The sequence below is a fragment of the Burkholderia sp. BCC1638 genome (assembly GCF_902833195.1).
GTDB classification, from domain to species: Bacteria; Pseudomonadota; Gammaproteobacteria; order Burkholderiales; family Burkholderiaceae; genus Burkholderia; species Burkholderia diffusa.
Map to the genome: position 1 here is coordinate 1 of NZ_CADFEC010000036.1, position 56,497 is coordinate 56,497.

A 56,497-nucleotide genomic window follows, 5' to 3' on the forward strand; every position below is an offset into this window, starting at 1 on the left:
CCTGACTTACTTTAGTGTGAGACTCTTGATACTTTCGCTTTCTGATCCGAAGATCAGCTCGCGGCCATCAAGCGCCCACACTTATCGGCTGTTAATTTTTAAAGAGCATTTCTGCGAGAAACCTGAAGCTTCTCAGCAGCGCTGCGTTTTCAGCAGCAGAGAAGCGAGATTATGAACCGTCTTTTTCAGCTCGTCAACAACTTTCTGAACTACTTCGTTGCGACGACTGGGGTTCAACTTCGTGTGCGCTGAGGTTCTACAACCTGCCCTCGTCCGCACCGCTTCCCTTCTCCTCCCGCGCCGCGTTTCCGTTAGCGCGAAAGAGGCGTGATTCTAAGCACCCGCCCCGGTCTCCGCAACCCCTTTGCGAAAATATTTTGAAAAAGCCCCCGTGCGCTACCGCGCACGGGGGCTTCGGGTTCACCGCACCGGACGATCACGCTGGCGACCGACACCCGTCGCTCACCAGCACCACCTAGCCACCGCCAAATCAGCGGTTCTTGAATACCGGCTTCCGCTTCTCGACGAATGCCGCCATCCCTTCCTTCTGATCTTCGGTCGCGAACAGCGAATGGAACAGTCGACGCTCGAAGTGGACACCTTCGGCCAGCGTCGTCTCGTACGCGCGATTCACCGACTCCTTGACCATCATGACAGCCGGCAGTGAAAACTCGGCAATCGTCGTCGCTGCGGCAATTGCTTCGTCGAGCAGTTTGTCGGCCGGCAGCACGCGCGATACGAGCCCTGCCCGTTCCGCCTCGGCCGCGTCCATGAAGCGCGCCGTCAGGCACATGTCCATCGCCTTCGCCTTGGACACCGCGCGCGGCAGACGCTGCGTGCCGCCTGCGCCCGGCATCACGCCCAGCTTGATCTCGGGCTGGCCGAACTTGGCCGTATCCGCTGCGAAGATGATGTCGCACATCATCGCGAGCTCGCAACCGCCGCCAAGCGCAAAGCCCGCCACGGCAGCAATGATCGGCTTGCGGATCTCGCGGACGGTCTCCCAGTTACGGGTGATGTAGTCGCCGCGATAAACATCCATATAGGAATAGGTCGCCATCATGCCGATGTCGGCCCCGGCCGCGAACGCCTTTTCACTCCCCGTCACGACGATCGCGCCGATCGCGTCGTCGGCGTCGAACGCTTTCAGCGCAGCGCCCAATTCATCCATCAGCGCATCGTTCAGCGCATTCAGCGCCTTCGGACGGTTCAGCGTGATCAGCCCGACTCGCCCCCGGGTCTCCACCAGGATGTTCTCGTAAGACATCTATTTCTCCTCGATCAATGAAATGAGAAACGCCTCGCACATGCGAATAGTTTGATGCTACCATTCTCCGACCAACCGGTCGGTTAATTAATCGATCCAACCCTTCCCTACGTCCATCAGGCCGCCGTCATGACCCATGCACTGTTCACGAAGCACGAAGACACGCTGAAACACGCCCTCGCCGCCATCGAGAGCCGCGGGTACTGGAGCCCGTTCGCGGAAATGCCGAGTCCCAAAGTGTACGGGGAAAGCGCCAACGCCGATGGCGAAGCGGCGTTCAAGGCACACCTCGGCAACACGTTCGTGCTCGACCAGCCGGCGTCCGCTGGAACCATCGGCGCGGAGCAGTCGCCGTACGGGATCGCGCTGGGCATCCGCTATCCGAAATCAACACCCGACGAGCTGATTGCCGCGGCCGCTAATGCCCAGCGTGCATGGCGCGAAGCCGGCCCGAGCGCCTGGATCGGCGTCAGTCTCGAAATCCTCGCACGGCTGAATCGCGCAAGCTTCGAGATTGCCTACAGCGTGATGCACACGACGGGCCAGGCGTTCATGATGGCGTTCCAGGCCGGTGGCCCGCACGCGCAGGATCGTGCGCTCGAAGCGGTCGCCTACGCTTGGGACGAGTTGCGCCGCATCCCCGCAGATGCACACTGGGAGAAGCCGCAAGGCAAGAACCCGCCGCTCGCGATGCACAAGCGCTATACGATCGTCCCGCGCGGCACCGGCCTCGTCCTCGGCTGCTGCACGTTCCCGACCTGGAACGGCTACCCCGGTCTGTTCGCCGACCTGGCGACCGGCAACACGGTGATCGTCAAACCTCATCCGGGCGCGATCCTGCCGCTCGCGATCACGGTCCGCGTCGCCCGCGACGTGCTGCGCGAAGCCGGCTTCGATCCGAACGTCGTTACGCTCCTCGCGACCGAGCCGAACGACGGCGCCCTCGTGCAAGACCTCGCATTGCGTCCTGAAATCAAGCTGATCGACTTCACGGGCAGCACGCAAAACGGCACGTGGCTCGAACGCCATGCCCATCAGGCACAGGTGTATACCGAGAAGGCCGGTGTCAACCAGATCGTGATCGACTCGACCGACGACCTGAAAGCCGCGGCCAAAAACATCGCGTTCTCGCTGGCGCTGTACTCCGGCCAGATGTGCACGGCACCGCAGAATATCTACGTGTCGCGCGACGGCATCCGGACGGCGGACGGCCATGCAAGCTTCGATGAAGTCGCCCAGGCGATCGCCGTCTCCGTGCAGAAACTGACCGGCGACCCGGCTCGCTCGGTCGAACTGATCGGCGCGATCCAGAACGACGGCGTGGCCGCGCGCATCGACGACGCCCGCAAGCTCGGCCGTGTGCTCGCCGACAGCCAGACGCTCCAGCATCCGACGTTCGCCGATGCTCGCGTGCGTACGCCGCTCGTGCTGCAGCTCGACGTGGCCGACCGCACAAAATTCACGCAGGAGTGGTTCGGCCCGATCTCGTTCGTGATCGCGACCGACTCGACCGCGCAGTCGCTCGATCTCGCCGGCGAAATCGCCGCGGAACATGGTGCGCTGACGCTCTCCGTCTACAGCACCGACGACAAGGTCCTCGACGCTGCGCACGATGCAGCGGTGCGTGGCGGTGTCGCGCTGTCGATCAACCTGACGGGCGGCGTGTTCGTCAACCAGTCGGCCGCATTCTCCGACTTCCACGGCACCGGCGCGAACCCGGCCGCCAACGCGGCGCTCGCCGATCCGGCGTTCGTCGCCAACCGGTTCCGTGTGGTGCAAAGCCGCGTCCATGTTGCGCCGAAGGCAGTACCTGCGGAAGCCGGCCAGACGGCATAACCCGAATGGCCGACGTGCAAACGCCGTCACGTTCTCTACCATGAACGAATCCGCCAACCGGCGGGTTCGTTGCACATCGACATCCCCATGACCGACGCCTACATCTGCGACGCGATTCGCACCCCCATCGGCCGCTACGGCGGCGCCCTGAAAGACGTTCGTGCCGACGATCTCGGCGCGGTGCCGCTCAAGGCGCTCATCGAACGCAACCGCAACGTCGACTGGTCGGCGATCGACGACGTCATCTACGGCTGCGCAAACCAGGCCGGCGAGGACAACCGCAACGTCGCGCGCATGTCCGCGCTGCTCGCGGGCCTGCCGACCGCCGTGCCGGGTACGACGCTGAACCGGCTGTGCGGCTCGGGCATGGACGCCGTCGGCACCGCCGCGCGCGCGATCAAGGCGGGCGAGGCGCGCTTGATGATCGCGGGCGGTGTCGAAAGCATGACGCGCGCGCCCTTCGTGATGGGCAAAGCCGCCAGCGCGTTCGCGCGCCAGGCCGACATCTACGACACGACGATCGGCTGGCGTTTCGTCAATCCGCTGATGAAACAGCAATACGGCGTCGATTCGATGCCGGAGACGGCCGAGAACGTCGCGATCGACTACGACATCAGCCGTGCCGACCAGGACCTGTTCGCGCTGCGCAGCCAGCAAAAGGCCGCACGTGCGCAGCAAGACGGCACGCTCGCCGATGAAATCGTCCCGGTGACGATTCCGCAGAAGAAAGGCGACGCGCTCGTCGTATCGCGCGACGAACATCCGCGCGAAACGTCTCTCGAAGCGCTCGCGAAGCTGAAGGGCGTCGTGCGGCCGGACGGCTCGGTGACGGCCGGCAACGCGTCGGGTGTCAACGACGGCGCATGCGCACTGCTGCTCGCCAACGCGGAAGCTGCCGATCAATATGGGCTGCGCCGCCGCGCACGCGTCGTCGGCATGGCAACCGCCGGCGTCGAACCGCGCGTGATGGGGATCGGCCCGGCGCCGGCCACGCAGAAACTGTTGCGCCAGCTCGGCATGACGATCGACCAGTTCGACGTGATCGAGCTGAACGAAGCGTTCGCCTCGCAAGGTCTCGCGGTGTTGCGCATGCTCGGCGTCGCCGACGACGATCCGCGCGTGAACCCGAACGGCGGTGCGATCGCGCTCGGCCACCCGCTCGGCGCATCGGGCGCTCGGCTCGTGACCACGGCGCTTCACCAACTCGAGCGTACGGGCGGCCGGTTTGCGCTCTGTACGATGTGCATCGGCGTCGGCCAGGGCATCGCGATCGCCATCGAGCGCGTGTAACCGGCGCGCCGCGCGCCTATAACGAAGTCATGAAGGAGACACTGCATGTCATATGAGGCAATCCAGCTCGATATCGATCAGACTGCCCGCGTGGCCACGATCACCCTCAACCGCCCGGACAAGCTGAACAGCTTCACGCGTGCGATGCACCGCGAACTGCAGTCTGCGCTCGATGAAGTCGAAACGGCCGGCGCACGAGCGCTGATCCTGACGGGTGCGGGGCGCGGCTTTTGCGCAGGCCAGGACCTGGCCGACCTCGATTTCACGCCTGGCGCGTCCACCGACCTCGGCACGCTGATCGACGAGCATTTCAATCCGCTGATTCGTCGCCTGCAACGCATGCCGGTTCCGGTGATCGCCGCCGTCAACGGCACGGCGGCCGGCGCCGGTGCGAATCTCGCGCTCGCCTGCGACATCGTCTTCGCAGCACGCTCGAGCAGCTTCATCCAGGCCTTCGTCAAGATCGGGCTCGTGCCCGATTCAGGCGGAACATGGTTCCTGCCGCAACGCGTCGGCATGGCACGCGCGCTGGGGCTCGCCTTGACCGGCGACAAGCTCGGCGCCGAACAGGCCGAACAATGGGGCTTGATCTGGCGTGCGGTCGACGACGATGCGCTCGCCGCGTCGGTCCGTCAGCTCGCCAATCAGCTCGCGCAGCAACCGGCGCTCGCGATCGCGTCGATCAAGCAATCGATGCGCGACAGCGTCACGAATACGCTCGACCAGCAGCTCGACCTCGAACGCGACCTGCAGCGCAAGCTCGGCCAGTCATACGACTACGCGGAAGGCGTGAAGGCGTTCATCGAGAAGCGTGCCCCGCGCTTCGAGGGGCGTTGACATGACCACCGCCAACGACACGCTCGCCCCCGACGCGCTCGCCCGCGCGACGGCGCGGGCCATGTACGACGCAGACGCCTGCAGCCGCGCGTTCGGCATGGAAATCGCCGAAGTGCGGGCCGGCTACGCACGCCTGCAGATGCGCGTACGGCCGGAATTCCTGAACGGACATCAGACCTGCCACGGCGGCATCATCTTCACGCTCGCCGATTCGACGTTCGCGTTCGCGTGCAACTCGTACAACCTGAATACCGTTGCGGCTGGCTGCTCGATCGAATACCTGCGTCCCGTACACGGCCACGACCTGCTGACGGCCGAAGCGATCGAGCAGACGCGCAGCGGCCGGCACGGCATCTACGACGTCCGCGTCACGAACCAGACAGGCGAAACGGTCGCGATGTTTCGGGGCAAATCGGCCCAGATCAAGGGCACGGTGCTGCCGGAAGAGCATTGACGTCCACGGCTCGCTCATAACAATCACTGGAGACAGGTATGACTACCCCGCTACCGCTCGAGCCGATCGAGACGGCCTCACGCGACGAGCTGACCGCACTGCAGCTCGAACGCCTGAAATGGTCGCTCCGGCATGCGTATGACCACTCTCCCGTCTATCGTCGCAAATTCGACGAAGCGGGCGTGCATCCCGACGACCTGAAGACGCTCGCGGATCTGTCGCGCTTCCCGTTCACGACCAAGAGCGACCTGCGCGACAGCTACCCGTTCGGCATGTTCGCGGTGCCACAGGACCAGATCTCGCGCATTCACGCGTCGTCGGGCACGACCGGCAAGCCGACCGTCGTTGGCTATACGGCGCGCGACATCGACACGTGGGCCAATCTCGTCGCGCGCTCGATCCGCGCGGCCGGTGCGCGGCGTGGCGACAAGGTTCACGTCAGTTATGGATACGGCCTGTTCACCGGCGGGCTCGGCGCACACTACGGCGCCGAACGCGCAGGGCTGACCGTGATCCCGTTCGGCGGCGGCCAGACCGAAAAGCAGGTGCAGCTGATCCATGATTTCCGGCCCGACATCATCATGGTGACGCCGAGCTACATGCTGTCGATCGCCGACGAGATCGAGCGCCAGGGCCTCGATCCCGCACAAAGCTCGCTGCGCATCGGCATCTTCGGCGCTGAGCCGTGGACCAACGACATGCGCGTGGCCATCGAGCAGCGGATGGGCATCGACGCGGTCGACATCTATGGGCTGTCCGAAGTGATGGGCCCCGGCGTCGCATCGGAATGCGTCGAGACGAAGGACGGCCCGACCATCTGGGAAGACTACTTCTATCCGGAAATCATCGACCCCGACACCGGCGAAGTGTTGCCGGACGGCGAACTCGGCGAGCTGGTCTTCACGTCGCTGACGAAGGAAGCCCTGCCGATCATCCGCTACCGGACGCGCGACCTCACGCGTCTGCTGCCCGGCACCGCACGCACGATGCGCCGGATGGAAAAGATCACCGGGCGCTCGGACGACATGATGATCGTGCGGGGCGTCAACGTCTTCCCGACGCAAATCGAAGAGCAACTGCTGAAACAGCGTGCGCTCGCGCCGCACTATCAGATCGTGCTGACGAAGGAAGGTCCGCTCGACGTGCTGACGCTCAACGTCGAGCCGTGCCCCGACACTGCCCCCGACACGGCGGCAATCCATGCGGCGAGACAAGCGCTCGCGCACGACATCAAGTCGCTGATCGGCGTGACCGCCGTGATCAACGTGCTGCCCGTGAACGGGATCGAGCGTTCGGTCGGCAAGGCACGCCGCGTGATCGACAAGCGCAAGGGCTGATACGCGCCCATCCCCCCGCTACCCGACCGCCGCCCGCAACAGCAATCGCGAAGCAAAAAAACAGCCCGACCGGCCAACGCCGATCGGGCTGTTTCACTTCGATGCCCGGCTACACGCATACGCCGGCGCCACCGCCCATCACGAATTCGGGAACAGCAGCCACATCCGGCCGATCTGCTTCATCCGTCCGGCCTGGTCGCCGGCGTCGTCGCCCAGCCCCCAGAAATAGTCGGCCCGCACGCCGCCCTTGATCGCGGAACCCGTGTCCTGTGCGAACACGAGCCGGTTCATCGGCGTATTCGTCAGCGGACGCGTGGTCTGCAGGAATACCGGCGTGCCGAGCGGGATCGACGACGGATCGACCGCGATCGAACGCTCCGCCGTGAGCGGCACGCCAAGTGCGCCGATCGGGCCGTCCGCGCCGCCGTGCGGTGCATCTTCCTTGGTCGGCATGTCGCGGAAGAACACGAATCGCGGATTCGTGTCGAGCAACGCGTCCACGCGAGTCGGGTTCGCCTTCGCCCACGCCTTGATGCCCTGCATCGTCGCCTGTGCGGGCGTCAGCTCGCCGCGATCGAGCAGCCACTTGCCGATCGAGCGATACGGCTGGTTATTGGTGCCGCCGAAGCCGACCCGCATCACCGAACCATCGTCGAGCAGCACGCGCCCTGAACCCTGCACCTGCAGGAAGAACGCCTCGATCGGATCGTCGACCCACACGAGTTCGTTGCCGTTCAGGATGCCTGCCCGCTCGAGCTGCGCGCGAGCGGGCAGCGCGGCACCGGCGCGATAGCCGGCCGGCCAGCGGTAGAGCGCGTACTGGTAAGGGCCACGACGCACGCGGGAGCCGTGCAGCAGCGGCTCGTAATAGCCGGTCACGAGCCCGTCGAGCGTGCCGTCGGTGTTCGCCAGCTGAAACGGCGTGAAATACGTTTCGAAGAATGCACGCGCGCTGCCGACGTCGAGCTCGTCGAGGCGATCGGCAGCCGCGCAGGCGCGCTGCCATGCCGGCTGGCGCGCGAGCCGCGCGCAGTTCTGCCGCAGCGCGGCCGTCGCGCCGATCAGCGAATCGTCCTGCCACCCCGGCACCTGCTGCCACGCCACCGGCGTGAGCCGCTTCGCGGCAACCTGTCCCGGCACGATCGCCGCGCCGGTCGGCGGCTTGAGCGCCGACGTCCGCGTCGGCGCGCCGCCGCATGCGGCAAGCAGCGCTGCCGTCGCGACCGCCGCAACCCAGCCGGCCGCCCGGGGCCCAAACCACATACAATGTTCGTTCTTGATGGAAACCGCCATGTCAGATTTTCTCGACCAATATCCGATGCTCATCTTCGCGCTCGAGGCTTTCGTAGCGCTTGCCCTGCTGATCTTCATCGTCGTGTGGACGTCGTCGGGCAGGAAGAAGCACGCCCGCGGCAACGACCGCCAGCCGCGCTGACCGGCCGCGCACGCTCAATGCAGCGTGCGCGGCATGTGCAGCGCGAACTCGTCGACCGGCGCGTCGAACCGCTCGCCGTCCTCCGCCACGCAGAAGTACGCGCCACGCATCGTGCCGACCGGCGTCGCGATCACGGCCCAGCTCGTGTATTCGAACTGTTCACCCGGCTGCAGCAGCGGCTGGTGCCCGACGACGCCGAGCCCCTTCACTTCCTGCACGTGGTTTTCGCTGTCCGTAATGATCCAGTGACGCGCGATCAGCTGCGCCGCGACCTGCCCGGTATTGCGGATGGTCAGCGTGTACGCGAATGCATATTGACGTCGATCGGGGTCGGATTGTTCCGGCAAGTAGCTGGTTTTCACCGAAACGGTGAACTGATACTGACTCATGGTGTTTCCGCTGTAGGTAACCGCCCGCGCCAACTCGAGCGGCGGGGCCGCGGGCGCGCCGCACTGGTTCGGCATTCTATGCGGAATCGGGCCGCAACCGCACGGCCCGTCGCCGCGCACCGGGTCGCCGGACGGTAGAATGGCGGTTTTGCGCCGCAGCGTCCCCGCTCCCCTGTCATGACTCAATTCCGCATCGCTCCCAGCATCCTGTCGGCCGACTTTGCACGGCTCGGCGAAGAAGTCCGCAACGTGGTCGCCGCCGGCGCCGACTGGATTCACTTCGACGTGATGGACAACCATTATGTGCCGAACCTCACGATCGGCCCGCTCGTCTGCGAGGCGATCCGCCCGCACGTGCAGGTGCCGATCGACGTGCATCTGATGGTGCGCCCGGTCGACCGGATCGTGCCCGATTTCGCGAAAGCCGGCGCGAACCTGATCAGCTTCCACCCGGAAGGCTCCGACCACATCGACCGCACGCTGTCGCTGATCCGCGATCACGGCTGCAAGGCCGGCCTCGTGTTCAACCCGGCGACGCCGCTGAACTATCTCGATCACGTGATGGATCGCCTCGACTTCGTGTTGCTGATGTCGGTGAACCCGGGCTTCGGCGGCCAATCGTTCATTCCGGAAACGCTGAACAAGCTGCGCGAAGCGCGCGCCCGCATCGACGCATACACCGAACGCACCGGCCGCGAGATCCTGCTCGAGGTGGACGGCGGCGTGAAGGCCGACAACATCGCGGAAATCGCGGCGGCCGGCGCGGACACCTTCGTCGCGGGTTCCGCGATCTTCGGCAAGCCCGACTACCGCAAGGTGATCGACGAGATGCGCGCCGCGCTCGCCACCGTCGAGCGGAGCTGACGCCGTGGCCGCTTCCTCGCTGGCCGGCCAGGCACCGGCCGTAGCCGACGGCACGATCCGTTTCGCGAGGCCGCGCATCGACGCGGCGCTGATCGACCTCGACGGCACGATGGTCGACACGGCCGACGATTTCACCGCCGGGCTGAACGGGATGCTCGCGCAGCTCGGTGCGCCGGCCACGTCGCGCGACGAGGTGATCGGCTACGTCGGCAAGGGCTCCGAGCACCTGATCCAGAGCGTGCTGAAGCCGCGCTTCGCGCCCGACGAGGCGCACGCGCGCTTCGACGACGCGCTCGCGATCTACCAGACCGAATACGCGAAAATCAACGGCCGCCACACGCGCCTCTATCCGGACGTCGCAACCGGCCTCGACGCGCTGCGCGCAGCCGGCATCCGGCTCGCGTGCGTGACGAACAAGCCGCACCGCTTCGCGGTCGAGCTGCTCGAGCAATACGGGCTGATCGATCGCTTCGGCGTCGTGCTCGGCGGTGACAGTGTCGCGCGCAAGAAGCCCGATCCGCTGCCGATGCTGACGGCATGCGACGCGCTCGGCGTCGCGCCGGACGCGGCCGTCGCGATCGGCGACTCGGAAAACGACGCGCTGGCGGGCCGCGCGGCGGGGATGGCGACGCTGACGGTGCCGTACGGCTACAACCACGGCAAAGCTATACAAACGATAAATTCGGATGGTATAGTCGATTCGTTGCTGGTCGCGGCCCGCGCGATTACCGCGCACAACGCCGGCCGGCCAACCATCTGATTATTTCTTCCATCCGCATGTTTCTGAATAAAAAACGGAGTCTGAGCAGCATCGACCGGGGAGCCTGGCCCTGGCGTCGCTGGTCGCGCTAACCTCTTCGATGAGGTACGCTGAGGCACGTCTTCAGCGCCGTTTTTTATCTCGCTGCGCATCCGCGCGCCGATCGTCGCACCACCTCGAGTTCTACCGCGTCCGAACGCTTGCGTTCAGGATCGGCCGCAGGCTCGCGACGTTCACGCCCGGAGTGCCGGCCGGCAACAGGCACTTCTCGATCGACCGCCCTTTCGCCGACGGCAGCCCGCGCAGCGTCAAGTGATCCCTGGCGCACTCCGCCGCTCGTCCCGAACAGGACCGGAACATGACCGAACTCGAATTCCAATCGCTGGCGAACGAAGGCTACAACCGCATCCCGCTGATCGCGGAAGCGCTCGCCGACCTCGAAACGCCGCTGTCCCTCTACCTGAAGCTGGCCCAGCCTGAACGCGCGGGCGCCAACTCGTTCCTGCTCGAGTCGGTGGTCGGCGGCGAACGCTTCGGCCGCTATTCGTTCATCGGCCTGCCCGCTCGCACGCTGGTGCGCACCCGCAACGGCGTGTCCGAAGTGGTGCGCGACGGCCAGGTCGTCGAGACGCACGACGGCGACCCGTTCGAATTCATCGAGTCGTTCCAGGCGCGCTTCAAGGTCGCGCAGCGCCCGGGCCTGCCGCGCTTCTGCGGCGGCCTCGCCGGCTATTTCGGCTACGACGCGGTGCGCTACATCGAGAAGAAGCTCGCGAACACCGCGCCGCGCGACGATCTCGGCCTGCCCGACATCCAGCTGCTGCTCACCGAGGAAGTCGCGGTGATCGACAACCTCGCCGGCAAGCTCTACCTGATCATCTACGCGGATCCGGCCCAGCCCGAGGCTTATACGAAAGCAAAGCAGCGCCTGCGCGAACTGAAGCAGCGCCTGCGCACGACCGTGCAGCCGCCGGTGACGTCGGCGAGCGTGCGCACCGAGACGTTCCGCGAGTTCAAGAAGGAAGACTATCTGGCCGCCGTGCGCCAGGCGAAGGAATACATCGCGGCCGGCGAACTGATGCAGATCCAGGTCGGCCAGCGGCTGACGAAGCCGTACCGCGACAATCCGCTGTCGCTGTATCGCGCGCTGCGTTCGCTGAATCCGTCGCCGTACATGTATTACTACAACTTCGGCGATTTCCACGTGGTCGGCGCGTCGCCGGAAATCCTGGTGCGCCAGGAGAAGCGCGGCGACGACCAGATCGTCACGATCCGTCCGCTGGCCGGCACGCGTCCGCGCGGCAACACGCCCGAGCGCGACGCGGAACTCGCGACCGAACTGCTGAACGATCCGAAGGAAATCGCCGAGCACGTGATGCTGATCGACCTCGCGCGCAACGACGTCGGCCGCATCGCGGAGATCGGCTCGGTGCAGGTGACCGACAAGATGGTGATCGAGAAGTACTCGCACGTGCAGCACATCGTCAGCTCGGTCGAAGGCAAGCTGAAGCCCGGCATGACGAACTACGACGTGCTGCGCGCGACGTTCCCGGCCGGCACGCTGTCCGGCGCGCCAAAGGTGCGCGCGATGGAACTGATCGACGAGCTCGAGCCGATCAAGCGCGGGCTGTACGGCGGCGCCGTCGGCTACCTGTCGTTCTCGGGCGAGATGGATCTCGCGATCGCGATCCGCACGGGCCTGATCCACAACGGCAACCTGTACGTGCAAGCGGCGGCCGGCGTCGTCGCGGACTCGGTGCCCGAATCCGAATGGCAAGAGACCGAAAACAAGGCGCGCGCGGTGCTGCGTGCGGCCGAACAGGTCCAGGACGGCCTCGATAGCGACTTCTGACCGGAGACTGACCATGCTGCTCATGATCGACAACTACGACTCGTTCACCTACAACCTGGTCCAGTACTTCGGCGAACTGGGCGAGGACGTGCGCACGTATCGCAACGACGAAATCACGCTCGACGAGATCGCGCGCCTGAACCCCGACACCATCTGCCTGTCGCCCGGCCCGAGCAACCCGCAGCACGCGGGCATCACGCTCGACGTGCTGCGCGAATTCGCGGGCAAGAAACCGATCCTCGGCGTCTGCCTCGGCCATCAGGCGATCGGCGAAGCCTTCGGCGGCCGCGTCGTGCGCGCGAAGACCATCATGCACGGCAAGGTGAGCCGGATCGAAACCGACTGCCGCGGCGTGTTCGCCGATCTGCCGAAGCATTTCGACGTCACCCGCTACCATTCGCTCGCGATCGAACGCGAATCGCTGCCCGACTGCCTCGAGGTGTCCGCGTGGACCGACGACGGCGAGATCATGGGCGTGCGTCACAAGACGCTGCCGATCGAAGGCGTGCAGTTCCACCCGGAATCGATCCTCTCCGAGCACGGCCACGCGCTGCTCGAGAATTTCCTGAAGCAGAATCGCGCAACGGCCCGCGCGACCGCGCCGGCAGCCTGACGGGAGACACACGATGACGATTACCCCGCAGGAAGCGCTGCAACGTACGATCGAACACCGCGAGATCTTCCACGACGAGATGTTGCACCTGATGCGGCTCATCATGCGCGGCGACATGTCGCCCGTGATGGCGGCCGCGATCATCACCGGGCTGCGCGTGAAGAAGGAGACGATCGGCGAGATCGCCGCCGCCGCGACCGTGATGCGCGAATTCGCGAACCACGTCGAAGTGCAGGACAACTCGAACTTCGTCGACATCGTCGGCACGGGCGGCGACGGCGCACACACGTTCAACATCTCGACCGCGTCGATGTTCATCACGGCCGCGGCCGGCGCGAAGGTTGCGAAGCACGGCAACCGCGGCGTGTCGAGCAAGTCCGGCAGCGCCGACGTGCTCGAGGCGCTCGGCGTGAACATCGACCTGCAGCCCGACCAGGTTGCCGCGTCGATCGCCGAAACCGGCATGGGCTTCATGTTCGCGCCGAACCATCATCCGGCGATGAAGAACATCGCGGCCGTGCGCCGCGAGCTTGGCGTGCGGACGATCTTCAACATTCTCGGCCCGCTGACCAACCCGGCCGGCGCGCCGAACCAGCTGATGGGCGTGTTCCACCCCGACCTGGTCGGCATCCAGGTGCGCGTGATGCAGCGCCTCGGTGCGCAGCACGTGCTGGTCGTGTACGGCAAGGACGGGATGGATGAAGTGTCGCTCGGCGCCGCGACGCTCGTCGGCGAATTGCGCGACGGCGAGGTGCACGAATACGAGATCCATCCGGAAGACTTCGGCCTGCAGATGGTGTCGAACCGCACGCTGAAGGTGGAAAATGCCGAGGAATCGCGCACGATGCTGCTCGGCGCACTGGACAACCAGCCGGGCGTCGCACGCGAGATCGTCACGCTGAACGCGGGCACCGCGCTCTATGCGGCCAATATCGCCGAATCGATCGCGGACGGCATCCAGCTCGCCCGCGAAGCGATCGCGAGCGGCAAGGCGCGCGCGAAAGTCGACGAACTCGTGCGTTTCACGCAGCAGTTCAAGCGCTGACTCCCTTTACGAATCAAGCAGGAACCCACATGAGCGACATTCTCGACCGAATCATCGCCGTCAAGCGCGACGAAGTCGCGGCGGCCATGCGCAGCACGCCGCTCGAGGCACTGAAACTGGACGCATCGACGCGCGACCTGCGCGACTTCGTCGGCGCACTGCGCGCGAAGCAGGCGGCCGGCAACGCGGCAGTGATCGCCGAAGTGAAGAAGGCGAGCCCGTCGAAGGGCGTGCTGCGCGAGCATTTCGTGCCGGCCGACATCGCGCGCTCGTATGCGGCTCACGGCGCCGCGTGCCTGTCGGTGCTGACCGACGAGCAATTCTTCCAGGGCAGCGTCCGCTATCTCGAGGAAGCGCGCGCGGCCTGCACGCTGCCGGTGCTGCGCAAGGACTTCATCGTCGATGCGTACCAGATCCTCGAAGCGCGCGCGATGGGCGCCGACGCGATCCTGCTGATCGCCGCCGCACTCGACACGCCGCTGATGCAGGACCTCGAGGCGTATGCGCACTCGCTCGGCCTCGCGGTGCTGGTCGAAGTTCACGACCGCGACGAGATGGAACAGGCGCTGACGCTGAAGACACCGCTGCTCGGCATCAACAACCGTAACCTGCGCACGTTCGAGACGACGATCCAGACCACGCTCGACATGCTCGACATGATTCCGGCGGACCGCATGGTCGTGACCGAGTCGGGCATCCTGTCGCGCACCGACGTCGACACGATGCGCGCGGCGAACGTGAATGCGTTCCTCGTCGGCGAGGCGTTCATGCGCGCCGATCAGCCGGGCGAGGAACTCGCGCGGATGTTCTTCTGATGGCGATCGAAAAGGAAATCAAGCTCGCGCTGCCGGCCGGCGAGGCCGATGCGGCGCGGCGCTTTTTCGAGACGCTGACCGGCGAAGCCGGCGATGTCATCGCGCTCGCGAACGTCTACTACGACACGCCCGATCTCGCGCTGGCCCGTTCGAAGAGCGCGGTGCGCGTGCGCCGCACGCCGCATGGCTGGCTGCAGACGTTCAAGACGGTCGGCAGCGCGGAAGCCGGCCTGCATCGCCGCCATGAATGGGAGTTGCCCGTCGCCGGCGATGCGCTCGAAATCGACGCGCTCGTCGCTGCGTGCGACGTGCCGAACGCTGCCACCGCGCTGCGCGACGCTGCGCCGGCGCTGCACGCGCTGTTCCGGACGGATTTTTCGCGTACGCTGTGGCGCATCGCAATCGGCGGCGCAACCGTCGAAGCCGCGGTGGACGTCGGCGAGATCGTCGTCCAGGCGGAAAGCGATACGCGCCGCGAACCGATCAGCGAAATCGAACTCGAATTGATCGACGGCCCGGAAGCGGCGCTCGCGACACTCGCCGCCGAACTGCAGCAAGCGCTGCCGGGCCTCGCCCCCGAAAACATCAGCAAGGCGCAGCGCGGCTACCGGCTGCGCGCGCAATAAACCCGCATCACGCATGGCAACCCGCAAGACTCTCCGCACGCCGCAACAGGCGTCGCTGTTCGACGATCCCGTGCCGGAAACGGCGCAGGACGATGTTTCCGCCCCGGCGCCCGCGCCGGCCGCGGCCGGGCGCAAGCCCGCAAGGAAGGTCGCGGCAACCGCCCCGGTTTCCGCGGCGCCGCAGCCCGCTGCCGCGCACGTCCCACACCTCGCCGCGCAGTTCGACGCGCTGCCGGCCGTCTGGCGCGACGTGCTGAAACCCTTCACCGACAGCGACGCGTATGCACCGCTGTGCCGCTTCGTCGACGACGAACGCGCGGCCGGCAAGACCGTCTACCCGACCGACGTGTTCCGCGCGCTGCGCCTGACGAGCCCGGACGACGTGAAGATCGTGATCCTCGGCCAGGATCCGTACCACGGCGACGACCGCGGCACGCCGCAGGCGCATGGCCTGGCGTTCTCGGTGCCGCCGGCCGTGCGCACGCCGCCGTCGCTGCGCAACATCTTCAAGGAAATCGCCGCGAATTTCGGCCACGACACACCGCGTCACGGCTGCCTCGATACCTGGGCACGCCAGGGTGTGCTGCTGCTCAACACCGTGCTGACGGTCGAGCGCGGCGCGGCCGCGAGCCACGCGAGGCGCGGCTGGGAGCAATGCACGGACACGCTGATCCGCGAACTCGCCAGCCGCCATCGCGGCCTCGTGTTCATGCTGTGGGGCGCGCATGCGCAGGCGAAGCGCGCGCTATTCGATGCGAGCGCGCATTGTGTGCTCGAGGCGCCGCATCCGTCGCCGCTGTCCGCACACCGCGGCTTCCTCGGTTGCCGCCACTTCGCGCTCGCGAACGACTATCTGGTCAAAGCGGGTCGCGAGCCGATCGACTGGCGCCTGCCGGAGGTGGCCGAAACGCTCGCGTAGCCGTTCCGCGTCGAGTTTCCCGCTTTCGCCTGCATCATGTGAAAACGCCGCGCCCCCTTTCGGGACGCGGCGTTTTTTTCATCTGGCGACGCAGCGGGTGCAACGCACCCGCATCGGCCTTACGCGGCAGCGATCGCTTCACGGGCGCCCGCAAGCGCGGCGCTTTGCGCATCCGGCCCGAGATTCAGGCCTTCCGCGTGGATGAAGCTCACGTCGGTCAAGCCGATGAAGCCGAGGAACGTGCGCAGGAACGGCGTCTGGCTGTCGTTCGGCGTACCCAGGTACTTGCCGCCGCGCGCCGTCACCACGTGAACCTTCTTGCCCTTGATCAGGCCTTCCGGGCCGTTCTCGGTGTAGCGGAACGTGACGCCTGCGCGGGCGATCCAGTCGAAATACGTCTTCAGTTGCGACGAGACACCGAAGTTGTACATCGGTGCGCCGATCACGATGATGTCGGCAGCCTGCAGTTCGGCGATCAGTGCATCGCTCTTCGCGACGATCGCATTCTGTTCCGCGCTGCGCTGGTCGGCCGGCGTGAAGAATGCGCCGAGCACCGATTCGTCGAGGTGCGGCAGCGCGTCGGCCAGCAGGTCGCGAACCACGACGGTCGCGCCGGGGTTCGATTGTTGCAGCTTTGCCGTCAGTTCGTTGGCCAGCAGCGTGGATTGCGCACCTTGCGAGCGCGCCGCGGAATTGATTTGCAGAATGGTCGTCATGTCAGGCTCCGGTTTGGTTGCGCTTCGGTAGCGCGAGTGACGCCATTGTGCGTGGCCGCATGATCGCGAAAAAGCGGGCTCAAGGCGACGGATTGTTGCAACAGCAGAACAATCACTGATCGCGCCCCGAAACCCGCTCGCGCATGCTCAGCCCTTCAGCCAGGCTTCCCGGGCCTTGTGCGCGGCAGCCGGCTTGGCGGCCGCCGTCAGCCGGTAGCGCGCGACTTCCGGGCCGTCGAGCTTCAGCTTCGCGGTCCGCAGCTCGTCGCGGCGGAATGCGTGCACCTCGACCTTGTCGCCCGGGCGGTAGCGTGCGAGCAGCGTGTCGAGGTTCGTGCCGGTGACGCGCAATCCGTCGAGCGCGATCAGCGTGTCGCCGGCCGACAGCCCCGCGCGATGCGCACCGCCGCCTTCGTAAACCGCCGCCAGCGTGCAGTCCGCGCCGCCGCGCGGGCGCGCGCCGATCGTCGGCTTCGCAGCCGCGCCAGGCGCGACCTCGGGCGCGAGCGTCACGCCGAACGGCGCGAGCAGGTCGGCGAGCGGCAGGTCGCGCGTGCCGTGCACGGCGTCGGCGAACAGCCGGCCGAGCGCGACGCCCGTCGCTTCCTCGATCAGCGTCTCGACCTCGTTTTCCTCGACGCCCGCCTGCTTGCCGCGATAGAACTCGCGTCCGTAGCGTTGCCACAGCAAGCGCATCACGTCGTCGAGCGACTTGCGGTTGCGCGTCTGCGCGCGGATCGCGAGATCGAACGCGAGCGCAACGAGCGAACCCTTCGTGTAGTAGCTGACGATCGCGTTGGTCGCGTTCTCGTCCTGGCGGTAGTACTTGATCCACGCGTCGAACGAGCTTTCCGCGATGCTCTGCTTCAGCCGCCCTGTGCCGCGCAGCACACCGCCGACGGTACGGCCGAGCGCCGCGAAATATTCGTCCTGCGACATCAGCCCGCTGCGCACGAGCATCAGATCGTCGTAATACGACGTGAAGCCCTCGAACAGCCACAACAGCGACGTGTAGTTTTCGCGCGCGAGGTCGTACGGCACGAACGCGGCCGGCTTGATGCGCTTCACGTTCCACGTATGGAAATACTCGTGGCTGCACAGGCCGAGGTACGTGCGATAGCCTTCCGTCGTTTCCGGCCTGCCCTTCACCGGCAGATCGGTGCGGTTGCAGATCAGCGCGGTCGACGCACGGTGCTCGAGGCCGCCGTAACCGTCGCTGACCGCGAGCGTCATGAACACGTAGCGGTCCATCGGCGCCTTTTTCGATTTCGGCTCGAACAGCGCGATCTGCGCCTCGCACACGCGCTTCAGGTCGGCGCGCAGCCGCTCCATGTCGAGCTGCGTCACGCGCCCGGCGACCACGATGTCGTGCGGCACGCCGTGCGCGTCGAACGTCGCCAGCGCGAATTCGCCGATCGTCACCGGATGGTCGGCGAGTTCGTCGTAGTTCGACGCGCGGTACGCGCCGAACCCGTAGCGCCGGGTGCCGCGCGCCTCGGGCAGCGACGTACCGACGCGCCACGCGCGGAACGCCGGGCCCGCCGGTTTCGCGATGTCGACCTCGCACGGCGCATCCTCGCGGCCGGCAACGCTCAGGAACACGGCCGTGGCATTGAAGAAGCCGCCCGATTCGTCGAGATACGCGGAGCGGACCGACAGGTCCCACGCGTACACGTCGTAGCGCAGCGTGAGCGCGCCGTTCACCGGCGCGGCCTGCCACGTGTTCTTGTCGGTTTTCGCGATCCGCACCTTGCGGCCCGCGTCGTTGAACGCGGCGAGCGTCACGATGTTGCGCGCGAACTCGCGCACGAGGTAGCTGCCCGGAATCCACACCGGCAGCGAGAAGCGCTGGCCTTCGGGATCGGGATCGGCGACCGTCACCGACACTTCGAACAGGTGCGCGGCAAGATCTTTCGGGGCAATCGAATAACGGATCGGCTGGGTCATCGTGGGAATCGGACGAAAATCGGACGGAATACGGCGGCGGAAACGAAGAGAGGCGCCGGCGGATGTCGCGGGCGCCCCTCGCTGGCCGGGCCATGCGGCCCGGCGTGTCGGTCGGTTACTTGCTCGACGCGAGCGCCTGGTTCAGCTGATCGGCCGACACCGCGCCCGGCAGGCGGCGGCCGTCGGGCAGGAAGATCGTCGGCGTGCCGGTGACGTTCATCCCGCGGCCGAGCGCGAGGTTCTTGTCGAGCGCGGTCGTATCGCAGGTGCCGGCGCCGGTCGGCACGCGATGGTCGAGCATCCAGCCTTCCCAGGATTTCGCGCGGTCGGTCGCGCACCAGATCGCCTTCGACTTCGCGGTCGAATCGGGCGACAGAACCGGGTACAGGAACGTGTAGACGGTCACGTTGTCGATCGACTGCAGCGTCGTCTCGAGGCGCTTGCAGTACGGGCAGTTCGGATCGGAGAACACCGCGATCTTGCGTGCGCCGTTGCCCTTGACGACCTTGATCGCGTTCGCGAACGGCAGGCTCGCGAAGTCGATCTTGTTGAGGTCGGACAGGCGCGCGTCGGTCAGGTTCTTGTGCGTCTTGGTGTCGACGAGATCGCCGAGCAGCACGTAGTCGCCGGCGGCATCGCTATAGATGATCTGCGTGCCGAGGTTCACTTCGTACAGGCCCGCGACCGGCGATTTCGACACGCTCTTGATCGGTGCGTCGTTGCCGAGTCGCGCTTGCAGCGTGGCTTTCAGCTTGTCGGTGGTCTGGTCGGCCTGCGCGGTGCAGCCGAGCGTCGCCATCGTGACGGCCAGCGCCAGCGATGCGATGCGGATCGTTTTTTTCATCCTGTAGTTCCTTCAGCTCAATCGGGGTGCACGTCACAGTGTACGCCGTAACGGAACCCTGTCCGACAGGCCGAAGGCGCGAAGGTTCGATCAGCCGAGCGCGGCCGACACGAGCCAGCGCTTCACGAGCGGTTGCGCACCGACGAACGCCATACCGGCATTGCGCACCGCCTTCGCAAGGGAGCCGGGCACAGCGAACAGCCGCTGCAGCCCGTCGGTCGCGACCATCAGCGCGCGGATGTCCTCGCGGCGCGAACGCTCGTAGCGGCGCAGCAGCACCGTATCGCCGAGGTTGCGGAAGCTCTCCTTGTTCGCGATCGCGTCGGCGAGCGCCGCGACGTCGCGCAGCCCGAGGTTCATCCCCTGCCCCGCGAGCGGGTGGATCAGGTGTGCGGCATCGCCGACCAGCGCGACACGCGGGGCGATCAGCTTGTCGACGGTCTGCAGCGCGAGCGGGAAGCCGGCCGCCGGCGTCACGCATTCGAGCGCGCCGAGCTGGCCATGCGACACGCGCTCGACTTCGGCCGCGAGCTGCGCGGGATCGAGCGTAAGCAGTTCGTCCGCGTGCGCGGTGTGCGCGGACCACACGAGCGATACGTGACCGTCCGGCAGCGGCAGCAACGCGATGATCTCGCCTTCGTGAAACCACTGGCAGGCCGTCTCGCGGTGCGGCAGCGACGCCTTGAAGTTCGCGACGACGCCCGTCTGCCGGTAATCGCGCCGCTCGACCTTGGCCCCCATTTGCGAGCGCACCCACGAATGCGCGCCGTCCGCACCGACCACGAGGTCCGCTTCGAGCACCTGGCCCGACGACAGCGTGAGCACGGCCGCGTCGTCGCGCACGTCGAAGCCCTGCGCGCGCGCATCGAACCACGTGAGGTTCGGCTGGAACCGCAGCGCTGCGTCGAGCGACGTCTCGATCAGCGACGATTCGGCGATCCAGGCCAGTTGCGGCACGGAAGCCTGGTACGCGGAGAAATGCAGTTCCGCGTGCGCATCGCCGTATACGCGCATGTCGTAGACCGGCGCGAGCCGGCCATGGTCAAGCGCCTGCCAGACCCGCAGCCGCTCCAGCAATGCCTGCGAGCTGGACGACAGCGCGTAGATGCGCGTGTCGAACGCGAGATCGGCGGGGCGCGGCGTGGCCGGCTGGGCGAGCAAGGCGGTCTTGTAGCCGGACTGGGTCAGCGCGAGCGCGGCTGTCTTGCCGACGAGCCCGCCGCCGACCACGGCGACGTCGAAGGTGTGGTGGGCAGTCATGGCGGGCATTATAGCCGTGGGGCCAATCCCTTACGCGGCCGGACTTTGCGGGAAATCAGCATAATCGCGAGCCGGCCCGGCAGCGCGGCGGCCCGTCGCATCGGGCATTCGGGGGAAGGCCGGAAACCGGGGCGTCGGCACGGTACAATAGCGCCTTTGAACGTCGGCCCGCCGCGCCCCACGCGCCGGCCGTCCCTATTTTCCCGCGCCGCCGTGCCCTGTCCGGCCGCGCCGCCTTACCCGTCCGAAGGATTCCATGAGTCTCAAATGCGGCATCGTCGGCTTGCCCAACGTCGGCAAGTCCACCCTGTTCAATGCGCTGACCAAGGCCGGCATCGCCGCCGAGAACTACCCGTTCTGCACGATCGAACCGAACGTTGGCATCGTCGAGGTGCCGGACGCGCGCCTGAAGGCGCTCGCCGAAATCATCAACCCCGAGCGCATCGTGCCGGCCGTCGTCGAATTCGTCGACATCGCGGGCCTCGTCGCGGGCGCCAGCAAGGGTGAAGGCCTCGGCAACCAGTTTCTCGCGAACATCCGCGAAACCGATGCGATCACGCACGTCGTGCGTTGCTTCGAGGACGACAACGTCATCCACGTCGCCGGCAAGGTCAGCCCGATCGACGACATCGAAGTGATCAACACCGAACTCGCGCTCGCCGACCTCGGCACCGTCGAGAAGGCGCTCACGCGCTACTCGAAGGCCGCGAAGTCGGGCAACGACAAGGAAGCGGTGAAGCTCGCCGCGGTGCTCGAAAAGGTTCGCGCGCATCTCGACCAGGGCAAGGCCGTGCGCGGCCTCGATCTGTCGGACGACGAGCAGGCGCTGCTCAAGCCGTTCTGCCTGATCACCGCGAAGCCGGCCATGTACGTCGCGAACGTGAAGGACGACGGCTTCGAGAACAACCCGCACCTCGAAGCGGTGCGCAAGTACGCGGAAAGCGAGAATTCGCCGGTGGTCGCGGTGTGCGCGGCGATCGAAGCGGAAATCGCCGATCTCGACGATGCGGACAAGGAAGCGTTCCTCGCCGACATGGGCATGGAAGAGCCGGGCCTCGACCGCGTGATCCGCGCGGGCTTCAAGCTGCTCGGCCTGCAGACTTACTTCACCGCGGGCGTGAAGGAAGTGCGCGCGTGGACGATTCACATCGGCGATACCGCGCCGCAAGCGGCCGGCGTGATCCATACCGATTTCGAGCGCGGCTTCATTCGCGCGCAGACGATCGCATTCGACGATTTCGTCGCGTACAAGGGCGAACAGGGTGCGAAGGAAGCCGGCAAGATGCGCGCGGAAGGGAAGGAATACGTCGTGCACGACGGCGATGTGATGAACTTCCTGTTCAACGTCTGATACGTGCAATGCGGATGCCGTGCGATACGCGCGGCATCGCGCGATGCGCATCCGGCACGAAAAGCAAATGGGCCGATTGGCAAATGCCAATCGGCCCATTTTTCATTCACGGACTTGCCCGTCGGCCCAAGGCGAGCACCCTGCCCGCCTTCGGATCGTCATCACGTCGCCGACACCCGCCGCCCTGCACCTGCGCGCGCATCACGACCGCGCTTGTTCAACCACGAAGCAAACAGCACGAGCAGCGCGAGCACGGCCGTCGCACCGACTTCCATCCGGTGTTCCTCGCTGACGAACATCACGGTCAGCGTGCCGCAGATGAACAGGATCACCGCCCACGTGAGCCACGGGAACAGCCACATCCGCAGCGTCAGGTCGGCGCCGCCCGATTCGAGCGTCTTGCGCATCCGCAGCTGCGAGATCGCGATCACGAGATATACCAGCAGCGCGATCGCGCCCGACGTCGCCAGCAGGAAGCCGAACACCTGCTCCGGCATCAGATAGTTCGCGATCACGGTCACGAAACCGAATGCGGTCGATGCGAGCACGGCCGCGCGCGGCGTGCCGGTCGAATCGGTGCCGTGCAGGAACGCGGGCGCGTCCTTGCGCTTCGACAGCGAGAACAGCATCCGCGACGCGGTGTACAGCGCGGAATTCAGGCAGCTCGCGACCGACACGAGCACGATCACGTCGATGATCGCCTTCGCGTTCGGAACGCCGATCAGCTCCATCGCGCGCTGATACGAGCCGTGCTTCGGCAGCAGCGGATCGTTCCACGGCACGATGGCCGCGACGACGAGGATCGAGCCGAGATAGAACAGCGTGATACGCCAGATGACGGAGTTCGTCGCACGCACGATCTGGCGCTGCGGGTTGTCCGACTCGGCGGCCGCAATCGTCACGATCTCGGTGCCGAGGAACGAGAACATCGTCGTCAGCATCGCCGCGAGCACCGCGCCGGCGCCGTTCGGCATGAAGCCCTGGTGCGCGAAGAGGTTCGACACGCCCGATACGGCCGGCGCGGGCACGATACCGACGATTGCCGCGCCGCCGATGCAGAGGAACACGACGATCGCGACGACCTTGATCAGCGCGAACCAGAATTCGAATTCGCCGTAGTTCTTGACCGAGAAGAGGTTGGTGATCGTCAGCAGCAACGTGATGCCGAGCGCGAAGATCCAGGTCGCGACGCCGGGGAACCACGCATTGAGAATGGTCGCGGCGGCCGTCGCCTCGATCGGGATCACGAGCACCCAGAACCACCAGTACAGCCAGCCGATGGTGAAGCCGGCCCAGTGACCGATCGCGCGATCGGCATAGGTCGAGAACGAACCGCTGTCCGGATGCGCGACGGCCATCTCGCCGAGCATGCGCATCACCAGCACGACCAGGACGCCTGCGATCGCATACGCGAGGATCGAAGCCGGGCCGGCTTCCGCGATCGCGTGGCCGGAGCCGACGAACAAACCGGCGCCGATGACGCCGGCAATCGACATCATCGTCACGTGACGCTGCTTCAGACCGGTGCCGAGGCCTGTGTTGCTTCCACTCATGTGTCTCTCTCCAAAAAACGGTTCCGATATGACCGGGTGTCGCGTGAAGGCGGCGCGGGATTTGTCGTTGTTGAATCCGGCAGCCCGCCGCGCATGCGCGGCACGCGGGCAGGGAGCCGGATCGGGCCTGTTCCGGTCGGTGCGCGACGCAGTCTGCGAAGCTGCGGGTGCGATGCGGCACACGGGGCGCCGGCGCATCGCGTGCGCCCTTTCCGTCGGCTGTCGGTCAGCCGCCTTCGAAGCGAAGGAGTGTAAGCATCAAACGGTTCTTGACTAAGAACCAATTGAAGAATTTCGATGGAACCACTTGTTGCATCGACGCGAACCGATGCAACGCTTGGTCCGGTTCGGCGTCCGCTTGCGCGGTGCCAGATCGGGAAATGTGCGCTGAGACACGCCCGCGCGACACCGCAACGAACGCATTCCGTCGACGAGGCTTGCGTGCCGCGCAGGCGCTGCGCCGGATGCTCAGGTCGCGCCGCCCGGCCCTGCGTCCCGCCATTTGGCCGGCACGATCGCGTGCCATTCTCGCAGGAGCAGGTTTTTCACGGCGTCAGGATGCGCGGCCGACAGGCGCACCAGCACGATCGGCCAGCCCGCATAGTGGTCGGTTACGTAATACACGTCGGGCTCTGAGTCGATCAGCCACGCGCGCTCGTCGGGGCCGACGCCCTTCACGACGAGCGTGTCGCCGTCCTCGCGCAGGCGCGCGAGCATCTTGCCCTTCACCCTGAGTGCGGGCGTCCCGTACGACGTGCCTTCCTCGACACCCCGCCATGCCAGCGCGATCCGCCGAACTTCATCGAATGTCACGATGCGCCTCCGCCCGTTGGTAATCGACGTCCCGGACAACGTAGCGGAAATTGTGGCAGACGCCTAGCCAAGCGGCGTCCGGCCGCGCGCCCGGCGACGCATGTCTAGCGGCCGGCCGCGTGCGCCGCCAGCGGCGCGCGACCGGTGGCCGCAACGATCGCGAACGCAATCGCATTCGCGGCCGCGCTGGCCAGGATCGGCACGAGATAGCCGCCGCCCGCATCGTAGATGAAACCGGCGGCAGCAGGCCCGATCAGCGTGCCGAACGCGACGCTCGTGTACAGCATGCCGATGATCGCGCTCACGTTGCGGCCGCCGAAGTAGTCCATCACGACGGCCGGCAGCACGGCGACCCAGCCACCGTAGAACACGCCGAACACGAGTGCGAACGCGGCCAGCGTCGCGACGCTCCCGGCGCCGGCCCACGCGACGAGCGCGACGGCCATGCCTGCGAACATCGCGAGCAGCGACGCGCGGCGGCCGAAGCGGTCGGCGACGCCGCCGAGGAAGAAGCGCCCTGCCGTGCTGCCGACACCGATCGCGCCGAGCAGCAGCACGGCCGTCGACGGCGCGACGCCATGATCGAGCGCGTACGGCACGAGATGCACGAACGGCACGAACACGCCGAACGAGCAAACGAGGCATGCCGCATACAGGCTCGCGAACGGCCGCGACGTGACGGCTTCGCGCACGGTCGCGCCGGCGGGCGCGGATGAAGCGGCACCAGCCAGCCCGTCGCCCGATTGCGCACGCGCCGCATCGCCGTCGGGCAGCAATCCGCGCCCGCGCGGATCGTTCTCGATCAGCAGTGACATGCCCGCACCCACGACCACCGCGATCGCCGCGAGCGTGACGTACGCGCCGCGCCAGCCGACGTGCGCGATCAGCGCGGATGCGAGCGGCGGCATCACGAGCGTGCCGACGCCGATCCCCGCGACCGCGAGCCCCGACGCGAAGCCGCGCCGCCGCACGAACCAGCGTTGCACGGCGCCGACGGCCGGCACGTACGCGCAGCCGACGCCGAGGCCGACACCGAGCCCGTACGCGACATAGACCTGCAGCAGCGTATGCGCGGCACCGGCCGCCGCGAGACCGGCGGCCGTCAGCAACATGCCGGCGACGGCGAGCCGCCGGGAGCCGAAGCGATCAGCAAGCGGGCCGCTGACGATGCCGAAGCCGAAATACAGGAAGCCGGCCAGCGAGAACACGAGCGAGATCTGCCCGCGCGATGCCGTGAAATCACGCTGCAGCGATTCGACGAACGCGCTGAACGTGTATGCACTGCCGAAGCCGACGAACGTGACGGCGAACGCCGCCGCCACCACATACCAGCCGTAGAAGACGCGCGATGCGCGCAGGCCGTTCATGACGATCCTCCTCTCAGGTTCCGCCGGACGCAGCACGGCGCCCGGATTGCCTCATGGATATAGTTGAACTATGTTGATCGCATCGACAGCGCAAAACCCGCTCACGACGATACGATCCAATGCAACAACGGTACTCGTGCATGCTCGTCGCCTCAAACGATATTTCGTCGGTCTTTCGATTTAGAAAAACTCAATGATCCGTTCCCGCCTGCCACCGCTCAACGCGTTGCGTGCGTTCGAGGCGGCCGCCCGCCACCTGTCGGTGAAATCGGCGGCCGAGGAGTTGTCGGTCACGCCGGGTGCGGTGAGCCAGATGATCCGCACGCTCGAGGCGCACCTCGGCGTACAGCTGTTCGAGCGCGTGAATCGCGGCATCCTGCTGACCGCAGCGGGCCGCGACTACTTGCCGCCCGTGCGCAACGCGTTCCGGCAAATCGCCGACGCGTCGCAGCGCGTGTCGGGTGCCGCCGACAGCAGCGTGCTGACGGTGAGCGTCACACCCTTTTTTGCGTCCGCGTGGCTCGTGCCGCGCCTCGCGCAGTTTCGCGACGCGTGCCCGGGCGTCGACCTGCAGATCGTCACGAGCCACGCGCTCGCCGATTTCTCGCGCGACGGCGTCGACGTCGCGATCCGTCACGGTCTCGGCCGCTACATCGGCCTCTGCAGCGAACGGCTGCTGACCGTGGAGATCGTCGCGCTCGCGGCGCCGACACTCGTCGCGCGGCTGGGCATGCCGGCCACACCCGCCGACCTGGCCGGATGGCCGCATCTGCATGACGCCGAGCGCAAGGGCTGGCACATCTGGTTCGACGCGCAGCGAATCGCCGATTTCGGCCCGCCGCGCGGCCCCGCATTCGACGATTCCGGCCTGTTGCTGCAGGCGATCCTCGCCGGCCAGGGCGCCGGCCTGCTGCCGGCGGCGATGGTGCGCAACGAGCTCGCGAGCGGCCGGCTCGTGCAGCTGGCCGACGTCGCGTGGCTCGACGATTTCGCGTACTACCTCGTCTATCCGCCGCATCATGCGGAACGCGCGAAAGTCGCCGCGTTCCGCCGATGGATTCTCGAGGCCGCACTGGCCGACGGAGCGGCGTCGATGACCGGCGCGGCGTAGCGTCGCTGCCCCGCAGGGCGGCGACGACGATCGTCGGCCGATCGGCTAACATGCGGCCCGCAACCGACAACGACATCCGGAGAGCGACCATGCCTGCCCTGCTTCGCCGCATGACGCGCATCGCGACCCTGTCGGTCGCGCTGTTCGTCGCGTGCGCCGCCCTGCCGCCCGCGGCGCATGCGTATCGCGCGTCGCCCGGCTACGCCAACGAGGCCGACCTCGACCGGCACGACACGTACCGCAATCGCGACGGCGACACCGTCCATGCGCCGGCCCACTCGAAATCGGGCCGCGTGCCCGAAGGCGCGAGCGCGCGCTGCCGCGACGGCACGTACAGCTTCAGCCGCCATCGGCGCGGCACCTGCTCGGGGCACGGCGGCGTCGCCGCGTGGCTGTGAACGCGGGTCGGCCGGATGGCCTGCGCGGCGCCAGCGGCAGCCGACGGCGAAGTACAATACGCGCTCGCGCCGCCAACCCGCGGCGACACCGCCGCGCCCCGCGCGGCACGCTCCGTACCGAATCACCCGACGCCACGCACGCCCGCGCGCTGCGCGGCAGTCTCAACCCTTTCTGACTTTCACACCCAAATGGCCCAATACGTTTTCACGATGAACCGGGTCGGCAAGATCGTGCCGCCCAAGCGCCAGATCCTGAAGGACATCTCGCTGTCGTTCTTTCCCGGCGCGAAGATCGGCGTGCTCGGCCTGAACGGCTCGGGCAAGTCGACGCTGATCCGCATCATGGCGGGCGTCGACAACGAAATCGAAGGCGAAGCGACGCCGATGCCGAACCTGAACATCGGCTACCTGCCGCAGGAACCGCAGCTCGACCCGACGAAAACCGTGCGCGAAGCCGTCGAGGAAGGCCTCGGCGACCTGTTCCAGGCGAACAAGAAGCTCGAGGAAATCTACGCCGCATATGCGGAACCGGACGCCGACTTCGACGCACTCGCGGCCGAGCAGGCGAAGTACGAAGCGATCCTCGCGTCGAGCGACGGCGGCAGCCCCGAGCAGCAGCTCGAAGTGGCCGCCGACGCGCTGCGCCTGCCGGCGTGGGACGCGAAGATCGAGCACCTGTCGGGCGGCGAAAAGCGCCGCGTCGCGCTGTGCAAGCTGCTGCTCGAGAAGCCCGACATGCTGCTGCTCGACGAACCGACCAACCACCTCGACGCCGAATCGGTCGACTGGCTCGAGCAGTTCCTGGTGCGTTTCCCGGGCACGGTCGTCGCCGTCACCCACGATCGCTACTTCCTCGACAACGCGGCCGAGTGGATTCTCGAACTCGATCGCGGCCACGGCATTCCGTGGAAGGGCAACTACAGCAGCTGGCTCGACCAGAAGGAAGAGCGCCTGAAGCAGGAAGAAGCGTCTGAATCGGCGCGCCAAAAGGCGATCAAGAAGGAGCTGGAGTGGGTGCGCCAGAACCCGAAGGGCCGCCAGGCGAAGTCGAAGGCGCGTATCGCGCGCTTCGAGGAGCTGAACAGCCAGGAATACCAGAAGCGCAACGAAACGCAGGAAATCTTCATTCCGGTCGGCGACCGCCTCGGCAATGAAGTGATCGAGTTCAAGAACGTCAGCAAGTCGTTCGGCGACCGTCTGCTGATCGACAACCTGAACTTCAAGATTCCGGCCGGCGCGATCGTCGGCATCATCGGCCCGAACGGCGCCGGCAAGTCGACGCTGTTCAAGATGCTGACCGGCAAGGAACAACCGGATTCGGGCGAAGTCGTGATGGGCCCGACCGTGAAGCTCGCGTACGTCGACCAGAGCCGCGACGCGCTCGACGGCTCGAAGACGGTGTTCGAGGAAATCTCGGGCGGCGCCGACGTGCTGACGGTCGGCAAGTACGAAACGCCGTCGCGGGCATACATCGGCCGCTTCAACTTCAAGGGCGGCGATCAACAGAAGATCGTCGGCAACCTGTCCGGCGGCGAACGCGGCCGCCTGCACCTCGCGAAGACGCTGATCTCCGGCGGCAACGTGCTGCTGCTCGACGAACCGTCCAACGACCTCGACGTCGAAACGCTGCGCGCGCTGGAAGACGCGCTGCTCGAATTCGCGGGCTCGGTGATGGTGATCTCGCACGATCGCTGGTTCCTCGACCGGATCGCGACGCACATCCTCGCGTTCGAAGGCGATTCGCAGGTCACGTTCTTCGACGGCAACTACCAGGAATACGAAGCCGACAAGCGTGCGCGCCTCGGCGAGGAAGCCGCGAAGCCGAAGCGTCTGCGCTACAAGCCGATCAGCCGCTGAACGGCGCGGCCCGTGCACCCGGCAGCGCGGCAACGCGAAGCCGGATGCGGAAAGCGGCCGCTGCCGGTTCGGCAAAACAAGAAAGCGGGCTCATGGCCCGCTTTTTTTTCATCCGTCTGACGTGGGCTGCCGGGAGACTACGCGAGCGCGCCCAGCTCGCGCAAACGCGCCTCGGTCGCGGCCGCGCTCGTGTGATGAATGCCGTGCCAGCCGAGCGCCGTCGCGGCCGCCGCGTTCTTCGCGTTGTCGTCGATGAACACGAGTTCGTGTGGCGCGATGCCCGGCAGGAACGGATCGATCCGCGCATGCATTTCGCGGTAGATCGCCGGATCGGGTTTCACGAGCTTCACGCGGCCGGACACGACGATGTCCTTGAAGCGCCGCAGCACCGGGAAGTTGTCCCACGCATACGGAAACGTCTGCGCGGACCAGTTGGTCAGCCCGAAGAGCGGCATTCCCTGCGCATCGAGCCGGTCGACCAGCGCGGCGCCTTCGTCGAGCACACCGCCGATCATCTCGTGCCAGCGCGCGTAGAACGCGCGGATCAGCGCCTCGTGCGCCGGAAACTTCGCGACGAGCTCGCTCGTTCCTTCGTCGATCGTCTGCCCGCCGTCCTGGCGGATCACCCAGTCCATCGCGCACACGTGCGTGAGGAACCAGCGGCGCTCGGCTTCGTCCGGAATCAGTTGCCGGTACAGATACTCGGGGCTCCAGTCGATCAGCACGCCGCCGAAATCGAACACCACCGCCTTGATCGTCATGCGAACTCCGTGGCGAGCACGTCGGCAAGCGGACGCGGCGTCACCGAATTGCCCGACAGCGTATTGTTTTCCCACACGAAGTGGTGATGCGCGACGATCTGCGCGGCCGACAGGTGCGTGCGCTCGTTCGTCGTGTGCAGGTCGGACACGACGGTCGTCCGGTAGCCGAGCAGTGCTGCGCGGCGCGCGGCCGAATCGACGCAGAACTCGGTCGCATAACCGCAGATCAGCACCGAACGGATGCCGTGGCCGTCGAGCTGCGCGGCGAGCGGCGTGTCGTGGAACGAATCGCTCATCTGCTTGCGGATGTGCCAGTCGGCACGCCCGACGATCAGTTCCTCATGCAGCGCCCAGCCTGGCGTGCCGGGCACGATATCGTCGTCCGCGTCGCCGTCGTGCTGCACGAAGCACACGGGCGCGTTCGCCGCGCGCGCCGCCGCCGTCAGCCGGTTAATGCCCGACACGACGTCGTCGAGCCGGTACGCGGGCCGTGCCCGCTGCACCAGTCCGCGCTGCATGTCGATCACGATCACTGCGGTGTCTGCCATCGGTTGCCCTCTCGATCATGGTCCGGCCGTCGCGCGGCCGTTGTCGCTCGTTGCGCGTCGCGTCAGATCGGCTGCGTGCGCGCGTCGAGCCACGCCTTCGCGTCGCCGCTCACGTGCCGGCCGACGCGCTCGCGCACGGTCGCGTGATACGTGTTCAGCCACGCGCGCTCTTCTTCATGCAGCATCTCGACCAGCACGCAGCGCGTGTCGATCGGACACAGCGTCAGCGTCTCGAACGCGAGGAAGTCGCCGAACTCGGTCTGCCCGCCCGCGCGGTTCACGACCAGGTTCTCGATCCGGATGCCCCATTTGCCGGGCCGGTACACGCCCGGCTCGATCGACGTGATCATTCCCTCTTCCATCGCGGTGTACGGCTCGGCCGGCGCGTAGTGCGAGATGACCTGCGGGCCCTCGTGCACGTTCAGGAAGTAGCCGACGCCGTGGCCGGTGCCGTGGCCGTAGTCGAGCCCGGCCGCCCACATCGGCGCGCGCGCGATCGCGTCGAGCATCGGCGAGCGAATGCCGCGCGGGAAACGTGCACGCGACAGCGCCATCATCGACTTCAGCACGATCGTGAAATCGCGGCGCTGCAGGTCGCTGACCGTGCCGACCGGCACGACGCGCGTGATGTCGGTCGTGCCGGTCGTGTACTGGCCGCCCGAATCGACGAGCAGCAGGCCGTCGCCGGCGATCGTCGCGTGCGACTCGGGCGTCGCGCGATAGTGCGGCATCGCACCGTTCGCGTTGAAGCCGGCGATCGTCGCGAAGCTCGGCGACACGTAGCCGGGGCGCCGCGCGCGCGCGGCCGTGAGCTGCTCGTCGATCGTCAGCTCGGTGATCTTCTCGCGGTTCACCGCCTGCTCGAACCACGCGAAGAATTCGGCGAGCGCGGCGCCGTCGTGCTCCATCGTCACGCGCACATGCTCGATCTCGGCGGACGTCTTGCGCGACTTCGCGAACGTCGACGGGTTCACGGCCTCGACCAGCTTCACGCCGGCCGGCACGGCCTCGAGCGTGCCGAACGTCACTCGGCGCGGGTCGATCAGCAGCGTCGCGCCGTCGGGCAGCGCCGCGAGCGCCGCGCGCGCGGCGTCATACGCGCGGACCTCGACGCCGTCCCGCGCGAGCGACGCGGCCAGCGCCGGCGACACCTTGCCGTCGGCGACGAACAGCGTCGCGCGGTCGGCGCCGATCATCGCGTGCGCGACGAACACGGGGTTGAAATTGACGTCGGCGCCGCGCAGGTTGAACAGCCACGCGAGATCGTCGAGCGTCGACACGAAATGCCATTGCGCGCCCTGCGCGTGCATCGCGCGGCGCACTTCGGCGAGCTTGCTTGCGCGCGTCGTGTCGGCCTGCGGCGCCACGTGCTCGAACACCGCATCGCCCGGCAGCCCCGGGCGCTCCGGCCAGATCGCATCGAGCAGGTCGAGATCGGTGCGCAGCGCGATGCCGCGCGCGCTCAGCGCGGCCGTCAGCGCGCGTGCCGCCGCGACGCCGAGCACGGCACCGTCGACGCCGACCGTCGCACCGGCCGGCACGTTCTGCGCGAGCCAGTCGACATGCGGCGCGCTTTGCTGCCCGCCTGTCATCTTCATCAGCTGGACGCCCGTGCCGGCGAGTTCCGCCTCGGCCTGCACCCAGTAACGGCTGTCGACCCACAAGCCCGCGAAATCCGCGGTCACGACCAGCGTGCCGACCGAGCCCGTGAAACCGGACAGCCAGCGGCGCGCCTGCCAGCGTTCGGGCAGGTACTCGGACAGGTGAGGATCGGCGGACGGCACGAGATAGGCGGCCAGGTCCTCGCGGACCATCGCGCCGCGCAGCAGCGCGAGGCGAGCCGGCACCGACGAGACTTCGGGGAGACGGGCATTCATGATTTCACCTGAGAGCTTTCAGCGACGGGCAGACACCGCGACCGTCACGGCTACGGCGAGGAACGCGACACCGGTGCAGACCGGCCATTCGAGCGTTTCGCCATCGTAAAACAGTCCAGAGAGATTGCCGGCCATGCGCGCGGCGGCGGCGCCTGCGATGCCGACGAGCACCGCGATCCACCATGCCGGCCGGCCCGTGCGCCGCATCGGATGCAGCCACCGGCCGAACAGCCCGACGGCCGCTCCCAGGACAAGGATTCCAAACCAGTTCATTCGACGCCTTCTATAAATTCAGATTCGTCCCATAGGCGTGAACGTTGCCAGCGACTAGCATCGATTCATCCATCGAACCCGAGACCAGCCGGGCGCCGCGAACATTCGAGTGTAGGGGCCGACCCGACGTTATGGCAAGCGCGCACCGGCAGCCGTATTGAAGAAATCCTCATGCGAATCGCCCTGATCGATCCGGAGGCACGTCATGCTGCGCTCCTGAACCGCCTGCTCTTCGCCGGCGGTCACGTGTGCCACGCGTTTCCGTCCAGCACCGCGTTCTTCGAGTGGCTCGCCACCGATACCTGCGACATGCTGATCACCGGCAACTGGGCCGGCGATCAGCCGGCCGAGGAAGTCATTCCGCGTGCGCAAGCGATCCTGCCCGGCCTGCCGGCCATCGCCGTGATGCAACTGCCGCGCGAAAGCGAAGTCGTGTCATGCCTGCACGCGGGCGCCGACGACTGCCTCGTGCGCCCGGTGAGCGGGCCCGAGCTGCTCGCACGGGTGAATGCACTGAGCCGGCGCGCAGGCGTCCGGCGGCCGCCGAATCGGTCGCGCGAAATGTATGGCGAATACGCCTTCGATGCGACCCACGGCCTCGTGCGCTTCGGCGACGTGGTCGTCGCGCTCACGCCGAAGGAGTTCCGCTTCGCGCAACTGCTGTTCGCGAACCTGTCCCGGCCCGTGTCGCGCGCTCATATCCTCGAAACCGTGTGGGCCCGCCGCCGCGACATGAAGTCGCGCACGCTCGATACGCACGCGTCCCGGCTGCGCAGCAAGCTGCAGCTACTTCCCGAGCATGGCTACCGGCTTCTGCCGCTCTACGGCTTCGGCTATCAGCTCGACCGCGTGCCGATCGAGCCCCCAAATTCGAGGCCACGCCATGCTGATGCCCGGTATGCCGCGGGTGAGGAAATCACCGAAACGCTATAATATGCCGCTAAACGATAGCCCTCGATATGCAACTCCTCACGATCGGAATCAACCACCACACTGCGCCTGTCGCCCTGCGCGAACGCGTGGCGTTTCCGCTCGAGCAAATCAAGCCGGCTCTCGTCACGTTCAAGAACGTGTTCCTCGGCCCCCAGGCGCCCAATGCGCCCGAAGCGGCGATCCTCTCCACCTGCAACCGCACCGAACTCTATTGCGCCACCGATGATCGTGCCGCACGCGAGGGGGCGATTCGCTGGCTGTCGGAGTACCACCGGATTCCGGTCGACGAGCTCGCGCCGCACGTCTACGCGCTGCCGCAGTCGGAAGCGGTCCGGCACGCATTCCGCGTCGCGTCTGGCCTCGACTCGATGGTGCTCGGTGAAACGCAGATTCTGGGCCAGATGAAGGACGCGGTGCGCACCGCGACGGAAGCCGGCGCGCTCGGCACCTACCTGAACCAGCTGTTCCAGCGCACGTTCGCTGTCGCGAAGGAAGTGCGCGGCACGACCGAGATCGGCGCGCAGTCGGTGTCGATGGCCGCCGCCGCCGTCCGCCTCGCACAGCGCATCTTCGAAAAGGTTTCGGATCAGCGCGTGCTGTTCATCGGCGCCGGCGAGATGATCGAGCTGTGCGCGACGCACTTCGCCGCGCAGAGCCCGCGCGAGCTCGTCGTCGCGAACCGCACGGCCGAACGCGGCCAGCGGCTCGCCGAACGCTTCAACGGCCGCGCGATGCCGCTGTCGGATCTGCCCGCCCGCATGCACGAATTCGACATCATCGTGTCGTGCACCGCGTCGACGCTGCCGATCATCGGCCTCGGCGCGGTCGAACGCGCGGTGAAGGCACGCCGTCATCGGCCGATCTTCATGGTCGACCTCGCGGTACCGCGCGACATCGAGCCGGAAGTCGGCAAGCTGAAGGACGTGTTCCTCTACACCGTCGACGATCTCGGCGCGATCGTGCGCGAAGGCAACGCATCGCGCCAGGCCGCGGTTGCGCAAGCCGAGACGATCATCGAGACGCGCGTGCAGAATTTCATGCAGTGGCTCGACACGCGTAGCGTCGTGCCGGTGATTCGTCACATGCATACGCAGGCCGACGCGCTGCGCCGCGCGGAAGTCGAGAAGGCGCAAAAGCTGCTCGCGCGCGGCGACGATCCGGCGGCAGTCCTCGAAGCGCTGTCGCAGGCGCTCACCAACAAGCTGATCCACGGCCCGACGAGCGCGCTCAACCGCGTAAACGGCGCCGACCGCGATTCGCTGATCGACCTGATGCGCGGCTTCTACCAGCACGCGCCTCGCTCGAACGACCAGTCCGGCCACTAGCGCCGGCCGGTTGCCCTGCCGCCGGCCGCGAGCCGGCCTATCCTTTCCGAATACCCTTGCCCGGGAGCGCCGCTCCACACCATGAAGACGAGCATGCAACGCAAGCTCGACCAGCTGTCTATTCGGCTGGCCGAACTGAACGACCTGCTGAGCCGCGAAAACGTCACGGCCGACCTCGACCAGTACCGCAAGCTGACGCGTGAACACGCGGAACTCGGCCCGGTCGTCGAGCAATACGCGCTGTGGCGCCAGTCGCGCAGCGACGAGACGGCCGCGCAGGAACTGCTCGCCGATGCGTCGATGCGCGATTTCGCCGAAGAGGAAATTCGCAGCGCGCGCGAACGCATGGTTCGCCTCGAAGGCGAATTGCAGAAGATGCTGCTGCCCAAGGACCCGAACGACGACCGCAACATCTTCCTCGAAATCCGCGCCGGCACCGGCGGCGACGAATCGGCGCTGTTCGCGGGCGACCTGCTGCGCATGTACCTGCGCTTCGCGGAACGCCAGCGCTGGCAGGTCGAGATGATGTCGGAGAGCCCGTCGGACCTCGGCGGCTACAAGGAAGTGATCGTGCGGATCGCGGGCCAGGGCGCCTACTCGCGCCTGAAGTTCGAATCGGGCGGCCATCGTGTGCAACGCGTGCCGGCGACCGAGACGCAGGGGCGCATCCACACGTCCGCCTGCACGGTCGCGGTGATGCCGGAAGCCGACGAGATCGGCGAGGTCGAGATCAATCCGGCCGACCTGCGGATCGACACGTTCCGCGCGTCGGGCGCGGGCGGCCAGCACATCAACAAGACCGATTCGGCGGTGCGCGTCACGCACATCCCGACCGGGATCGTCGTCGAGTGCCAGGACGACCGTTCCCAGCACAAGAACAAGGATCGCGCGCTGAAAGTGCTCGCCGCGCGCATCAAGGACAAGCAGTATCACGAGCAGCACGCGAAGGAAGCGGCGACGCGCAAGAGCCTGATCGGCTCCGGCGACCGCTCGGAACGGATCCGCACGTACAACTTCCCGCAGGGCCGGATGACCGATCACCGGATCAACCTGACGCTGTACCGACTCGAGGCGCTGATGGACGGCGATCTCGACGAACTGATCGGCGCGCTCGTCACCGAACACCAGGCCGAACTGCTCGCGTCGCTCGGCGACACCGACTGAGGTCGCGATGCCCGACACCACCGCCGACGAACTGCTGCGCGCGTCGCCGCTCGACCCGGTCGATGCGCGCGTGCTGCTCGCGCACGCGCTCGGCTGGACCCGCACGCAGTTGATCACGCGCGGCGACGCCCCGCTCGAACCGGCCGCGATCGCGCGCTACCACGCGCTCGAAGCGCGCCGCGCGGCCGGTGAGCCGGTCGCGCAGCTCGTCGGGATGCGCGAATTCTTCGGCCGTCCGTTCGACGTCACGCCCGACGTGCTGATCCCGCGCCCGGAAACCGAACTGCTCGTCGAAGCCGCGCTCGACGCCATCGACGGACGGCCGCATCCGGCGGTGCTCGATCTGGGCACCGGCAGCGGCGCGATCGCCGTGTCGATCGCCGCCGAACGGCCCGATGCGCGCGTGTGGGCGCTCGACCGTTCGCCGGCCGCGCTCGAAGTCGCGCAACGCAACGCTAACAAGCTGCTCGACGCGCGCCGCCCCGGCGGCCCGCTGCACTGGCTGCAGAGCGACTGGTACGCCGCGCTCGATCCGCTGCTCGCGTTCGACACGATCGTCAGCAACCCGCCGTACATCGCGCAGCACGATCCGCACCTCGTGCAGGGCGACCTGCGGTTCGAGCCGCGCGGCGCGCTCACCGACGATGCCGACGGTCTCAGCGCGATCCGCACGATCGTCGCCGGCGCCGGCGCCTATCTGAAGCCCGGCGGCACGCTGTGGATCGAACACGGCTACGACCAGGCCGAAGCCGTGCGCGCATTGCTCCTGTCACGCGGCTTCATCGCGGTCGAATCGCTCGCCGATCTGGCCGCGATCGAACGCACGACGGGCGGCCGCCGGCCCGGCTGATGGCCGGCCCGCCCGGTTGAAATCCGCTATCATTTCGTTCTAACGCCCCGCAAACGCAAGGTCAGTCATGGACACCCAACAACGTATCAAGCAAATCGTCGACGAAAACCAGGTCGTGCTCTTCATGAAGGGCAACGCGCAATTCCCGATGTGCGGCTTCTCGGGCCGCGCCGTGCAGGTGCTGAAGGCCTGCGGCGTCGACCAGTTCAAGACGGTCAACGTGCTGGAGGACGACGAAATCCGCCAGGGCATCAAGGAATTCTCGAACTGGCCGACCATTCCCCAGCTGTACGTGAAGGGCGAATTCATCGGCGGCTCGGACATCATGATGGAGATGTACCAGTCCGGCGAACTGCAGCAACTGTTCGCCGCCGCGTAACGTCCCCTTCCCGATGGCATCTCCCAGCGCGCCGCCACGCCGGCTGATCGTCGCGATCACCGGTGCCACCGGCGCGGTCTATGGCGTGCGGCTGCTCGAACTGCTGCGCGCCGCCGGCGGCGTCGAAACGCATCTGCTGGTTTCGAACGCCGGCTGGCTCAATATCCAGCATGAACTGAAGCTGTCGAAGGCCGAGGTCGAAAGCCGGGCAGATGTCGTGCATTCGGTGCGCGATGTCGGCGCGACGATCGCATCCGGTTCGTTCGCGACCGACGGGATGGTGATCGCGCCCTGCTCGATGAAGACGCTCGCGAGCGTCGCGCACGGCCTGTCGGACAACCTGATCACGCGCGCGGCCGACGTCACGCTGAAGGAACGCCGCCGCCTCGTGCTGATGGTGCGCGAAACGCCGTTCAACCTCGCGCATTTGCGCAACATGACCGCCGTGACGGAAATGGGCGGCATCGTGTTTCCCCCGCTGCCCGCGTTCTACGCGATGCCGAAGACGATCGAGGAACTCGTCGACCAGACCGTCACCCGCGTCCTGGATCTGTTCGCACTCAGTGCACCGATGACGACGCCGTGGGCTGGCATCCGGCCGGCGGAGTAAGCCGCTCGACACGGCGCTTCGGCGCCGTTCTTCATGCATCTTCGCCGATTCAGCCGCCTTCCCGCTCGATCCGGCAATCTCAAGCCTCGACCTGCCATCGAAGGCCCGAAGCCGCCCAATTATCAACAAGCAAGATTCAATCAAATTCTATTTAGCCGGTTTATCAATGTTTGGTGTACGCCTATAGTCACAGGCAAATCCCTTTTGCAGGCTCCCCACCATGAACCGCTTGCCCTCGCTTTACCTGTCCCACGGCGCCCCGACGCTGCCGATCGACCCGACACTCCCCTCCGGAGCGTTCACGCACCTCGGCGCCGAATTGCCGCGTCCGCGCGCGGTGCTGATGCTGTCCGCGCACTGGGGCACGCAACAGCCGGTCGCGAGCGTGGCCGCGCATCCCGAAACGATCCACGACTTCTACGGCTTCCCGCGCGCGCTGTACGAAATCCAGTACCCGGCGCCAGGTGCGCCCGAGGTCGCCGAACGGGCGGCCGCGCTGCTGAATGCAGCCGGCATCCCGACCGCGACGACCGAGCACGGCCTCGACCACGGCGCGTGGGTGCCGATGCTGCTGATGTTCCCGGAGGCCGACGTGCCCGTCGCGCAGTTGTCGATCCAGCCGCGCGCGGACGCCGCCCATCACTTCGCGCTCGGCCGCGCACTGCGGCCGCTGCGCGACGAAGGCGTGATGGTGATCGGCTCGGGCCAGATCACGCACAACCTGCGCGCGGCCGATTTCAGCGCGGCACCCGAGGATGCGGACCCGCGCGTCGCGGAATTCACCGACTGGTTCGAGGCGAAGCTCGCCGCGCGCGATGTCGACGCGCTGCTCGACTATCGCCGGCAGGCGCCGCATGCGGCGCTGATGCATCCGACCGACGAACACCTGCTGCCGGTGTTCACCGCGCTCGGCGCGGCCGACGACGACTACCAGCTCGGCATCCAGTCGCTCGGCACGTATCAACGCGTGCTCGCGATGACGAACTACGTGTTCGCGAGCGCGGCCGCCTGAATCCGGCGACACCGCCAGCGGCCGCAAACAAAAAGCCCGCCCGAGCAGCGCTCGGACGGGCTTTTTTAACGCTTTCCGCCACCGCCGATTCCGGTGGCGGGTCAGGCGTCAGGCACCGACCCCTTCGAGGATCTCGTCGTGCGACTCACGCTCGTCGAGATACTGGGTTCGGTAGCCCGTGTTCACGCCCCAGAAGTAGAACACCAGCGAGATGGCCGCGACGATCAGCATGTCCCAGCCGTACGGCAGCACGCCGTAACCGCCGAACTCCTTGCTGCCGATCAGCGACAGCACGGCCATCGTCGGCAGGTACGCGACCAGCCACCAGGCGGCCTTCAGGTCGGCGCCCCAGCCGGTCCAGCCCGACTTCGCCTGGAAGTAGAAATACACCGGCAGCGCGACGATCATCAGCAGGATGATTTCGCCCGTCAGCGGCCACTTCGCCCAGTACAGGATCAGCGACGCGCAGACGAACGCGAACGGTGCGATCAGCTTCATCAGCGGGATCGACAGCGGACGCTCGATGTCGGTCGCCGCGCGGCGCAGCGCCATCAGGCTGATCGGGCCGGTCAGGTACGAGATAACCGTCGCAACCGAAATCACCGCCGCGAGCGAGCTCCAGCCGCGGAAGAAGAACAGGAAGATGAACGACACGAGCAGGTTGAACCACATCGCCTGGCGCGGCACGCCGTAGATCGGGTGCACGTTGCCGAACATCTTCGGCATCGTGTTGTTACGCTCCATCGCGTAGATCATGCGGGTGGTCGTCGCCATGTAGGTCGTGCCAGTGCCGCTCGGGCTGATGAACGCATCGACATACAGCAGGATCGCGAGCCAGTTCAGGTTCAGCGCGATCGCGAGTTCCGCGAACGGCGACGAGAAGTTGAAGTGCGACCAGCCCTTCGCGACGTCGGCCGGATTCACCGAGCCGATGTACGCCATCTGCAGCAGCACGTAGATCACGAGTGCGATCAGGATCGACGTGATCACGGCGAACGGCACGCTGCGCGACGGATTGCGCGCTTCACCGGCCAGGTTCACCGGGCTCTGGAAGCCGTTGAACGCGAACACGATGCCGCTCGTCGCGACCGCGGTCAGCACGGCCGACCAGCCGTACGGCGCGAAGCTTGCATTCGACGCGGTGCCGAGGTTTTCCGAATGGAAGCTCGACATCATCAGGCCGAGGATCGTGAGGCCGGGGATCAGGAACTTGAAGATCGTGATCGCGGTGTTTGCACGCGCGAAGGCCTTGACGCCCCAGTAGTTCAGCATGAAATAGATGACGACCAGCACGGCCGACAGCAGCAAGCCGGGTGTCGTCAGCTCGCCGTTCACGAACAACGCGTGCGCCCACGGATACTGCCACGTGCTCATGTACTGGATCGATGCTTCCGCCTCGATCGGAATCACCGATACGATCGCGATCCAGTTCGCCCACGCGCTGATGAAGCCCACCAGCGACCCATGCGAGTAGCGCGCGTAGCGCACCATGCCGCCCGACTCGGGGAACATCGCGCCCAGTTCGGCATACGTCAGTGCAATCGCGAGAATCACGACCGCGCCGATGATCCATGCGCAAATCGCCGCCGGACCGGCAATCTTCGCAGCCTTCCAGGCGCCGAACAGCCAGCCTGATCCGATAATCGAACCCAGTCCCGTCAGCATGAGTGCAAACGGGCCGATGTTCCGTTGAATAGAACTCTTCACATCCTCTCCTATGTCTCAAAAAGCATGGTCGGCCCGCTGTCCGGGATCGGCTCGGATAGCACCGCGCATGCAATTTTGGGGGGAAGGATCACCCGATCGGGGCAACCCTTCCACGCGGCGCGTAGTTTAACGGTTGCACCTGCGAGTTGGCGCCAAAATCGTTCGGCCCCTACAAAAAATTCGCGTCGTTTGCAAGGTTTGTAAACCTTAACTCCGCAATAACCCTGAGTGCATGGAAATACGGTTGACCGCGCGCCCGAATAGCCGTATAAACGACGTTGCAGGATTTCAAGCGGCGAGTGAATTGGTTCTTTCGTAGTTCGCCCATCAACGGTACTCCGGTTGGTCCCATTACCCCCTTCCTTGATTTTCCGCACCCATGGGCCTCGGCCCCGTTTTATCTTTTTAGGAACAAGTAACATGGCAACCGGTACCGTCAAGTGGTTCAATGACGCAAAGGGCTTCGGCTTCATCACCCCGGAAGGCGGCGGCGACGATCTGTTCGCGCACTTCTCGGAAATCCGCGTCGAAGGCTTCAAGACGCTGCAAGAAAACCAGAAGGTTGAATTCGAAGTGAAGACGGGCCCGAAGGGTCTGCAAGCTGCGAACATCCGTCCGGTCTAAGTTCGGCGCGATATTTCGTGTAAAAAAGCCCCGCTTCGGCGGGGCTTTTTGTTTTCCGGCGCGGGCAGCCTTGCGGCCGCCGCCGATCCGAATGGCGTTCGGTCAGCCGAACAGCCGCTGCGCGTGAATGCCGAGCCCGGTCGCGACACTCGCGAGTCGATCGCCGAACACCGGCTGCGCATCCGGGAACGCACCCGCGAGCGCACCCGACAGGAACGCGAGCCCGGTCGAGCCGCCGGTGAAATACAGCGCGCCGACGTCGCGCGGCGCGATACCCGCAAGCCGCACCGTTTCGCGCGCGGCATCGACGATGCGCGCGGTGTCGTCCACGCTCGCATCGACTAGGCGTTCGGCGTCGAACGCGATCTGCAGATCCTCTTCCACGTCGTTCAGGTCGATCATCGTCTCCCCGCCCGCCGCCACGCCGATCTTCGCTTCTTCCGCGCGCGCCATCAGCGCATGCCCGAGCCGTTGCTCGACCACGCGCGTGAGCCGGTCGTACTGCCGGACGTCCTGGTACAGATGCTTCATCAGCTTCAGCTCGCCCAGCCGCTTCGGCGTATAGACCGTGTTGATCAGATGCCAGGTCGCGAGGTCGAAATAGATCCGGTTCGGCAGCTCGCGCCCCTCGGGATCGAGCGAGCGGTAGCCGAACGCCGGCAGGATCGCCGCCAGCTCGACGCGACGGTCGTAATCGGTACCCGCGACGTGCACGCCATGGTGCGCGAGCACGTCGTCCTTGCGCTCGAGGCGCGCCATGCGCTCCGGCCCGACGCGCACCAGCGAGAAGTCCGACGTGCCGCCGCCGATGTCGGCGACCAGCACGAGCCGCTCGGCCTGCTGGCGTGACTCGTAGTCGAAAGCGGCCGCGATCGGTTCGTACTGGAAATGTACGTCCGTGAAACCGACCGACTGCGCAGCCGCTTCGAGCTGGTCCTGCGCGAGGCGGTCGGCGCGCGGATCGTCGTCGACGAAGAACACCGGCCGGCCGAGCACCGCGCGCCCGATCGGCGCGCCGGCGCGCGCTTCGGCCTTGCGTTTCAGGTGCGTCAGGAAGCGCGCGATGATCTCCGTGTACGCCATCGCGCTGCCGTCGCCGAGATCCGTCGTGGTTTCCGCGAGCGGCGAGCCGAGGATGCTCTTCATCGAGCGCATCAGGCGGCCGTCGAAACCGTCGATATAGGACGCGAGCGCCGCTCGGCCGTATTCGACCGTCTGCTCGTCGTTGTTGAAGAAGATCGCGGTGGGCAGCGTCAGGTGGTCGCCCTCGACGGGCGCGAGGCGCATGCCGTCGCCGTCGGGCAGTGCCACGGCGGAATTGGACGTGCCGAAATCGATCGCGCAGTAAGTCATGGGAAGGTGCCGCTGCATGGCCGGCGCGAAAACGGAAAGGACGGGCTTTTTAACATGAAGCCCGCCGGATCACAACCGGATCGCCCACCGATGCCGGTGCAACCGGCCCGGCGCCGCGATCGGGCGCACCCGCGGCGCGCCGGCGACGGGTGCGGACGGGGGATCCTGCGCCACGCCTCCACGCCGCCCGCTTGCGGCGCGCCGGCAACTGACGCGGACCGTGTGCTCGACGAACGCCTGCCCGCTTGCGGATCAGGCTGCGGCGTCGAAACCCTTCTTCCATGCGCCCGCATAGACGACTTCGCCGATTGCGTGACGCGTACGCGGCGCCTTTTCGCGATCGCGCAGCACCGGATCGAGCTTGTCGACGTTGCCGTAGTGGCCGAGCGAGATGATCGCCGGAATCGCGACGTCGGCCGGAATCTCGAATGCGTCGCGGAACGCCTTCGCGTCGAAGCCGCTCATCTGGTGTGCGGCGAGACCCAGCGCATGCGCCTGCAGCACCAGCGACATCGCGGCCGCGCCCGCGTCGTACAGCGCGGTCGGCGCCGGCTCGCCCTTCGGCGTGAGCGTGTGCGCGGTCACGGCGATCAGCACCGGCGCCGGCGCGTTCCAGCCCTGGTTGAACGGCACCAGCGTCGCGAATGCGCGCTTGAACGCCGCTTCGTCCTGCGTGCGGTCGAACACGATGAAGCGCCACGGCTGCGCGTTGTACGCGGACGGCGCCCAGCGCGCGGCTTCGAGCACCGCATGCAGATCGGCGCCGCTGATCGGCTCGTCCGAATACGCGCGCGGGCTCCAGCGGCCCGCGATCAGGTCGTGAATCGAAACAGTGGTGGGTGCAGGTTTGACGGACATGCGGTTCCTCGCTGACATCGATGAAGGGGCGCGAACGCCCGGCGAACCGCAAGCATAACCGCTTGAGGCGTCACGCGCCCGGTCATCCCGCGCAATGCAAATCACCGATTCCGCATTGACCGGCCGCGCCCGCGCACGGGCCGGCCGGAACACCGCGCTCAGGCGGCCTGCGCGGCCGCGCGGGACGGGCCGCGGTTGATCCGCAGCACGATCAGCGCGCCGACGATGCAGAGCCCGCCCGAGATCATCGACGCGATCGTATAGGTGCCGAGGCTGGCACGCAGCAGCCCCGCGCCGAGCGCCGCGAATGCCGCACCGAGCTGGTGGCCCGCGACGATCCAGCCGAACACGACCGGCGCCGCGGCCTTGCCGAACACGTCGGTGGCGAGCCGTACCGTCGGCGGCACGGTTGCGATCCAGTCGAGCCCGTAGAACATCGCGAACAGCGGCAGCCCGAAGAAATCGATGCCGAACGCATGCGGCAGGTAGATCAGCGACAACCCGCGCAGCCCGTAATACCAGAACAGCAGCACGCGGTTGTCGTAGCGGTCGGACAGCCAGCCCGACAGCGTCGTGCCGAACAGGTCGAACACGCCCATCGCGGCGAGCAGCGATGCGCCCTGCACTTCGGTCATCCCGTAATCGCTGCACATCGCGATCAGGTGCGTGCCAACATAGCCGTTGGTGCTCGCACCGCAAATGAAGAAGCTGAAGAACAGGAGCCAGAAGTCGCGCGAGCGGCTCGCCGTCAGCAGCGTGCGGAACGCGACCGCGAGCGGGTTCTCCTTCGTCGCGTCGGGCGCGGCCGGCGCATCGGCCGGCTCGCCGTACGGGCGCAGCTTCACGTCGGCCGGCCGCTCGGGCAGCAGGAACGCGACCAGCGGAATCACGATCGCGGCCGCCACGGCGACGACCAGCACGACCGGCCGCCAGCCATGACGCTGCGCGATCGCCGCGAGCATCGGCAGGAACACGAGCTGGCCAGTGGCCGTGCTCGCCGTCAGGATGCCCATCACCAGGCCGCGCCGCGCATGGAACCAGCGCGTGACGAAGGTCGCCGACAGCGTCAGCGCGACGACACCCGTCGAGCAGCCGACCATCAGCCCCCAGATCACGACCATCTGCCAGCTCTGCGTCATCATCGACGACAACGCGACGCCCGCGCTCATGGTCACCAGCGCGGTCAGGATCGTCGGCCGCAGCCCGAAGCGCTGCATCGCCGCGGCCGCGAACGGGCCCGTCAGGCCGTACAGCGCGATGTTCACCGAAATCGCCAGCGAAATCGCCGCGCGGCTCCAGCCGAGTTCGCGCTCGAGCGGCACCATCAGCACGCTCGGTGTCGCGCGCGTGCCGGCCGCGGCCAGCAGGATCAGGAAAACCACCGCCGCCGCGAGCCATCCGTAATGGAAACGCCCGCCGATTCGTGTCACTGCCCAGTTCATGTCATCGCTCTCCAGTTGGCGGCCCGGCGCCCGCGCGCCTGCCCCGCCTCACCACCGGGCCACCTCCGCCGCACGCTGCATCGGCTGACCCGGGCCGATACCTGGCATTCGTCTGTCGATCCGGTCGGCATTGTTACCGATCGGTCACAAGTGTGTTGCGATCGTAGTTACCAGTCGGTAACATGTCAAGCAATTCACCACGCAGTCGAGGGTCATCATGTCGGGCATCGAGGCCGCCAACAAGCCGCCGGCACGCCGCACGCGCCAGCCGATCGCCGCGGCCGCCGCGCAGGAACACCTGCTGCGCGCCGCCGAGGAGCTGTTTTACAAGGAAGGGGTGCGCGCGGTCGGCGTCGAGGCGGTCGTGGAACGCGCGGGCGTCAACAAGATGAGCCTGTACCGCCAGTTCTCGTCGAAGGACGAGCTGATCCTCGCGTATCTCGAACGGATGGATGCGTGCTTCTTCGAGCGCCTCGATTCGAGCGTCGCGAAGCATCCGGGCCAGCCGAAAGCGCAGTTGATCCAGTATTTCGTCGATCTCGCGGAGCGCGCGACGCAGAAGGACTATCGCGGCTGCCCGTTCGTCAACGTCGCGGCCGAATTTCCCGATGCGTCGCATCCGGCGCGCGAGCGCGTCGCGCGGAACAAGGAGCAGTTGATGAAGCGGCTCGTCGAACTATGCGAAGGCGCAGGCGCCCGGCAGCCGAAAGCGCTCGCCGACGCGCTCGCGCTCGTGGTCGAGGGTATCTACGCGGCCAGCCAGACCTACCGGCACGGCGAAACGCCAATCGGCACCGCGCCCGCGCTGGTCACGCAACTGATCGAAGCCGCCTGCGCATGACGGGCGGCGCACGAGCGAACCTTGCGTGCCCGCCCCCGCTACAATGCGGCCCTCGCTGCCGCCTGACCCGACTGCCCTCGCCATGACCGATACCCGCCCCGACTCGCACGACGACATCCTCGCAGCCACGCGGCACTGGCTCGCGCGCGCGGTGATCGGGCTCAATCTGTGCCCGTTCGCGAAGAGCGTCTACGTGAAGGAGCAGGTGCGCTATGCGATCAGCGAAGCGACGACGCTCGAGGACGCGCTCGCCGACCTCGAAACCGAGTTGCGCGCGCTCGAAGCGGCGGATCCGCAGCAGGTCGACACGACGCTCGTGATCTATCCGCGCGCATTCGCGGATTTCGTCGACTACAACGATGCGCTGTTCTTCGCCGACCGGCTCGTGCGGCAACTGCGGCTCGACGGTGTGCTGCAGATCGCGAGCTTCCATCCCGAGTACCGGTTCGAAGGCAGCGAAGCCGACGACATCGAGAACTACACGAACCGCGCGCCGTATCCGATCCTGCACCTGCTGCGCGAGGACAGCATCGCGCGCGCAGTCGACGCGTTCCCGGACGCGTCCGCGATCTACGAGAAAAACCAGGAAACGCTGCGCCGCCTCGGCCACGACGGCTGGCGCGAATGGATGCGTCGGCCGGGCGACGACGTCTGACGCGTCGCGCGACGGCCGGCTACCGCGCGGCAAACCGGCCGCGCGTCCGCCTGCGTCAGTCCGAGGCCGGCTCGACGGCCTCGCCCGCCGCCGCCGCCGGCGCCGGCGCGAAGAAGCGCTCGTTCAGTTCGGCGAGCCCGAACATGCCGAGGATCTCGTTCAGCCGCTCGGCGGGCTTGCGGCGCGGCAGGTTCTTGTACTGCGCGATGATCAGCTCGTTCTTCATCGAATGTTCCCAGCCGACCAGCTCGGTCACGCTGACCTGGTAGCCGTGCGCCTCGAGCTGCAGGCAGCGCAGCACGTTGGTGATCTGGCTGCCGAATTCGCGCGTATGCAGCGGATGCCGCCACACTTCCGTCAGCGCGTTCGCGAGCGACTTGCCCTTGTTCTTGCGCAGCACGCCCGCGACTTCCGCCTGGCAGCACGGCACCAGCACGATGTGCTGCGCGCGTTTGGCGAGCGCGAAACGGATCGCGTCGTCGGTCGCCGTGTCGCATGCATGCAGCGCGGTGACGACATCGACCGTTTCGGGCAGCTTCGGCGACGTGATCGAATCGGCGACCGACAGGTTCAGGAACGACATGCCGCCGAACCCGAGTCGCGCGGCGAGTTCGGTGGAGCGCGTGACGAGCTCCTCGCGCGTCTCGATCCCGTACACGTGCGACGCGAACGCCGGCGTGCCGTGCCCCGGCTGCTGCTTGAAGAACAGGTCGTACAGGATGAAGCCGAGATACGACTTGCCGGCGCCGTGATCGACGAGCGTCACGCGGCCCTTGTCGGCCTGCACGCTCGCGAGCAGCGGCTCGATGAACTGGAACAGGTGATAGACCTGCTTCAGCTTGCGGCGGCTGTCCTGGTTCAGCTTGCCGTCGCGGGTGAGGATGTGCAGTTCCTTCAGCAGCTCGACGGACTGCTCCGGACGGATTTCGTAGGTCTTGTTCGACATCGTGAAGCGGCGCCGGGCCACGGTCGGTCGACCACGGCCCGGCGGCGGGAATTCGTGAGGAATGGCGACAGTTTACCGAAAATACGCGATCAGGCCCGCGCGCCGAGCCGCCAGAGCGACGTAACCTCGGCGCGGCGTGCCGCGTGCAGCGGGTCGTCCGCGTCGGTGGACTTGGGGTGCGCGGGGCGGATGTCTTCGCGGCCGAGCACGACGAGACCGGCTTCGTCGATCCATTGCAGCAGCGTGTCGCGCGGCCGCAGGCCGAGATGCTCGGCAAAATCGGACAGGATCAGCCAGCCTTCGCCGCCCGGTTCGAGATGGTCGGCAAGCCCCGCGAGGAAACCGCGCAGCATGCGGCTGTCGGGATCGTAGACCGCATATTCGATCGGTGCGCTCGGACGGGCCGGCACCCACGGCGGATTGCAGACGACGAGCGGCGCGCGGCCGGCCGGAAACAGGTCGGCTTCGACGACCTCGACGCGCTCGGCATGACCGAGCCGCGCGACGTTCTCGCGGGCGCACGCGAGCGCGCGCGGATCCTGATCCGTCGCGACGATGCGCTCGACGCCGCGCGACGCGAGCACGGCCGCGAGCACGCCGGTGCCCGTGCCGATGTCGAACGCGAGCGACGTCGCGGGCAGCGGCGTGCGCGCGACGAGTTCGACGTATTCGCCGCGCACCGGCGAAAACACACCGTAATGCGGATGGATCGGCGCGCCGCCGAGCGCCGGAATCGGCACGCCCTTCTTGCGCCATTCGTGCGCGCCGACGAGGCCGAGCAGCTCGCGCAGCGACACGACCGACGGCGCGCCGCCCGGGCCGTATGCTTCCTCGCACGCGGCACGCACGTCGGGCGCGCGGCGCAGCGGGATCGTGTAGTCGGCGTCGAGCGGGATCAGCAGCATCCCGAGCGTGCGGGCACGCTGCGATTGCGCGAGGCGGTGCAGGTTGAACGCGTCGACGCCCACCGCGGCCTTCGCCTTCTTCGGCTTGCGTTCGACGCGGCGCGCCATCGCCTGCACGAGCTGGCGCGCGTTCTGGAAGTCGCCCTGCCAGACGAGCGCCGTGCCCTCGCACGCGAGGCGGTACGCGGCGTCGGCGGTGAGGCGGTCGTCGGCGGGCACGGCGCGCCTGGGCGGCTGCACGCCGGCTTCGGAGCGCCAGCGCACGGCATGTTCGGCGCCGTCGGCGTCGGTCCAGTGGAAAACGGGGAAATCGGTCACGCGAGCTCGGCTACGGTTGGCTTCAGACAGGCGGCGCTACAGGAGCGCGCCGCGCGGACCACACCATACCGCGCTTTGCCCGCGCGGCAAAGCGCGCGCGACCGCCCTGGCATCGCGCCGGCAGCCTACCCGCCCCACCCCGGCATCGCCGGCATGCGCAACGTGCCCGCATCGCTGAAACGCACGGCGCCGAGCACGCCGCCGGCGAGCCGGCCGCGCAGCGCGTACGGCAACTCACCGTTGGCCGCCGCGCCGGGCAGGTTCCACGCCTGGCGCGCGGCGGCGAACGCCGACACCGAAACGGGCACGTCGATCACGGCCTCGCCGAAGCGCGGCACGACGCCCGAGCGATCGCTGACGCCGCTCGCGAACGGCGTGCCGTTCACTTCGAGCGCGACCGAAATGCCGTCGTATTCGATCGGCGTGTCATTCGGGTTCTGCACGCGCAATTTCAGGCTGAAGCGCATCTCGAGGCCCTGTCCGACCAGCGGATCGAGCCCGGCGACGGTCACGCTCACCGGCTCGCGCGTCAGGCCCGCGCAACCGCCGAGCACGAAGACGGCGGCGAACAGCAGCAGCATGGCGCGCAGCGGCGCGATACGGAACAGGGCTCGTGGCATGGGCTGGCCTCCTTGCGGCAATCGATTGACGGATCGTCGCTGCATTGTACCGAGCGCGCCACGCTCCACCCGGATTCGTAGTTTCCGCGCACCGCCGAGATCGTTAATAGATTAAAACTACGGAAACAAGCAGTCGAACGGAGAGCGAATTAATGCCTCCCAGCATTCAATGGCGCGCAAAAAATTCAATCGAAGCACTTTCTAATTTTTTCGTTTCCTTTACCCAAAACCATCAAGTATATTTACGCATCCTTCGAGCAGGCCGACAAACCTTCAAGCCGCATGACGGCGATTTTACGGAACGGCGACACGCCGTCCTTCCGTCCTGCGGCCTGGTACGGCCAGCCCCGTGGGCTGTCGGTTCAAAGGGAATGCACGCCCCGCGCAGGGCGGGCGGCCCCGTGTCGTGCGCGCGAAATCAATTCAGTACAACACGCGCCCGGCCATTTTGAACCGGCAAGTTAACCGACATCCGGAAACACAGAGGGGGCAGTAAACCATGATTACCTTCACGTAGTCGGCCGCCGTCTTTTCGAATAATCCGTCATTGGAATTTCTCGTCGCCGTTGATTAACGGCGAGGGATTTCTTTTGCCGGCGTTTTCGCAGCACTGAACGATTCTTTCAACAATCGAGGTTTCAGTCATGTCGATCAACATTCACAAGATGCGTTACCTGCCGCTGGTCGCCGCGCTCGCGCTCGCCGGGTGCGGCGGCGACGACAGCGGCGTCGGCTCGGCTTCCGCGCTCAGCTCCGCCGGCGCGCCGCACTCGAGCTCGTCGCCCGCGGCCAACACGCCGCCGAGCGCGTCCAACGTCGACAAGAGCGTGTCGCCTGTCGAGCTGCCGGACACCGTGGTACCCGTCAACTACCGGCTGTGGTTCCGCCCGAACGAAGCGCTGAACGCGTTCGACGGGCGCGCCGATGTCGAGATCAAGGTGCTGAAGCCGGTCAACAATATCGTGATCGCCGGTCACCGGATCAAGTTCACGAACGGCCGCATCACGCTGCAGCCGGGCAACATCCAGCTGATCGCGACGCCGCAGGACAAGGGCGACTTCTACCAGCTGCGCCCCGTCGCGGGCACGATCTCGCCGGGCAACTATTCGCTGCACATGGAGTGGTCGGGCATCATCAACTTCAAGTCGTACGACGATCCGGCCACGCAGACGGGCGGCAGCTGCGGCGACGATCCGTATCCGGGCTGCTCAGCCGCGGAAGGCGTGTTCCGTGTCGACCTGAAGAGCACCGACGGCACGACGAGCGGCGCGATCCTCACGCAGGGCGAAACCAACCTGTCGCGCCAGTGGTTCCCGGGCTGGGACGAGCCGGCATTCCGGCCGACTTATGAAGTGACGGCCGAAGTGCCGCAGAACTGGCGCGTCGTGTCGAACGCGGCCGAGAAGCCGTCGACCAACGTCGGCGGCGGCTACAAGCTCGTGCAGTTCGAGAAGACGCCGCCGATGCCGTCGTACCTGCTGTTCTTCGGCGGCGGCATGTTCGACACCTACGAGGACGATTTCTCGAGCCCGCTGCCGGGCGGCAAGGGCGGCCTGCACCTGCGCGTGTTCACGCCGCCGGGCATGAGCGACTGGGCGAAGCCGGCGATGGACCGCACCAAGCAGGCGCTCGACTTCTACTACCGCTACACGGGCATCCCGCTGCCGCTGACGAAGTTCGACACGGTCGCCGCGAACGACGCGTTCAAGGAGCAGAAGGACCTGAACTTCGGCGGGATGGAGAACTGGGGGTCGATCCTCGAGTTCGCCGACGACATCCTGCCGCAACCGGGCCAGCCGATGTCGCACTACGGTAACGAGGTGCTGACGCACGAAGTCGCGCACCAGTGGTTCGGCGACCTCGTCACGACCGACTGGTGGGACAACGTCTGGCTCAATGAATCGTTCGCGACGTTCTTCGAGACGAAGACGACGATCCAGTTCTTCCCCGACGAGTTCAGCTGGCTCGACCAGGTGAAGAACAAGTATCGCGTGATCAATCGCGACATCGGCCCGAACGCGTTCCCGGTCGCGCCGAACTTCAACGGCTGGGCGTCGAACGACTTCGTGCTGAGCGCGAGCGCGTTCACGTACGACAAGGGCGGCCACGTGCTGAAGACGCTCGAGAACTATCTCGGCGAACAGACGCTGCGCAAGGGTCTGCAACAGTACCTGGTCGACTACTCGTTCGGCAACGGCACGCCGAAGCGCCTGTGGGATGCACTCTCGAAAGAGAGCGGCCAGTCGGTCGGCCCGATCGGCGACAGCTACGTGCGCCAGACGGGCGTGCCGCTGATCTCGCTCGATACGCAGTGCGACATGACGAAGAACCAGACGATCGTCACGCTGAAACAGCAGCCGTTCCCGAACAAGAACGCGTATCCGGGCCTGCAGTGGACGGTACCGATCACGCTCGCGTACGGCCAGGGTCTCGCGAAACACACGACGCTCGCGCTGAAGGATACGCAGACGCAAACGCGGATCGACGGCTGCACGGGCGTGGTCGCGGATCCGAGCGGTCTCGACTACTACGTCGTGAACTACAGCGACGCCGCATGGAGCGGCCTGCTCACGCAGGTCAACACCTCGACCGATCCGGTGCTGCTCGCGAACCTGAAGAGCGAGGCCGCGCTGCTCGTCGCGAACAACCTCGCGCCGGCTTCGCGTTCGACGTCGATCGGCTCGGTCGCTTCGCCGGCCGCGATGAAGCTGCGCCAGACGCCGAGCTTCGACGGCATCGCGCCGACGGTGAAGGAACGTCCGTCGCTGCGCTACCAGGGCATGTTCAAGCCGCGCAAGACGCTGGTTCAGTAACGTTGTCCGGCCGACCGGTGCCGCGCCGTTCGCGGCGCCGGCCGGCGTTCGATCTTTCACGTCCTTTGGCAGGCCCCGGATGCGGGGCCTGTTTTTTCGTGACCGCCGCTAGCGATCGTCGCGCCGGCGAAACGCCCACCACGCGGCGAGCCCGGTAAAGCCCGCGACCAGCAGCACCATCAGCCAGAATCCGTGCTTGTTCTCCGAGAACGGCACGCCGCCGACGTTCATCCCGAAGAAGCCCGCGACGATGTTGATCGGCAGCGCGATCACCGTCACCAGCGTCAGCGTGAACAGCGTCCGGTTGTTCTGCTCGTCGAGCCGCGAACCGATCTCTTCCTGCAACAGCTTGATCCGCTCGTTGAGCCCCGACAGATCGGCGAGCACCAGCGAGAACTCCTCGGTCGACTCGCGCAGCTCCTGCACGTCTTCGGCATGCAGCCACGCGGGCGGCTTCGCGAGCAGCCGGAAGATCGACCCCGGCTCGGGCGCGAGCATGCGCTGCAGCCGCGTGAGCGTCCGGCGCATCGCGCCGAGTTCGACGCGATTCGACGTGAGCCGTTGCGACAGGAAGCGATCCTCGATGCGGTCGACGTCGATGCTCGTGCGCCGCATGATCTGGATCAGCAGGTCGGCCTGGTCGCGCAGCAGGTGCACGAGCAGTTCGGCCGGCGAGCGGAACCGCTCGCCGTCGCGCACGCAGGCGCGCAGCGTGTCGACCGAGCGCAGCGGCTTGAGCCGCGCGGTGACCATGATGCGCCGCTCGACGTGGACGAACAGCGTCGCGATTTCCGACGGCGTCAGCTCGAGGTTGAACATCACGTCGTTGACGATCGCGCGCAGCGCGCCGTCCTCCTGCTCGATGCGCGTCGAGCGCGATCCTTCGTGAAGGAATTCGAAGAAGCTGTCGGGCAATCCGAGGTGCGTGCGCATCCAGCGCTCGCTCGCGCCGTGCGCGAGATTGAAGTGCAGCCAGACGAAATCGTCCGAGGCGGCCGCATCGCGCTCGCGGCACGTGCGCAGCCATCCAGCGGCCGCGTCGGCGTCGAGCATCGCACCCGACCCGCCCGGGACGAAGCGGAATCCGCACACCATGCCGGACGTATCGGCGCCGTAAGTCTGTACGATCAGGTCCATCGTGTCGAAGGTGGTGCGGCGCGCACCGCGCCGCGCATCGCGCATTGCGGCGCCACGCCGGGAAATTGAAAGGAAACGTATGCCCGACGCATGCGACATTTTCGTGACGGCGTCACATACGGACGTCCGGTGTCGGGTGTCCGGCGGCCCCAAAAACAACGCGCCGCCCATTGGGCGGCGCATGTGCGGGTGAGCAGTCCGGCGTGACGCGTGGTTACTGCCGCGTCTCCGACTGCGCGGCGGTCGGGCAGGCCGGATCCTTGCCCCAGTGGCCGTCGCAGACGCGCCAGCGGCACAGCTGATCCTCGAAGAAGCCGCGCTCCGAGCACTCCTTCACGCGCGCCGCGAGCGAACCGCCCGTCGTGGCGGCCGTCTTGGTCGGCACGGCCTGCCCCTTCTGCGCGGCGACCTTCTTGTCGGCCGGCTTCGTGCGTGCGACGAGCGCGGCGAGCAGATCCGCATCCGGGTCGTCCTTCCCGGCTGCCTTCGCGCTCGCGGTACGGGTCGTCGCGTCATGACGCTTCTTCGCCTGCGCGAGCTCCGCCTGCTGTTCCTTGTGGTGCTTGCGGGCCTCCGCCTTCGCGTCGGCCTTCGCATCGGCCTTGCCGCGTGCGGCGACCTTGCCGCTCTGCGCGGCGTCGGCCTTCGCCGATTTCGTCGTCGCAGCCGCGGCGGCGGCCGTCGCGGCGACGGCGCCTGCCGTGGCCGCGCCCGAGGCGTCGTCGGCGCCGTTCGCGAGCGCGCGCGACAAGCGGCTGTTGTCCGCGCCCGATGCGCCCGATGCGGACGCAACGGTCTGGGACGCCGCATCGTCATTGACGATCGTGGCCGGTTGCGCGGCGGGAGCGGCCGACGCGGCATTCTGCGCGACCTGCGCGACCTGCGCGGCGCCGCCGGTGGCTGCCTCGGCCTTCGCCGCTGCCTGCGCGGGCGCGGGCGCGGCGGCCACGACGGCCTGCTCGCCGGATTGCTGCTGCCAGCGCCATGCCCCCCAGCCGCCGACGGCGACCACGAGCGCGACGACGGCCGCGATCGGCCCTTTCAGCGAACGGCGCGGCGCTTCGGCCGGCGGCGTGACACGTCCTTCCAGATTCGCGAGAATGCGCGACTGCTGCGGTCCGCCCTCGCCTGCCGGTTTGGTATCGGACAGCAGGCTCGGCGGGGTTTTCGAATTTGAATTTTCCGGCGCACTCATTCAGCGTCTCATTGAATCCTGGTTTAATTCACCGCGATAATATAGCCCGGCCTCTCAAAGCAGCCTGATTCTAAGAGCAAGCATTGCAAAACACAATCAATTCCAATTTCCGGGGATTTCGTTGATTGCCGTCGCACTCGTCGCCTATTTCGCCCTTGCCGTCGCGGTCGCGGCACTGTTGCTTTTACCGGGTATCCGCACGGCGGTTTTCGAATCCGTCGCCCAGTTTCACGGCCGCCTGACACGCCGTGCGAACGCTCGCGCCGCACGCACGCGAAGTCAAATTGTTAAATCGGCAACCGTTACGCGCGGCGCATTAAGCGACGTGCAAAATTTACTGATTCGGCGGCGCTTGATGATTATGGTGTCGGCAGGTATTCTTGCGACGCCGCCATTGGTGGCCATTGCGTTACGCGGTCGGCAATTGTTTCAGTACGACGACACGGCGCGCGTGCCCGACGAAAAGATCGCCGCGCTGCTGCAGGGCGAACAACTCGTGCCGCCCCCGCCGTTGCCGCCGGAAGTCTTTGCCACGAAGGAAGTCGAACAGGTGCGGCCGGCACTGAAGGATGCGAGCCGCGACTGGAACCTGCTGGATCCCGATTTCCGTACGCGTTTGTTGCTGGTCTACAAGATCATGCACGAACAATATGGTTACGAGATGGCGCTGCTGGAAGGTTATCGGAGCCCGGAACGACAGAATCGGCTCGCGCAGATGGGCACCAACGTGACCAATGCGGCGGCCTTCCAGAGTTATCACCAATTCGGGCTCGCGGCCGACAACGCGTTTCTGCGCGACGGCAAGCTGGTCATTTCCGAGAAAGATCCCTGGGCGATGCGCGGCTACCAGTTGTACGGACAGGTTGCCGAGCAGGTCGGCCTGACCTGGGGGGGCCGATGGAAAATGATGGATCTCGGGCACGTGGAATACCATAAACCCGGTTTTAAACTGGGACGCGGCAGCTAGTCAGGGCTGCCGGACAAGAAATAATGAGGGCGGCATGGGGCTTTTTAATCATCCGGCAGGAAACGATTTGAGCGGCGCAATCGATCGGGCATTCCGTTGCACGATTTTTTCCGATCGCCGCTTCCGTTTTAATTCTCACAGCGTCCTTTCATTATTGCGCGCGCCTTCTCCGATGCCGCGGGCGCATTGATGCCAGCCCCTTTCATCCCGTTTGACAGCATGGCGACACACCGCGGCGCCACGCTTGCCGCTCGGCGCGCCTGCGTCGCCTCACCGAATCGCACCGGAACCTGAACGTCCTATGCAACGCATCCTCAACGTGCTGACTCATCCGCGTACGCTCTCGATTGTCGGGATCATCGCGCTAGCGGCGATTCTCTTCATCGTCGCCGACATGCTGCAGCTGCCGCTCCTGTGGGCGGCGATCGCCTTCGCGGCGATCCTCGTGCTGTGGCTCGGCGTCGCGCTGGTGCGCCGCTGGCGCGTGAAGCGCGCGAACCAGCAGCTCGGCCAGGTGCTGGAAGAGCAGGCGGAAAGCGGCAAGATCGCCGCGCCGGCCGCGGCCGCGCTCGCACCCGACACGAAGACGGCCGACCTCGACGTGCTGCGCACGCGTCTTTCTGACGCGGTCAAGACGATCAAGACGTCGAAGATCGGCCAGGTGTCGGGCGGCTCCGCGCTGTACGAACTGCCGTGGTACATCGTCATCGGCAACCCGGCCGCCGGCAAGAGCAGCGCGGTGCTGAACTCCGGCCTGCAGTTTCCGTTCGCGGACAAGAACAGCGCCGTGATCCACGGCATCGGCGGCACGCGTAACTGCGACTGGTT

The 56,497-nt window shown here is 66.6% G+C and carries 54 protein-coding genes (1 of these 54 cut by a window edge); 31 read left to right on the forward strand and 23 right to left on the reverse strand.

Annotated elements, in window-relative coordinates; translation table 11 throughout:
- Positions 1-490 precede the first annotated feature (490 nt).
- Entirely contained in the window at positions 491-1,267 is a 777-nt protein-coding gene (locus HWX22_RS27785; protein ID WP_059532675.1) for an enoyl-CoA hydratase, read from the reverse strand.
- 129 nt (positions 1,268-1,396) lie between these two features.
- Here HWX22_RS27785 and paaN point away from each other — a divergent pair, with 129 nt between their 5' ends.
- The 5 genes from paaN (at position 1,397) to paaK (ending at position 7,021) form a co-directional block, all read left to right on the forward strand.
- Positions 1,397-3,103, forward strand: coding sequence for a phenylacetic acid degradation protein PaaN (paaN, locus tag HWX22_RS27790; protein ID WP_175908369.1), 1,707 nt, complete (start codon positions 1,397-1,399; stop codon positions 3,101-3,103).
- Between the two features lie 87 nt (positions 3,104-3,190).
- Complete coding sequence (gene pcaF / locus HWX22_RS27795) at positions 3,191-4,393, forward strand: 3-oxoadipyl-CoA thiolase (protein WP_175908370.1); 1,203 nt, start codon at positions 3,191-3,193, stop codon at positions 4,391-4,393.
- Between the two features lie 45 nt (positions 4,394-4,438).
- Positions 4,439-5,230 (forward strand): 2-(1,2-epoxy-1,2-dihydrophenyl)acetyl-CoA isomerase PaaG, encoded by a 792-nt coding sequence (paaG, locus tag HWX22_RS27800; RefSeq protein ID WP_175908371.1) that lies wholly within the window; start codon positions 4,439-4,441, stop codon positions 5,228-5,230.
- A 1-nt stretch (position 5,231) separates the two neighbouring features.
- Complete coding sequence (gene paaI / locus HWX22_RS27805) at positions 5,232-5,684, forward strand: hydroxyphenylacetyl-CoA thioesterase PaaI (protein ID WP_175908372.1); 453 nt, start codon at positions 5,232-5,234, stop codon at positions 5,682-5,684.
- 38 nt (positions 5,685-5,722) lie between these two features.
- On the forward strand, positions 5,723-7,021 hold the full coding sequence (paaK, locus tag HWX22_RS27810) for a phenylacetate--CoA ligase PaaK (RefSeq protein ID WP_175908373.1): 1,299 nt from the start codon (positions 5,723-5,725) through the stop codon (positions 7,019-7,021).
- Positions 7,022-7,159: 138 nt separating this feature from the next.
- Here paaK and HWX22_RS27815 read toward each other — a convergent pair whose 3' ends face one another.
- On the reverse strand, positions 7,160-8,284 hold the full coding sequence (locus HWX22_RS27815) for an MltA domain-containing protein (protein WP_244135304.1): 1,125 nt from the start codon (positions 8,282-8,284) through the stop codon (positions 7,160-7,162).
- 28 nt (positions 8,285-8,312) lie between these two features.
- Here HWX22_RS27815 and HWX22_RS32090 point away from each other — a divergent pair, with 28 nt between their 5' ends.
- Positions 8,313-8,456 (forward strand): hypothetical protein, encoded by a 144-nt coding sequence (locus HWX22_RS32090; protein WP_006758475.1) that lies wholly within the window; start codon positions 8,313-8,315, stop codon positions 8,454-8,456.
- A 14-nt stretch (positions 8,457-8,470) separates the two neighbouring features.
- On the opposite strand, the gene apaG is transcribed toward HWX22_RS32090, so the two are convergent.
- Positions 8,471-8,845, reverse strand: coding sequence for a Co2+/Mg2+ efflux protein ApaG (gene apaG / locus HWX22_RS27820; protein ID WP_057924835.1), 375 nt, complete (start codon positions 8,843-8,845; stop codon positions 8,471-8,473).
- 177 nt (positions 8,846-9,022) lie between these two features.
- Here apaG and rpe point away from each other — a divergent pair, with 177 nt between their 5' ends.
- From rpe to HWX22_RS27860, 8 genes are all read left to right on the forward strand, one after another.
- Positions 9,023-9,709, forward strand: a complete 687-nt coding sequence (gene rpe / locus HWX22_RS27825; RefSeq protein ID WP_006482066.1) for a ribulose-phosphate 3-epimerase — start codon at positions 9,023-9,025, stop codon at positions 9,707-9,709.
- 4 nt (positions 9,710-9,713) lie between these two features.
- The gene (locus HWX22_RS27830; protein ID WP_175916821.1) at positions 9,714-10,469 is read left to right on the forward strand and encodes a phosphoglycolate phosphatase; all 756 of its coding nucleotides are present in this window, start codon (positions 9,714-9,716) and stop codon (positions 10,467-10,469) included.
- Between the two features lie 358 nt (positions 10,470-10,827).
- Positions 10,828-12,321: an anthranilate synthase component I gene (gene trpE, locus HWX22_RS27835; protein WP_059532692.1), complete on the forward strand. Its 1,494-nt coding sequence runs from the start codon at positions 10,828-10,830 to the stop codon at positions 12,319-12,321.
- 13 nt (positions 12,322-12,334) lie between these two features.
- Positions 12,335-12,934: an aminodeoxychorismate/anthranilate synthase component II gene (locus HWX22_RS27840; RefSeq protein ID WP_059532695.1), complete on the forward strand. Its 600-nt coding sequence runs from the start codon at positions 12,335-12,337 to the stop codon at positions 12,932-12,934.
- 13 nt (positions 12,935-12,947) lie between these two features.
- Positions 12,948-13,979, forward strand: coding sequence for an anthranilate phosphoribosyltransferase (gene trpD, locus HWX22_RS27845; RefSeq protein ID WP_059702638.1), 1,032 nt, complete (start codon positions 12,948-12,950; stop codon positions 13,977-13,979).
- 29 nt (positions 13,980-14,008) lie between these two features.
- Positions 14,009-14,794, forward strand: coding sequence for an indole-3-glycerol phosphate synthase TrpC (gene trpC, locus HWX22_RS27850; protein ID WP_059532701.1), 786 nt, complete (start codon positions 14,009-14,011; stop codon positions 14,792-14,794).
- The gene (locus tag HWX22_RS27855) at positions 14,794-15,420 is read left to right on the forward strand and encodes a CYTH domain-containing protein (protein ID WP_175908376.1); all 627 of its coding nucleotides are present in this window, start codon (positions 14,794-14,796) and stop codon (positions 15,418-15,420) included. The genes trpC and HWX22_RS27855 overlap by 1 nt, the downstream gene beginning before the upstream one ends.
- A gap of 13 nt (positions 15,421-15,433) precedes the next feature.
- Positions 15,434-16,339, forward strand: a complete 906-nt coding sequence (locus HWX22_RS27860) for a uracil-DNA glycosylase (RefSeq protein ID WP_175908377.1) — start codon at positions 15,434-15,436, stop codon at positions 16,337-16,339.
- Positions 16,340-16,458: 119 nt separating this feature from the next.
- Here the strand turns inward: HWX22_RS27860 and HWX22_RS27865 are convergent, their stop codons facing one another.
- From HWX22_RS27865 to HWX22_RS27880, 4 genes are all read right to left on the reverse strand, one after another.
- Complete coding sequence (locus HWX22_RS27865) at positions 16,459-17,055, reverse strand: NAD(P)H-dependent oxidoreductase (protein WP_175908378.1); 597 nt, start codon at positions 17,053-17,055, stop codon at positions 16,459-16,461.
- A 147-nt stretch (positions 17,056-17,202) separates the two neighbouring features.
- Positions 17,203-19,002 (reverse strand): PDZ domain-containing protein, encoded by a 1,800-nt coding sequence (locus tag HWX22_RS27870; protein ID WP_175908379.1) that lies wholly within the window; start codon positions 19,000-19,002, stop codon positions 17,203-17,205.
- A gap of 115 nt (positions 19,003-19,117) precedes the next feature.
- Complete coding sequence (locus HWX22_RS27875) at positions 19,118-19,846, reverse strand: DsbC family protein (protein WP_059532711.1); 729 nt, start codon at positions 19,844-19,846, stop codon at positions 19,118-19,120.
- Between the two features lie 90 nt (positions 19,847-19,936).
- Positions 19,937-21,115, reverse strand: coding sequence for a UbiH/UbiF family hydroxylase (locus HWX22_RS27880; protein ID WP_059702630.1), 1,179 nt, complete (start codon positions 21,113-21,115; stop codon positions 19,937-19,939).
- Positions 21,116-21,362: 247 nt separating this feature from the next.
- Here HWX22_RS27880 and ychF point away from each other — a divergent pair, with 247 nt between their 5' ends.
- Complete coding sequence (ychF, locus tag HWX22_RS27885) at positions 21,363-22,457, forward strand: redox-regulated ATPase YchF (RefSeq protein ID WP_059820563.1); 1,095 nt, start codon at positions 21,363-21,365, stop codon at positions 22,455-22,457.
- A 161-nt stretch (positions 22,458-22,618) separates the two neighbouring features.
- Here the strand turns inward: ychF and gabP are convergent, their stop codons facing one another.
- From gabP to HWX22_RS27900, 3 genes are all read right to left on the reverse strand, one after another.
- Complete coding sequence (gene gabP / locus HWX22_RS27890) at positions 22,619-24,010, reverse strand: GABA permease (protein WP_175916822.1); 1,392 nt, start codon at positions 24,008-24,010, stop codon at positions 22,619-22,621.
- A 468-nt stretch (positions 24,011-24,478) separates the two neighbouring features.
- Positions 24,479-24,823 (reverse strand): MmcQ/YjbR family DNA-binding protein, encoded by a 345-nt coding sequence (locus HWX22_RS27895; protein WP_059820565.1) that lies wholly within the window; start codon positions 24,821-24,823, stop codon positions 24,479-24,481.
- A gap of 104 nt (positions 24,824-24,927) precedes the next feature.
- A complete protein-coding gene (locus HWX22_RS27900; RefSeq protein WP_175916823.1) occupies positions 24,928-26,190 on the reverse strand; it encodes an MFS transporter in 1,263 nt (420 codons plus the stop codon).
- A gap of 193 nt (positions 26,191-26,383) precedes the next feature.
- On the opposite strand from HWX22_RS27900, the gene gcvA reads away from it, so the two are divergent.
- The 3 genes from gcvA (at position 26,384) to ettA (ending at position 29,556) form a co-directional block, all read left to right on the forward strand.
- Complete coding sequence (gcvA, locus tag HWX22_RS27905; RefSeq protein ID WP_175916824.1) at positions 26,384-27,301, forward strand: transcriptional regulator GcvA; 918 nt, start codon at positions 26,384-26,386, stop codon at positions 27,299-27,301.
- An 89-nt stretch (positions 27,302-27,390) separates the two neighbouring features.
- Positions 27,391-27,699 carry a DUF3761 domain-containing protein gene (locus HWX22_RS27910; protein ID WP_175916825.1) on the forward strand — a complete coding sequence of 103 codons (309 nt, stop codon included), beginning with the start codon at positions 27,391-27,393 and terminating at the stop codon, positions 27,697-27,699.
- A 189-nt stretch (positions 27,700-27,888) separates the two neighbouring features.
- Positions 27,889-29,556, forward strand: a complete 1,668-nt coding sequence (gene ettA / locus HWX22_RS27915; protein WP_059532730.1) for an energy-dependent translational throttle protein EttA — start codon at positions 27,889-27,891, stop codon at positions 29,554-29,556.
- Between the two features lie 137 nt (positions 29,557-29,693).
- Here ettA and HWX22_RS27920 read toward each other — a convergent pair whose 3' ends face one another.
- The 4 genes from HWX22_RS27920 to HWX22_RS27935 form a co-directional block, all read right to left on the reverse strand.
- Positions 29,694-30,317, reverse strand: a complete 624-nt coding sequence (locus HWX22_RS27920; protein ID WP_059532732.1) for an HAD-IA family hydrolase — start codon at positions 30,315-30,317, stop codon at positions 29,694-29,696.
- On the reverse strand, positions 30,314-30,865 hold the full coding sequence (locus tag HWX22_RS27925) for a cysteine hydrolase family protein (protein WP_175916826.1): 552 nt from the start codon (positions 30,863-30,865) through the stop codon (positions 30,314-30,316). The genes HWX22_RS27920 and HWX22_RS27925 overlap by 4 nt, the downstream gene beginning before the upstream one ends.
- Positions 30,866-30,927: 62 nt before the next feature.
- Positions 30,928-32,742, reverse strand: coding sequence for an aminopeptidase P family protein (locus tag HWX22_RS27930; protein WP_059532737.1), 1,815 nt, complete (start codon positions 32,740-32,742; stop codon positions 30,928-30,930).
- 18 nt (positions 32,743-32,760) lie between these two features.
- Positions 32,761-33,015, reverse strand: a complete 255-nt coding sequence (locus tag HWX22_RS27935; protein WP_059449757.1) for a hypothetical protein — start codon at positions 33,013-33,015, stop codon at positions 32,761-32,763.
- Positions 33,016-33,186: 171 nt separating this feature from the next.
- Between HWX22_RS27935 and HWX22_RS27940 the strand changes: the two genes are divergently transcribed.
- From HWX22_RS27940 to HWX22_RS27970, 7 genes are all read left to right on the forward strand, one after another.
- The gene (locus tag HWX22_RS27940) at positions 33,187-33,948 is read left to right on the forward strand and encodes a response regulator transcription factor (RefSeq protein ID WP_175916827.1); all 762 of its coding nucleotides are present in this window, start codon (positions 33,187-33,189) and stop codon (positions 33,946-33,948) included.
- Positions 33,949-33,974: 26 nt separating this feature from the next.
- Complete coding sequence (hemA, locus tag HWX22_RS27945) at positions 33,975-35,273, forward strand: glutamyl-tRNA reductase (protein WP_059465273.1); 1,299 nt, start codon at positions 33,975-33,977, stop codon at positions 35,271-35,273.
- Positions 35,274-35,354: 81 nt separating this feature from the next.
- Complete coding sequence (gene prfA, locus HWX22_RS27950) at positions 35,355-36,437, forward strand: peptide chain release factor 1 (RefSeq protein WP_059532743.1); 1,083 nt, start codon at positions 35,355-35,357, stop codon at positions 36,435-36,437.
- Between the two features lie 7 nt (positions 36,438-36,444).
- Entirely contained in the window at positions 36,445-37,287 is an 843-nt protein-coding gene (gene prmC, locus HWX22_RS27955) for a peptide chain release factor N(5)-glutamine methyltransferase (protein WP_175916828.1), read from the forward strand.
- 67 nt (positions 37,288-37,354) lie between these two features.
- Positions 37,355-37,666 carry a Grx4 family monothiol glutaredoxin gene (gene grxD, locus HWX22_RS27960; RefSeq protein WP_011883132.1) on the forward strand — a complete coding sequence of 104 codons (312 nt, stop codon included), beginning with the start codon at positions 37,355-37,357 and terminating at the stop codon, positions 37,664-37,666.
- A gap of 13 nt (positions 37,667-37,679) precedes the next feature.
- The gene (locus HWX22_RS27965) at positions 37,680-38,276 is read left to right on the forward strand and encodes a UbiX family flavin prenyltransferase (protein WP_059692331.1); all 597 of its coding nucleotides are present in this window, start codon (positions 37,680-37,682) and stop codon (positions 38,274-38,276) included.
- A 220-nt stretch (positions 38,277-38,496) separates the two neighbouring features.
- Complete coding sequence (locus tag HWX22_RS27970) at positions 38,497-39,288, forward strand: class III extradiol ring-cleavage dioxygenase (protein ID WP_175916829.1); 792 nt, start codon at positions 38,497-38,499, stop codon at positions 39,286-39,288.
- A gap of 108 nt (positions 39,289-39,396) precedes the next feature.
- On the opposite strand, the gene HWX22_RS27975 is transcribed toward HWX22_RS27970, so the two are convergent.
- The gene (locus tag HWX22_RS27975) at positions 39,397-40,995 is read right to left on the reverse strand and encodes an APC family permease (protein ID WP_175908384.1); all 1,599 of its coding nucleotides are present in this window, start codon (positions 40,993-40,995) and stop codon (positions 39,397-39,399) included.
- A gap of 420 nt (positions 40,996-41,415) precedes the next feature.
- Here HWX22_RS27975 and HWX22_RS27980 point away from each other — a divergent pair, with 420 nt between their 5' ends.
- Positions 41,416-41,619 carry a cold-shock protein gene (locus HWX22_RS27980; RefSeq protein WP_006477070.1) on the forward strand — a complete coding sequence of 68 codons (204 nt, stop codon included), beginning with the start codon at positions 41,416-41,418 and terminating at the stop codon, positions 41,617-41,619.
- A gap of 102 nt (positions 41,620-41,721) precedes the next feature.
- Here the strand turns inward: HWX22_RS27980 and HWX22_RS27985 are convergent, their stop codons facing one another.
- The 3 genes from HWX22_RS27985 to HWX22_RS27995 all read right to left on the reverse strand — a co-directional run bounded on the left by HWX22_RS27985 (position 41,722) and on the right by HWX22_RS27995 (position 45,272).
- Complete coding sequence (locus HWX22_RS27985; protein WP_059820576.1) at positions 41,722-42,972, reverse strand: Hsp70 family protein; 1,251 nt, start codon at positions 42,970-42,972, stop codon at positions 41,722-41,724.
- Positions 42,973-43,224: 252 nt separating this feature from the next.
- Entirely contained in the window at positions 43,225-43,830 is a 606-nt protein-coding gene (locus HWX22_RS27990) for a nitroreductase family protein (protein ID WP_059692334.1), read from the reverse strand.
- 158 nt (positions 43,831-43,988) lie between these two features.
- Entirely contained in the window at positions 43,989-45,272 is a 1,284-nt protein-coding gene (locus HWX22_RS27995; RefSeq protein ID WP_059532761.1) for an MFS transporter, read from the reverse strand.
- Positions 45,273-45,489: 217 nt separating this feature from the next.
- Here HWX22_RS27995 and HWX22_RS28000 point away from each other — a divergent pair, with 217 nt between their 5' ends.
- Entirely contained in the window at positions 45,490-46,113 is a 624-nt protein-coding gene (locus HWX22_RS28000; RefSeq protein ID WP_059820578.1) for a TetR/AcrR family transcriptional regulator, read from the forward strand.
- An 82-nt stretch (positions 46,114-46,195) separates the two neighbouring features.
- The gene (locus HWX22_RS28005; protein ID WP_059692336.1) at positions 46,196-46,768 is read left to right on the forward strand and encodes a DUF1415 domain-containing protein; all 573 of its coding nucleotides are present in this window, start codon (positions 46,196-46,198) and stop codon (positions 46,766-46,768) included.
- 55 nt (positions 46,769-46,823) lie between these two features.
- On the opposite strand, the gene HWX22_RS28010 is transcribed toward HWX22_RS28005, so the two are convergent.
- From HWX22_RS28010 to HWX22_RS28020, 3 genes are all read right to left on the reverse strand, one after another.
- Positions 46,824-47,714, reverse strand: a complete 891-nt coding sequence (locus HWX22_RS28010) for an SAM-dependent methyltransferase (RefSeq protein ID WP_059820579.1) — start codon at positions 47,712-47,714, stop codon at positions 46,824-46,826.
- Between the two features lie 89 nt (positions 47,715-47,803).
- Positions 47,804-48,937, reverse strand: coding sequence for a class I SAM-dependent methyltransferase (locus HWX22_RS28015; protein ID WP_059702607.1), 1,134 nt, complete (start codon positions 48,935-48,937; stop codon positions 47,804-47,806).
- Between the two features lie 125 nt (positions 48,938-49,062).
- The gene (locus tag HWX22_RS28020) at positions 49,063-49,557 is read right to left on the reverse strand and encodes an LEA type 2 family protein (protein WP_175916830.1); all 495 of its coding nucleotides are present in this window, start codon (positions 49,555-49,557) and stop codon (positions 49,063-49,065) included.
- A 644-nt stretch (positions 49,558-50,201) separates the two neighbouring features.
- Here HWX22_RS28020 and HWX22_RS28025 point away from each other — a divergent pair.
- Complete coding sequence (locus HWX22_RS28025; RefSeq protein WP_175908388.1) at positions 50,202-52,370, forward strand: M1 family metallopeptidase; 2,169 nt, start codon at positions 50,202-50,204, stop codon at positions 52,368-52,370.
- A 108-nt stretch (positions 52,371-52,478) separates the two neighbouring features.
- Here the strand turns inward: HWX22_RS28025 and HWX22_RS28030 are convergent, their stop codons facing one another.
- Together HWX22_RS28030 and HWX22_RS28035 are read right to left on the reverse strand one after the other, a co-directional pair.
- Positions 52,479-53,507, reverse strand: a complete 1,029-nt coding sequence (locus HWX22_RS28030) for a transporter (RefSeq protein ID WP_175916833.1) — start codon at positions 53,505-53,507, stop codon at positions 52,479-52,481.
- A gap of 214 nt (positions 53,508-53,721) precedes the next feature.
- Entirely contained in the window at positions 53,722-54,702 is a 981-nt protein-coding gene (locus HWX22_RS28035; protein WP_175916831.1) for a phage tail protein, read from the reverse strand.
- Between the two features lie 121 nt (positions 54,703-54,823).
- Here HWX22_RS28035 and HWX22_RS28040 point away from each other — a divergent pair, with 121 nt between their 5' ends.
- On the forward strand, positions 54,824-55,669 hold the full coding sequence (locus HWX22_RS28040) for a M15 family metallopeptidase (protein WP_059532780.1): 846 nt from the start codon (positions 54,824-54,826) through the stop codon (positions 55,667-55,669).
- A 301-nt stretch (positions 55,670-55,970) separates the two neighbouring features.
- On the forward strand, positions 55,971-56,497 hold the 5' end (the start) of the coding sequence (tssM, locus tag HWX22_RS28045; RefSeq protein WP_175916832.1) for a type VI secretion system membrane subunit TssM. The gene runs 3,427 nt beyond the window's last position; 527 of the gene's 3,954 nt are visible here — the first part of the coding sequence; it begins with the start codon at positions 55,971-55,973; its stop codon lies off the right edge, out of view.

Bases quoted from the DNA above. Each gene is read 5' to 3' on its own strand.
- HWX22_RS27785 (WP_059532675.1), bottom strand. From the start codon at position 1,267: ATGTCTTACGAGAACATCCTGGTGGAGACCCGGGGGCGAGTCGGGCTG.
- paaN (WP_175908369.1), top strand. From the start codon at position 1,397: ATGACCCATGCACTGTTCACGAAGCACGAAGACACGCTGAAACACGCC.
- pcaF (WP_175908370.1), top strand. From the start codon at position 3,191: ATGACCGACGCCTACATCTGCGACGCGATTCGCACCCCCATCGGCCGC.
- paaG (WP_175908371.1), top strand. From the start codon at position 4,439: ATGTCATATGAGGCAATCCAGCTCGATATCGATCAGACTGCCCGCGTG.
- paaI (WP_175908372.1), top strand. From the start codon at position 5,232: ATGACCACCGCCAACGACACGCTCGCCCCCGACGCGCTCGCCCGCGCG.
- paaK (WP_175908373.1), top strand. From the start codon at position 5,723: ATGACTACCCCGCTACCGCTCGAGCCGATCGAGACGGCCTCACGCGAC.
- HWX22_RS27815 (WP_244135304.1), bottom strand. From the start codon at position 8,284: ATGTGGTTTGGGCCCCGGGCGGCCGGCTGGGTTGCGGCGGTCGCGACG.
- HWX22_RS32090 (WP_006758475.1), top strand. From the start codon at position 8,313: ATGTCAGATTTTCTCGACCAATATCCGATGCTCATCTTCGCGCTCGAG.
- apaG (WP_057924835.1), bottom strand. From the start codon at position 8,845: ATGAGTCAGTATCAGTTCACCGTTTCGGTGAAAACCAGCTACTTGCCG.
- rpe (WP_006482066.1), top strand. From the start codon at position 9,023: ATGACTCAATTCCGCATCGCTCCCAGCATCCTGTCGGCCGACTTTGCA.
- trpE (WP_059532692.1), top strand. From the start codon at position 10,828: ATGACCGAACTCGAATTCCAATCGCTGGCGAACGAAGGCTACAACCGC.
- HWX22_RS27840 (WP_059532695.1), top strand. From the start codon at position 12,335: ATGCTGCTCATGATCGACAACTACGACTCGTTCACCTACAACCTGGTC.
- trpD (WP_059702638.1), top strand. From the start codon at position 12,948: ATGACGATTACCCCGCAGGAAGCGCTGCAACGTACGATCGAACACCGC.
- trpC (WP_059532701.1), top strand. From the start codon at position 14,009: ATGAGCGACATTCTCGACCGAATCATCGCCGTCAAGCGCGACGAAGTC.
- HWX22_RS27855 (WP_175908376.1), top strand. From the start codon at position 14,794: ATGGCGATCGAAAAGGAAATCAAGCTCGCGCTGCCGGCCGGCGAGGCC.
- HWX22_RS27860 (WP_175908377.1), top strand. From the start codon at position 15,434: ATGGCAACCCGCAAGACTCTCCGCACGCCGCAACAGGCGTCGCTGTTC.
- HWX22_RS27865 (WP_175908378.1), bottom strand. From the start codon at position 17,055: ATGACGACCATTCTGCAAATCAATTCCGCGGCGCGCTCGCAAGGTGCG.
- HWX22_RS27870 (WP_175908379.1), bottom strand. From the start codon at position 19,002: ATGACCCAGCCGATCCGTTATTCGATTGCCCCGAAAGATCTTGCCGCG.
- HWX22_RS27875 (WP_059532711.1), bottom strand. From the start codon at position 19,846: ATGAAAAAAACGATCCGCATCGCATCGCTGGCGCTGGCCGTCACGATG.
- HWX22_RS27880 (WP_059702630.1), bottom strand. From the start codon at position 21,115: ATGCCCGCCATGACTGCCCACCACACCTTCGACGTCGCCGTGGTCGGC.
- ychF (WP_059820563.1), top strand. From the start codon at position 21,363: ATGAGTCTCAAATGCGGCATCGTCGGCTTGCCCAACGTCGGCAAGTCC.
- gabP (WP_175916822.1), bottom strand. From the start codon at position 24,010: ATGAGTGGAAGCAACACAGGCCTCGGCACCGGTCTGAAGCAGCGTCAC.
- HWX22_RS27900 (WP_175916823.1), bottom strand. From the start codon at position 26,190: ATGAACGGCCTGCGCGCATCGCGCGTCTTCTACGGCTGGTATGTGGTG.
- gcvA (WP_175916824.1), top strand. From the start codon at position 26,384: ATGATCCGTTCCCGCCTGCCACCGCTCAACGCGTTGCGTGCGTTCGAG.
- HWX22_RS27910 (WP_175916825.1), top strand. From the start codon at position 27,391: ATGCCTGCCCTGCTTCGCCGCATGACGCGCATCGCGACCCTGTCGGTC.
- ettA (WP_059532730.1), top strand. From the start codon at position 27,889: ATGGCCCAATACGTTTTCACGATGAACCGGGTCGGCAAGATCGTGCCG.
- HWX22_RS27920 (WP_059532732.1), bottom strand. From the start codon at position 30,317: ATGACGATCAAGGCGGTGGTGTTCGATTTCGGCGGCGTGCTGATCGAC.
- HWX22_RS27925 (WP_175916826.1), bottom strand. From the start codon at position 30,865: ATGGCAGACACCGCAGTGATCGTGATCGACATGCAGCGCGGACTGGTG.
- HWX22_RS27930 (WP_059532737.1), bottom strand. From the start codon at position 32,742: ATGAATGCCCGTCTCCCCGAAGTCTCGTCGGTGCCGGCTCGCCTCGCG.
- HWX22_RS27935 (WP_059449757.1), bottom strand. From the start codon at position 33,015: ATGAACTGGTTTGGAATCCTTGTCCTGGGAGCGGCCGTCGGGCTGTTC.
- HWX22_RS27940 (WP_175916827.1), top strand. From the start codon at position 33,187: ATGCGAATCGCCCTGATCGATCCGGAGGCACGTCATGCTGCGCTCCTG.
- hemA (WP_059465273.1), top strand. From the start codon at position 33,975: ATGCAACTCCTCACGATCGGAATCAACCACCACACTGCGCCTGTCGCC.
- prfA (WP_059532743.1), top strand. From the start codon at position 35,355: ATGAAGACGAGCATGCAACGCAAGCTCGACCAGCTGTCTATTCGGCTG.
- prmC (WP_175916828.1), top strand. From the start codon at position 36,445: ATGCCCGACACCACCGCCGACGAACTGCTGCGCGCGTCGCCGCTCGAC.
- grxD (WP_011883132.1), top strand. From the start codon at position 37,355: ATGGACACCCAACAACGTATCAAGCAAATCGTCGACGAAAACCAGGTC.
- HWX22_RS27965 (WP_059692331.1), top strand. From the start codon at position 37,680: ATGGCATCTCCCAGCGCGCCGCCACGCCGGCTGATCGTCGCGATCACC.
- HWX22_RS27970 (WP_175916829.1), top strand. From the start codon at position 38,497: ATGAACCGCTTGCCCTCGCTTTACCTGTCCCACGGCGCCCCGACGCTG.
- HWX22_RS27980 (WP_006477070.1), top strand. From the start codon at position 41,416: ATGGCAACCGGTACCGTCAAGTGGTTCAATGACGCAAAGGGCTTCGGC.
- HWX22_RS27985 (WP_059820576.1), bottom strand. From the start codon at position 42,972: ATGACTTACTGCGCGATCGATTTCGGCACGTCCAATTCCGCCGTGGCA.
- HWX22_RS27990 (WP_059692334.1), bottom strand. From the start codon at position 43,830: ATGTCCGTCAAACCTGCACCCACCACTGTTTCGATTCACGACCTGATC.
- HWX22_RS27995 (WP_059532761.1), bottom strand. From the start codon at position 45,272: ATGAACTGGGCAGTGACACGAATCGGCGGGCGTTTCCATTACGGATGG.
- HWX22_RS28000 (WP_059820578.1), top strand. From the start codon at position 45,490: ATGTCGGGCATCGAGGCCGCCAACAAGCCGCCGGCACGCCGCACGCGC.
- HWX22_RS28005 (WP_059692336.1), top strand. From the start codon at position 46,196: ATGACCGATACCCGCCCCGACTCGCACGACGACATCCTCGCAGCCACG.
- HWX22_RS28010 (WP_059820579.1), bottom strand. From the start codon at position 47,714: ATGTCGAACAAGACCTACGAAATCCGTCCGGAGCAGTCCGTCGAGCTG.
- HWX22_RS28020 (WP_175916830.1), bottom strand. From the start codon at position 49,557: ATGCCACGAGCCCTGTTCCGTATCGCGCCGCTGCGCGCCATGCTGCTG.
- HWX22_RS28025 (WP_175908388.1), top strand. From the start codon at position 50,202: ATGTCGATCAACATTCACAAGATGCGTTACCTGCCGCTGGTCGCCGCG.
- HWX22_RS28030 (WP_175916833.1), bottom strand. From the start codon at position 53,507: ATGGACCTGATCGTACAGACTTACGGCGCCGATACGTCCGGCATGGTG.
- HWX22_RS28035 (WP_175916831.1), bottom strand. From the start codon at position 54,702: ATGAGTGCGCCGGAAAATTCAAATTCGAAAACCCCGCCGAGCCTGCTG.